This is a genomic window from Chryseobacterium sp. X308 (assembly GCF_020733145.1).
GTDB lineage: Bacteria > Bacteroidota > Bacteroidia > Flavobacteriales > Weeksellaceae > Chryseobacterium > Chryseobacterium cupriresistens.
This window is the reverse complement of sequence record NZ_JAJFZH010000011.1, coordinates 57,672-115,342: the sequence shown is the minus strand read 5'-3', so window position 1 is coordinate 115,342 and position 57,671 is coordinate 57,672. Positions and strand designations below refer to the sequence as shown.

Here is a 57,671-nt window from a genome sequence, read left to right as displayed (position 1 = left end):
AGAAATCAGCGAATGGAAAGATTTTGAATATTTTGACAGCACTCATGAATTTATTTCTCTGGAAGGCAAATACAGCTATATGTTTCCCAGAAAAGCATTAAGTGAGAAAGAATACAGCTTTCTCAAGAATACTTTGAAAGAGAAAGTTAAAACCGATCAATAAAAACAAAAACGGAGCAAAATTATTTTGCTCCGTTTTCTATTATTTATAAGTTAAGCTTATTTGCTTTCTTCCAGCCAGCCCATTTCTTTCATCCATTCATCATTGTAGATCTTTCCTACATATCTTGAACCATGGTCATGAAGTAAAACGACAATTACATCATCTTTTGTAAACTGATCTTTCATCTGAATTAAAGAGGCAATAGCACTTCCTGCAGAATATCCACAGAAAATACCTTCCTCTTTAGCCAGCTTTCTTGCATAGATAGCACCGTCTTTATCCGTTACTTTCTCAAAGTGATCGATTACAGACATATCATAGTTTTCAGGAATAATGTCTTCCCCGATTCCTTCTGTAATATAGGTGTAAGCATGGTCATAATGCAGTTCACCTGTTTCGTGGAATTCTTTCAGAATAGAGCCATAAGTATCCACTCCGATTACTTTGATATCCTGATTTTTTTCTTTGAAGAATGTTCCGCATCCGGTGATTGTACCTCCTGTTCCGGCTCCTACGACAAAATGAGTCAGTTTTCCTTCTGTCTGTTCCCAGATTTCAGGAGCGGTAGATTCATAATGAGCAGCTCTGTTGGACAGGTTATCATATTGGTTGACATACCATCCGTTTTCCGTTTCTTTTGCCAGTCTTTTGGAAACTGAATAATAAGAACGTGGATCGGTAGGTTTTACGTCGGTAGGGCAAACAATTACTTCAGCCCCTACAGCACGAAGAATGTCACATTTTTCCTTTGACTGTTTTGAATTGGTTACAAAGATACATTTGTACCCTTTGATGATGGCTGCCAAAGCCAGTCCCATTCCTGTATTTCCGGAAGTTCCTTCAATAATGGTTCCTCCAGGTTTTAATCTGCCGTCTTTTTCGGCATCTTCTATCATTTTAAGAGCCATTCTGTCCTTTACGGAGTTTCCGGGATTGAAGGTCTCTACTTTTGCTAATACCAATGCCGGAAAATCTTCACCTAATACTTTGTTAAGCTTTACCAGCGGTGTGTTACCTATCGTTTCAAGGATATTTTTTGCGTATTTCATAAATGTTTTATAAGCGGCACAAAGATACGGCTTTTAAAATTATCCGCGTTGTGGATAACATGTGGATAAGTTGTGGATAACACCGAAATTAACTGATACACAATTAATAACTTTTAAATATCAAATATCAAATATCAAATATCAAATATCAAATATCAAATCGTATTAGTTGTACTTAATTGCCTTCACCGGAGAAATCTTACTGATCAGGTAGCTAGGAATAATCAAAGCCAGTCCTGAGATAATAAGAATTCCGACTGAGATGGAGACAATAGCAATAGGATTAAGATCTACCGGAACGGTGCTAACATAATAATTTTCAGGATTCAGCTTGATAACTCCAAAGAATTTCTGGATTAAAATCAATCCCAATCCGATAGCATTTCCGTACAAAAGTCCTGGAATCATAATAATCAGGGTATAATTGATGAAAGTAGCTCTTATCTGTGAATTGCTTGCTCCTAATGTTTTCAGAAGGCCAATAGAATTGGTTCGTTCGATAATAAGAATCAGAAGAACCATAATGATATTGATCACCACTACAATCAGCATAATGATAATGATTAAAGCAATGTTGGTATCAAAAATACTGATCCAGTCTGTAATCTGCGGGAATTTTTCTGTTGCTTTTTCAGCATAATTTTTATACCCGATCAGTTTCTCAATGTCAGGAAAATCTTTGTCGATATCATTCACATTCTTCAGGAAGATATCGATTCCGCCAATTTCATCAGGCTTCATATCCTGAATTTTTCTGGCATGATTGATACCGCCGATAACGAATTGCTCGTCAATGAGCTTGATATCCGTTCTGTAAATTCCGATAACTCTGAACTTACGGTAAAGCGGTTTCTGATCAGCTTTTAAAAATACGGTTACAATGCTGTCATTCAATTTAAGATGAAGGTCATTGGCGACTTTCTGAGAAATCGCTACATCACTATTGAATCCTTTTTCTGTTACCTTCGGAGTTGTTCCTGCTATAAGGAATTTTTTGAATCTTAAACTATCAAAATCCTTACCGATTCCTTTAAATATAATGCCTGCGAAATTGTGCTCATTGCGCATAATTCCGGTAACTGTTACATATTTTTGAGTGCTTTCCACATCGGGAAGTTCTTTTATCTTGGCAATATTCAGTCCCTGATTGTCCAGTACAGAAGTATTGTATGAAGAATTGGATCTTGTAGATCTTACGGTAATATGTCCGCTGAAATCAGCCAGCCTTTCTTTGATAGCTTTTTTTGAACCAAAACCGGTGGCTACGGTAATGAGGGAAACAATAATTCCCAAAGCTACGGAAAGCCTGCCAATGAAGATGATAACCCTTGAAAGGTTATTTTTGTTATCTTTGGAAAATGCTATTTTTCTAGAGAAATATAAAGGAAATTTCAAGCTTATGAATTTAGATTTCAAAATTAAAAATTTACTTCTGATTTGCCTAATTTTTTTAGGAGTATTCAACCAATATTATTCTCAGACTCAAGTTCAACCGGATTTTAAAACGGGTGCCGACCAGCCTGAAATCTACCTTCCGCTGTTAAAGAATAAAACAATTGGGGTGGTAACCAATCAGACAGGTTTAATGAGTGATAAAACCCACCTGGTTGATTTTTTGGTAAAAAACGGAATTAAAATCAAGTCTATTTTCGCTCCTGAACACGGATTCAGAGGAGATGCAGATGCAGGGGCAAAAGTGAAGAACGGAGTAGATGTGAAAACAGGAATTCCCATTGTTTCTCTGTATGGAAATAATAAAAAGCCAAAGCCGGAACAGCTTTCCGGAATTGATGTTGTTGTTTTTGACATTCAGGATGTTGGAGTGAGGTTTTACACGTATATTTCCACTTTGTCTTACCTGATGGAAGCCGGAGCTGAAAATAACGTGGAGATCATGGTTTTGGATCGCCCCAATCCGCATGACGGATATACCGACGGACCTGTATTGAGAAAAAAATGGGCAAGTTTTGTCGGACTTCACGAAGTTCCCGTAGTATATGGACTGACAATAGGAGAGTATGGAAAGATGGTAAACGGAGAGAAATGGCTTAAAAATCAAGTACAGGCCAAATATACGCTTGTTCCGATGAAGAATTATCATAAAAAACAGCGTTACCCGATACTTGATAAACCTTCTCCTAATTTACCCAATGATAAAGCGATTAATTTATATCCAAGCCTTTGCTTTTTTGAAGGTACTCAGGTTTCTGTAGGAAGAGGAACAGAGCTTCCTTTCCAGATTTATGGTTCTCCATGGACGGAAGATCTGCCTTATCAGTTTACACCTAAACCAAGCTATGGTGCTAAAGATCCTTTCCTGAACGGGAAGCTGTGTTATGGTGAAAACCTTTCCAGTTATCCTAAAGATTTAAGAGAACTGAATCTTGAATGGGTAATCAAAGCCTATCAGAATTATAAAAATCCACAGCAGGATTTCTTCCTGAAAAATCTGTGGTTTGACACTTTATCCGGAACTGATGAATTGAGAAAACAGATCATCGCTGGAAAATCAATTCCGGAAATTAAAGATTCATGGAAAAAAGATCTGGAAAGTTTCGAAAAGATCAGAAACAGATATATGGTGTATGAAGATTAATTAATCAAAATTTTGGGGCGGATTTTTATCATTTCTGCCCTTATTTAATATAAATAGTCCGATAGTTAATCCAACAACTCCTGCAAAAGCCGTCATTAAGGCTCTCTGTAATTTGTCAGGTAAATCATTCCCGATATAATTCATTAAAAAAAGAATCACAAAAGTGATGACTGAAATGATAATATGATTTCTTCCGAATGGTTTCATTGTATTATTTTAATTTATAAGAAATCATGACACCGCCTCTGTAGGGGATGATTTCACCGCTTTTATTGAATTCCTTGGCAGAATCGTAACGTCTTCCTGTAGATTTGTCGTACCCTTTATAAAATCCTTGTGATGTTCCGATTGTTCCGTAAATATCAAGATTCCAGCGCTCGGATAATTGAAACTGGTATCCTGCTGTAACTCCCAGCATTACAGAAAATCCTTTCTGGTACAGGTTGGAGTTCTTAAGGATTTCTCCATTCCAGTTTTCAAAGGTGTTGTCATTCCAATAACTCCATTTTGTGGCATTGTAAGCAGCAACAGCTACGTTTGCACCTACATACCAGTGTTTGAAAGCTTCAGTAAAATAATATCTTCCTTCTGCAGAGACAGAGTAAAACTGTAGTTTGTGTCCTGCGAAAGATTTCCATGGTGAAATGAAAACATCTCCCTGAAGGGTATATTTCGGACTGATCTGTTTTTCTATTCCAAGGTTTAAAATCCCTATCGGAGCAAATAAAGCATTCCCTTTTATGTATAAACTTTTATCCTGTCCTCCTTGTTCCTGTTCCTGAGCGCTCAACGTAGTTGTAGACAGGAAAGCTAAAATGCCTGCTGCTAATAATTTATATTTCATCCGGTTTATAATGTTTATTTTATCTGCTTTAATAGTTCATCTGCCAGTTGAGAATCCTTATTGCCCTGAACTGCCATATTTTTAGACATTTCAGCATAGTTTTTTGCCATCTCTTTATTTCCGGTAAGGTGATAAAGCTTGGCAAGAATATAAGTATTTTCCGAAGTTTCGCTTCTCATAACAGATTTTTCTGCCCATTCTGTAGCCTTCTTTAATGAAGATGGAGTTTTTACATGATCTGCAAATATCCATGCTGCTCTCAGGAGCTCATTCGGATCAAAGGCATCAGAATTTTTATAATAATCTAAAGCCGCTTTCTCGTATTCAGGAAAATTACTGTTCTGTTCATAATAGCTGAGCTTAGTCTGATTCAGCTTTTTAACAGCAGCTTCTTTCCCTACCAATGGTTCGGCAGCTTTCATAAAATAGTCATCATTGATTTTTTTATTTTTATCATCAATAGACTGTTCTACTATTTTTCCCAATTTGAGCTGGGCATCAAATTCATTATAAGTTTCTTCAGGAAGGAATTTAATAATCTCTGCTTTTCTGGATGCAAAAACAGGATAGTTGGTATCTTCCGATGATTTTACGAAGTAAAGAAGAAATCCGATTTCATCCTTTGACAGTTCTTCGGTTTTCTTTTTGTTCTGGAAGTATCTTTCTGAAGCTTTTTTGGCAAATTCATAATCTGAGTTGGCATTGAGCTTCATAATATTGATCAGGAATTCCGGGTCTTTTTCCCCGCCGGCAAAGCGGTCTTTAAGAGATCCTTTTTTGTTTCCCGGTGAATTGATATCCTGAGCCATTGCCACAAACAGGCTTTCTTCCATATATCCTGTATTTCGGGAAACAAGTTCGCCTTCACCATTCAGGAAAAGATAAGTAGGATAGGAGCGTACTCCGAACTTTGAAGCGATATCTCTGCCTTCTCCTTTTTCCATATCAAATCTTGCATTAATGAAGTTGGTATTGTAATAATCACTCACGGATTTCTGTGTGAAGACATTTTTTTCCATCATTTTACAAGGGCCGCACCATGATGCATAGGCATCAATAAAAACCAGTTTCTTTTCTTTCTTGGCTTTGGCAATAATGTCCTTGAATGGCAGTTCCTGAAACTGGATGGCTTCCTGAGCTGAAATAGCGATGGCACAAAAAATAGATATCCCGGAGATGATCTTCTTCATTTTCAAATAAGATTTGTAGGCGAAGATAATTAATTTTCAAAATATAGCGTGATGAATAGGTGGTCTCAATGACGATATTAACGAACTTTAAGACTTAAGCGTATCTGATTTTTGTTTTTTACTTTAAAATATGAAATCTAAATTTAATTCACTTTACAGTCCTGAAATCTTTGTTATATCTTTGCAAACGAATAATTTATATGTAGAGGAATCCATAATTTAGAGAATTTGATTATTAATTTTAAGCACGCCTTATCCAAAAAATCCATTTACATCACCGCTTTATCTGCCTGCCTGATCGCAGTGGCAGCATTTGCTGTTTTGAGTCTTTTGATCACAGAAGACAGCCGTAAGAATACCGATGATTTTGCAAAGAAAACATTCTTCCGAAAGTATGAATCGATAGAACATGAATTCAGGAATATTGAGGATTATCAGTATCTGCTTCGCGCATTGATTCAAAAAGACGGACTGAAGAATTACAAGGATTATTCTTTAGTTTTAAATGATTTAAATAAGAAAAGAAATCTGCTGCCCTACAGCTGGTATTATTATGAAAACAGTAATTCGGGAAAGTCTGAGAGCAACAATCCTTTATCCGGTATTTTTAAGAATAGAGATCATAAGGAGAACTCTATTGTTATAAAAAATAACGGTCCGGGACATTTCAAAGATCTTCTGATTACTGAAAAGGACAGCATGTACTGGATGAGCTATGATTCTCTGGTACTGCCCGATAAAAGCAAATTGTACTATGGTTCTACGGTAAGTCTGGATGATCTTCACCAATATTTTATCAACGTGGATAAAAGTTCCAATACGTACGCCTATGTTTTTACTAAAGAAGGAATTTGTATTACCCATCCTGAGAAGAAGTATATCGGAAAGAATATTTTTGATTTTACAGATATTAAAGCTAATGATACACTGACCAGCAAAACTGAAGCAGGATATACCAAAGGAACAGCAGTTTCAGAATATCTGGGAGTGGAGGTAACCCGTTTTATAAAGCCATTGAAGACTGATAATTTTGATGGATATACGGTAGTGAATCATGTAAATTTTATTATTGACGAAAATATCAGCAAGATAAAAACCTATACTGTTTATATTTTTCTGGCAGCGTTGTTTCTCATTGTAACGGTCTTTATATTGTTTCAGAGAGCAACCAGTCTGGCTTATCAGGAAAAAGAAAAAATACAGTCAGAGAAGAATTTGCTGTTGATAGAGAACGAAAAGATGCACAAAGCCGAAGTGATCAATCAGCTTCAGCAGCTTAAAAATAACATTAATCCGCATTTCCTTTTCAATTCATTGAATTCCCTTTATATGCTGATCGGGATCAATAAAGAAAATGCACAGAAGTTTACCATGAATCTTTCCAAGATTTACAGATATCTTATAGTGCCTCCAAAAGATAATATTGTTCCGGTTTCGCAGGAAATTAAATTTATACAGCAGTATATGGAACTTCTGAAAAGCAGGTTTGATGAAGAACTGAAGTTTGAATTGACCATTAATGCTCCTGAAAGTCTTGAAAAAAGAATTCCCTATTTATCCCTTCAGATAGTCACGGAAAATGCGACCAAACATAATATTGCAACGATGGATCAGCCTCTGGAAATTATCATAATCGTTGATGAGGACGGGATCACGGTAAAGAATACCTGGCAGCCTAAGACGGAAACGGTACAGGGAGAGAAATTCGGAATTGAGTATTTGAATCAGGTTTATGGATATTTTAAGAATAATATTCTTAATATTTCTGTAGATGGTGAATATTTCGTATGTTTTTTGCCTTTAATGAAGTAAAATAAAAATCCATTCACTCCCAAAATAACACCATTCACTCCCTAATATTATATATATGATTCATGATACCTATAGCTTTGCTGGCTGAAACTAAGATATTTACTATTTGGAATGAATCGGACTATTTTAATGAAGAATTACAGGCTCGCACTGTATCTCGGTCTTGCTATGGCCTCACCAATGGCACTGGCACAGAAAAAAGATAAAGATACAGTAAAGGTCAACAAAGAAAAAACGGATAAGACAGAAACCTCTTCCTCCAAGAAAACCAAAAAGATTGAAGACCTGATCAAAAAAGGAACCTATAAAAAAGGACTTTTTAATACCATTCAGGTAAAGACGGATATTTATTTTGAAATTCCTGACAGTTTGATGGGACGTCAGTTTTTGGTGGTCAACAAACTTTCTCAGGTTCCCATGCAGGTCAATGAGGCTGGTTTGAACAAAGGAATGAATTATGAGAATAAGGTCATCTCTTTTTACCGTGATCCTGTAGCTAAAAAAGTATGGGTAAAAACGGTGGTGCCTAAAGTGTCATCCCCAAAAAATGATGCGATTACAAAATCTGTGAAAGACAATTTTTCAGAATCTGTGATTGAAGTCTTTGATATTGAAGCACAAAACAATGACTCTACGGCTGTAGCCATTAAAGTGAACAAAGTTTTTGACGGAAATCAGAAAAGTTTTAACGATGTGCTGGCCAATGTAGGATTGGGTGGATCTGTGAAATCAAGTCTTTCTTATATAGAAGGTGTGAAGACTTTTCCTAAGAATATTGTGGTGAAGTCCCAATTGTCTACTTCTGTCAATGAAGGCGGGGTAGATCTTCCGGTCACATTAGGCGTTACTACCAATCTGGTTCTGCTTTCTAAAATACCGATGAAACCAAGAGTAGCGGATTCAAGAGTAGGATTTTTCTCCGAAAAACACTGGTCGTTTAATGACAATCAGCAAAAAATGGATGAGAAATTCTTTATTACCAAATGGAATCTTGAACCGAAGGAAGAGGATAAAGAAAAATATTTAAAAGGAGAGCTGGTAGAGCCCAAGAAACCGATTGTTTATTATATCGACCCGGCAACACCAAAACAATGGCGTGAAAAGATTATCGCCGGAGTACATGACTGGCAGGCGGCGTTTGAGCAGGCAGGATTCAAAAATGCAGTGATTGCGAAAATGCCGGATGAGAAAGATGAAGATTTTGATATTGATGATGTAAGATATTCTGTAATTACTTACGCCGCGTCGCCAAAGTCAAATGCAATGGGACCATCAGTAGTGGACCCGAGAAGTGGGGAAATTATCGAAGCAGATATCATCTGGTGGCATAATGTAATGACTTCCCTTCATGACTGGATGAGAATTCAAACCGGACCTATTGATCCTAAAGCAAGAGGAAATAAATTCAGTGATGAACATATGGGTGAAGCCATCCGTTTTGTTTCATCTCATGAGGTAGGGCACACTTTCGGACTGAAGCACAATATGGGAGCATCCTTTGCATTCCCGGTAGAGTCGCTTCGTTCCAAAGAATTTACGGACAAGATGGGCGGTACGGCACCTTCCATCATGGATTATGCCCGTTACAATTATGTAGCTCAGCCGGAAGATGGTGTTACAGCAATCACTCCGAAAATTGGTATTTATGATAAATATGCCATAGAGTGGGGCTACCGTTGGTATCCGGATGAATTCGTAGAGAAAAAAGCACTGAAAAACTTAATTGAAAAACACGAGGATGACCCGATGTATTTCTATGGTGAGCAGCAGAGCTATCTGGAAACCATTGATCCGCGTTCGCAGTCTGAAGATTTAGGTGATGATGCGATGAAAGCCAGCGAGTACGGAATGAAGAATTTGAAAGTGGTGATTAACAACCTTTTGAAATGGACGTATGAAGATGGTAAAGAATACACGGATGCCGGAAAACTGTATCTGGGAGTGATCGGGCAGTGGGATTTGTATACAGGTCATGTGATGGCGAATGTAGGAGGAATTTACCTGAACAATACTGTTTTTGGTAACAAAAAGAAAGCTTATGAAGCTGTACCTGCAGAAATTCAGAGAAGAGCGGTTGATTATCTTGTTAAAAATGCCATCAACCTTCCGGAATGGTTATTCTTTAATCCTATTACAGAAAAAACGTATCCGGTTAAAGATTCCCCAATGGGACCATTTGAACAGACTCCGTATACTCTTGCAAGAGGAATGCAGTATGCGAATATCTATTCTTTATTTATGGACGACAGGCTGCTCAGGCTGCTTGAAAACGAGCTGAAGCATCAGGTTTCAGGATCGAAAGAAGAGATCTACACGGTTGAAAATTTATTTGATCAGGTAAGAACAGCCATTTTCAGTAAAAAAGGAAGCCTTACGATGCTTGAGAAAATGACTCAGAAAAATTATGTGGATGCCCTGATTGTCTCTGTGAACAAATTATTTGAAAAGACAGCAGTGAAAGGATTGAAAGTAGATGATACTTTGAATATCCCGACCATCTGTAATTTCCATGAAGATGATCACGGTTTGAGGAATATCAATTATTCATCCATGAAAAGAGTATCTGAGGTGACGACTTACAAGCGAGCAGAACTTCAGAAAGTTCTGGATTTACTGAACAGAACAAGGTACAGAGGTGATGATGCTTCCAGAGCACATTACACAGATTTAATCATTCGTATACAAGAGGCTTTAAACAAATAAACGGCAATGAAAAAAACTCTAATACTTTTACCTCTTTTGGCTGCTAATATAGCAATGGCCCAGCAAAAGAAAACCATCACCGGGAAAATAGAAGACGGAAATACTTCTCAGACTATCAGCGGTGCATCTATAAAAATCGAGACCCAATCGGTGTCTACAAAAACGGAGTTGGAAGGAATTATCGAAAGTGTATCAGTAGGTACGGTGACCGATAAGGACGGAAAATTCATCCTGGAAATCCCTGCCGATACAAAAACGGTATTGGTAAGTTATCCGGGTTATGAGTCCAGAGTCATTCAGCTGAATGAAGGGCAGACCAACTATACCATCAGACTGACTTCTGAGATTTCAGATAAAAATAAAATCCAGGAAGTCATCATCACCGGATATCAGAAAATTGAAAAACGTAAGCAGACCTCAGCGGTTTCTACCGTGAAAATGGACAACATCAGCCAGGCTGGTGTTGCCAGTGTAGACCAGATGCTGGCAGGACAGATTGCCGGTGTGGCAGTAACTCCTGAAACGGGCGCTCCGGGAAGTCCGGCGAAGATCAGAATCAGAGGTACAGCTTCCCTTTCCGGTCCCCAGGATCCGCTATGGGTCATTGACGGTCTTCCGTTAGAAGGAAATGATGTTCCGAACTTTACTGATAAAGACAATATTGATCAGCTTCAGAACTTCTCTATCGCAGGTTTGAATCCTAATGATATTGAAGATATTACCATCCTTAAAGATGCCGCGGCAACAGCTATTTATGGAGCAAGAGCAGCCAACGGAGTTATCTCTATTACCACCAAAAAAGGAAAGAAAGGAAGTCTGAAACTGAACTTTTCAGCAGACACTTTCGTAACATCACGTCCTGATTTTGATAAGCTGAATCTTTTAAATGCTTCTGAAAAAGTAGACTTGGAACTGATGCTTGCCAAGCGTGCAGATCTTACGTACCGCGCCGATAAGGGAGAAGTAATGAGAATTCTGACGCAGAACGACCAGCTTGATGCTTTCAGAAACGGAGGTTTCGATGCGTTGAATTCATTCACACGCCAGCAGATTAACGGTTTAAGAAACAACAATACAGACTGGGGCAAACTGCTGTACAGAAATGCCATCAACAAACAATACGGATTAAGTGTTTCCGGAGGAAGCGACCGTGCAGATTACTATTTCTCCCTGGGATATTATGATGAAGAAGGAACAACTATCGGTACAGGTTTTAAGCGTTATAACCTTACTTTAAAAAACAACTATAAATTAAGTGATAAGTTAAATGCAGGAATCTCTATTTTCGGAACGCAAAGCGAACGTACATCTTTTGTAACGGATGCTGATGCTTCAATCAACCCTGTGAATTATTCAAGAAATGCCAATCCTTACATGAAGCCTTTCAATGCGGATGGAAGCTACAATTATGATAGAGATATGGATGGTTTTGAAGACCGTTATATTCCTTTCAACTTCCTGGAAGAAAGAGAAAATACCAACTATTCACTGAAAAATAACTCTTTGAAAGCAATTTTAGATTTAGAATATAAAGCTTCAAAAAGTTTAAGATTTACCTCTCAGTTAGGTATTCAGTACGATGCAAATAAAACAGAGAAATTTGCAGCGGAGAATACCTATTTCACCAGAAAAATGAAAGAAAATACCCGTTACTACAAAGACGGTAAATACAACTATTTCCTGCCGGCTGGTGCGGTAAAACAAAACTGGGATAATGATTTCTTCCAGTACAACTGGAAATTGCAGGCAGCGTACAGCACAAAGATCAATAAACATGAGATTGATTTGATGGCCGGTACGGAAATCCGTAAAACAGAAGATAATGCAACAATTACAAGAGCTTTCGGATATGACCCGAAAACAAGAAGAGCTACAGCGATTGTATTCCCGAATTCAGGTTTTGCAGCTGATAAAAGATATGAAACCTACCGTGAAGCAGCTCCTATAGAGAATGCTTACGCTTCCATGTTTGCAACAGCGTCTTATACTTACGACCAGAAGTATACATTCTTCGGAAGTGTGAGATATGACGGGACTAATCTTTTCGGGGTAAATAAAAAGTATAAATATCTTCCCATTTGGGCAGTTTCAGGATCATGGCTGGTAACGAAGGAAGATTTTATGAAAAATATTTCTGCGATATCCAACCTTAGATTGAGAGCATCTTACGGTCTTCAGGGAAATATTGACAGAAACACTTCGCCATTCTTTATCGGTGAATATAATGATGCCACCATTCTTCCGGGAGGAAAAGAATCCATTATCAATGTTCTCAGCCCTCCGAATGATAAACTGAGATGGGAAAAAACCACCAATACCAACTTAGGACTTGATTTAGGATTGTTCAATAACCGTGTAAGCCTTACCGCTGATGTCTACAGCAGAAAAGGTACGGATATGATCAGTATGAAAGAAACTCCTCTTGAAACAGGATTCGAATATACGATGATGAACTGGGGAAGCCTGACCAACAAAGGTTTTGAATTGGCGATATCTACCAGAAACATCAATCATGATAATTTCAAATGGACGACTACCATCAACTTTGCACATAACAAGAGCAGGGTATTGAGTGAGCAGCCGCGTGATAATGCATTGCTTCCATCAAGAGAAGGACTTCCTGTAAATGCTGTTTTTGCTTTGAAAACTGCAGGAATGGATGAACATGGAAACCCATTATTCTGGAAAGGAGATCAGAAGATTTCAGCAGCAGAATTCTTTAAGTTATATGATGTGTATGCAGATTTCCTCCCTGGACAGCTTGTTGATACCAAACTTTCAAACGCGGAGCTGAGAAGCCTGTTTACGTATGTAGGAGACAGAGATCCTAAGTTTACAGGAGGTATTATCAACACCTTTAAAGTAAGTAATTTTGACCTTACTGTTTCTGCAACATTCAACCTGAAGCAGACGGTTATGAGAACACCTTCTTACCGTGGAATGGAGCTGGATAGAGGAAGAAACTACACAAGAGATATTTATGAAGCTGGAAGTTCGCTTCCGGGAATTACCAGTCCTGATATGGAAGCTAACCCGGACGGATGGATGGGCAATAAATGGTTTGCCGGAAACCGTTCCAATGCCTACAGCTTACTGGATGTTTGGGCAAAAGAGATCAGCTATATCAGAATCAGCAGTATCCGTTTGGGATATACACTTCCTAAAGAATTTACAAACCCGATGGGAATAACAAGTTTGAGACTGAGTGTTGAAGGGCGTAACCTGTTTGTATTCAGCAACGGATACAAAGGGTATTTCGATCCGGAAACGTATGGTAATATTTATGCACAGCCTATCACCAAGTCGGTGACCGTAGGATTTAATGTTTCTTTTTAAAACTTGAAAAAATGAGAAAAATTACAGCAATCATAGCACTTGCAGCAATCAGCTTTATCAATATCGGATGCGACAGGTTTTTAGATATTCAGCCTGAAGGAAAAGTGATTCCTACCACAGTTGAAGATTACAGAAAAGTCCTTACATCTGCCTATTCAAAATATCCTGTTCACAAATCACTGGTAGCCCTTCGTACCGATGAGGTGAATATTGATGATAATTCTACAGATTTTATTTCCTATCGTGAAATTGCGATGTGGAAAGACGCTAACAATGATCAGGCATCTACAGAATTTCCATGGGTAAGCTTTTATTCCGTGAACTTTTATCTGAATCAGATTATCAATGAAGGAAGTAAAACCATGCAGGATTCTCCTGAAAAGAATCAGATTTTAGCAGAGGCGTATGCTCTTCGAGCTTACCTGTATTTTGACATGGTGAATCTATATGGTAAACCGTACAATAGTGCTACAGCTTCTACCGACAGAGGAGTTCCGATCAGTCTTGAAATCGATCTTGAGCAGGTATTAAAACCATCTTCAGTACAGGAGGTGTACAATCAGGTTCATGCAGATCTTAAAAAAGCAGAAGATCTGATGGTAGAACAGAAACAAGCAACAGGATTGAACTACAGATTTTCAAAAACCGCATTGCTGGCATTTGAAGCAAGGGCAGCCCTATATGAAGGAGACTGGAACAAGGCTTTAAACTATGCAGATCAGGTATTGGCAGTAAAAGGAGAGTTGAGCAATTTGAATACGGTCAACACACCACCCAACCATTATGCTTCCCCGGAATCGATCATGGCTTTGGATAATACATGGGATAATTCTATAAAAAACTTGTCTTTTGCATCTCCGGAATTGATTTCTTCATACAATACTACGGCAGATAAAAGGTTTGGCATGTATTTTGAAAAAAATGGTAGTAAGTATAAAGTCACCAAAGGAGGAAGTTTAGAATTCAAAGTGTCTTTCAGAACAGCAGAGCAGTATTTTATAAAATCTGAAGCATTATTAAAGTTGAATAAACTCGCAGAAGCTAAAGAGACACTTCTGAAAGTAATGAAAAACAGATATACTCCGGATGGATATACTTCAGTACAAAATGCAGTAAACTCAATGGATTCTACAACATTTATGAACTTTATCCTGGATGAGAGATTCAGGGAATTTGCTTTGGAAGGCCAAAGATGGTTCGACTTAAGAAGAGCAAATCAGAAAAAAATAAGCCACACCATTAGTGGTAGTGAGTATATTCTTCAGCAGAATGATCCGCGATATACCATTGAATATCCAATGAGTGCGAAGAAGAATAACCCTAATTTATAGAACTTCATATCAAATTCAATACAGAGGAAACCGCTTGAACTTAATTGTTTCAGCGGTTTTTTTGTACTTTTGCATCGTTATGAAAATTGCCATTATAGAAGATGAGCTGCTGGCTGTGAATTATCTGAAAAATCTTTTGGATACACAGAGCATAGTCCCTGTTACAGAGACTGTTATTCTTCGTTCTAAAAAACAGGCAGTTGATTTTTTTCAAAGAGATTCCGCAGACCTTATCTTTATGGATATTCATCTCGGAGATGGAATGAGCCTGGAAATTTTTGAGCAGGTAGAGCTTTTTACCCCGATTATTTTCATTACCGCATTTGACGAATATGCCATGAGAGTATTCAGGCATTTTACCATTGATTATCTTCTGAAGCCCTTTGAAGAAGAGGATCTCCATAAAGCTTTACAAAAATTTATTTCTATAAGAAACAATTTTGATCCTGAACCGGTTCTTAAATCTATGTCCTCATTACGACAAGCCGAAGATGAGGTGATGAAACGTTTCATGGTAAGAGAAGGAAATAAACTAAAATCAATAGACGAGCATAACACTGCCTACTTTTTTGCCTCCGGGAAATACCTTTTCCTGACTACAAAAGATCATCAGACCTATATTTATGATGATACCATTAAAGATATTATTCAGAAGCTGAACCCTGAAATTTTCTTTAAGATCAACAGGAAATTTATCATTAATAAAGACGCGGTTTCCGAAATTATCAAGCATTCCAGCCAGAAAGTAGAACTTAGACTTTCACCGGAACCGGAAGTGAATGCTGAAGTTTTTATCAGTAAATTGCAGATTGCTGAATGCCTGAACTGGCTGAATAGTTGATTTACTTATTTACCACATCATCGTACTTCTAATCGTGCTAAGAAGGTCCAAGATTATGATCAATATTGGTATTTAATATATTTTTAATGTACTGATTTTAAATGTAATAAATTGTTTATTAATGAAAACAATTAAAATGTGGTATTTTTACATTTCAAAAAACACATATGTATAGAATTATAATAATTTTATTTCTTTTTTGTACGAGTTTATTTTTTCCTCAAAGTATAAAAGGGTTTCATATTCCCGATTCACTAAAAAATAAAACCTTTGAACAGCTAGAAAAATCTTACAGTAAAGAATTCCGGCAAGACGATATAGCAATACTATATGCAAATACTTTTTTAGTAAAAGCTAAAAATGAGAAGAATGCAAAAAAACAGTTTGATGGATACTTTTTTCTTTTCACAAAATTCAAAAAAAATATCAAATACATAGACAGTATACAAAATGTTATTAATAGAAATAGTAATATAGATGAATTATCATATGGGAATTATAAAATAGGTGATATTTATTATAATTGTAATAAATACAATCAGGCATTATCTTATTATTTGAAGGCACTTCCTTATGCAAAAGAGAATAACAATATTAAAGAAATAGTACTCATAAAGCATGCAATTGGAAAAATAAAATATTTCACATATGATTATGAAGAAGCTTTAAAAATTTTTAAAGAAACTTTCAGTTATATAAAGAATGAAGAAAAAAAAGATCCGAGTAATTATTTATCCATTTTACATAGTTTAGCAATTACATATAATGCAGTAGGAAAATATGATTCAGCTTATGCTTATGCGGAAATGGGCAGGTCAAAATGTCTTCTTTATAACAAGAAATATTATTTCAAAGTATATGACCTCAGCTGTAATATTATGAAGTTTTACCTAAAAGACTATCCGAAGTCAGTTAAAGGTCTAAAACAAAATATTGATTATTTCAAAAAATATGATTCTACCAATCTCGGGATAACATATATGTATTTATCCATGAACTACCAAAGATTAAATAATAAACGTGAATATTTTAATTCTTTTAATAAAATGGATTCTATACAAAAAAGGATCAAGTTTATTCGTCCGGAATTAATAGGGTTATATAAAAATTCTTTGCAATATTATGAATTAGAAGGAAATAAAGAAAAACAAGTTTATTTGATTGATCGGCTTATAAAGCTCAATGATACTATTTATAAATCAAACTATGAATTTTCTAAAGAGATTCACCAAAAGTTTGATAATCCTGAATTACTAGAACAAAAGCAGGAATTAATTTCGAATTTAAACAAAAAGAATACTACATTATACTGGTTTCTAGGTGGAGGCTCATTATTACTTTTCACATTTATCTATTTGTTTAATATTAACCAACGAAAATTAAAAACATATAGAGTTCAGGCTCAAAAATTAATAGATACACAGAATGAAAGTTCGATATCGAATGCTGTAGGTGGTTTAAAAAAATTGAGTGAAGAAGATCAAGCCATAGAGATTACCGAACTTATAGCAGGTGAGAAAATTAATAAAGCTAAAAGTCAGATTCCTGAAAATGTAAGACAAGAACTTATTGTAAAATTACATGATTTTGAAAATCATAAAGTATTTATTACCAAAAATATTACGTTGTATTCTTTATCTAAAGATTTTGGAACTAATAGAGATTATTTGTCTAAAGTAATCAATGAAATAAAAGGTAAAAGCTTCTCAAATTATTTAAGTGAATTACGAATTAACTTTGCTATTAACGAGTTAAAGGAAAATAAAAAATTAAGGTTAAAAACGATTGCTGCTATTTCAGAGGATGTGGGTTTTAGTAATGTAGAATCCTTTACAAAAGCATTTAAAAATGTTACAGGTACCTTACCTTCTTATTATATAAAAATTTTACGCGACAATGATAAGTAATTGATATTCAAAATATTAAATATATAACTGATACCATATTGATCAATATCGGCAACATATTGTAATGTATTTTGGAAAAAAGCATTTATTTTGGATCGATTAAAATGCAAAAAATCAAATAGAATGAAAAAACAAGATCAAAAAGCACAAAAGAAATTATCTTTAAAAAAATTACAATTGGTAAGTGTTACTAATTTAAGAAGAATTAAAGGAGGAGATGGTGGAGATGGCGGTAATAATACAGGTGATCTAGGACAAGCAACAGCACTAAATGCTCTTAATAACATTTAGCCATTTTTTTAAGATGTAAGGTACAGAATTGTACCTTGCATCTTTATTTACATCATACCTTAATAATATGAAATATATAATCACATTTTTGATTTTTTGTAATCACATTTTATTTTCTCAAACACAGCCAGTGTTTAAACCAACGCCTTCAACTGATCAATATTTTGAAAGGAAAATAATTGATGAATATCGTAATATTGAGAATGTTAAAGATTCATCTGTTATTGATTGGATGAAAGGCCAAAATAATTATGCTAATTTTATTTTACAGTCTATTTCAAGTCGTCAATATCTAATTGATAAACTTGGTGAAATGGATAGTAAGAATGAGTATTCTATCTCGTATTTACAGATTACGGATAATGATAAATACTTTTACTTAAAAAGGCAGGTTAAAGAAAATATCCCAAAATTGTATGTTCGTAATGGATTCAATGGAAAAGAAGAATTGTTATTTACCTCTTCTGAATACAAAAAAAATAATAAAGAGTATGTTATAAATTATATAAAACCTAATTATGATGGATCCAAAATTGTTGTTGCCCTAACCGAGGGAGGGAAGGAGATTGGAGAAATGATCATTATTGATGTTGAGAAAAAAAACATATTACCTTATACAATTACCCACTGCTGGCCATCTGATGGTGGTGGAGTTTCTTGGTTACCTGATAATAGCGGCTTCATTTATCTTTATTATCCAATAATGGATAATAAATCGGATTTATTTTTAAAAAACATGGCTGCCGTAGTATATAAAATAGGAGATGACCCTGAGCAAATTCATCCCATATTGTCAAGAAAAGATTATTTAGAGCTAAATTTAAAAGAAGAAGATTTTCCTATTGTTTCAATTAATAAAAGTAACCAAAACTACCTGATAGCAAAGATTGGGGGGGCTGCAAATTTTTCTGACACTTACTATGCTTATTCTTCAGAATTAAATAGTCAACATATTAATTGGAAACCTTTGTATAAAAAAGAGGATAAAGTTGTTGATTATACATTGGTAAAAGATGATCTGTATTATGTGGGAGCAAAAGGTACGAAGAACAATTTTGTTGCACATACTTCTTTAAAAAGCCCGAATTTCTCGCAGTCTCAAATCATTATAAATGAAATGAAAGATGAGGTGATTGGAGCTGTTTATTCAACAAAAGACGGTTTATTTATAACGACAACAAAAAATGGTGTAGAGGCTAAATTTTACTTTTATAATTCGCAAAAAAAACTTCAGGAAATAATTTTGCCAATTTCGGCCGGTAATATAAACTTAACAACAAAATCAAACAGCTATTCTGATCTTTGGGTTACATGTTCAGGGTGGAACAGTCCGGACAGAAGATATAAATATAATGTATCCGAAAACAAATTTGTTCCTGAAAATGTAAATCCTATTGTAGAGTTTTCTGATTTTAAGGATGTTAAAGTTTTAGAAACAACCGCAAAATCTCATGATGGAAAAGATATTCCTTTATCCATAATCTATAACAAAGAATTAAAGCCTAAAGAAAAATTACCTTTATTAGTTTTAGGCTATGGAGCATATAGTAATTCTTACAGTCCTTTTTATGCTAGAATAGCATTATTATGGGCTATAAAAGGAGGAATAGTAGCATACACACATGTAAGAGGTGGTGGAGAAAAAGGAGAAGAGTGGCACTTGGGAGGCTTTAAGAAAACAAAACCTAATTCGTGGAAGGACTTTATTTCTTGTATAGAATTTATGCATGAAAAAGGATACTCAAACCCAAGTAAAACAGCTATTTGGGGAATCAGTGCCGGAGGAATAATAGTAGGTAGAACTATGACAGAAAGACCAGATTTGATAAAAGCGGTAATTGTAGCAGCTGGGACTCTGAATACTGTAAGAGGGGAGGCTTCTCCTAATGGAGCCAATAGTGTAAAGGAATTTGGAACAGTCAAGGATAAAGATGAATTCGGGTATTTATATGAAATGGACTCTTATCTACATATCAAAAAAGGTGTAAAATATCCTGCAACTCTTATAACAACTGGCTATAATGATCCTAGAGTTCCAGTATGGATGTCAGCAAAGTTTGCAGCTAAGCTAATTGCTGATAACACTTCAAATAATCCTATTTTGCTGAAGGTTGATTTTGATGGTGGTCATGGGAGAGATAATACTAAGAAAAAGGCTTATGAAGAAATAGCTGATATTTTCGCTTTCGCTTTATGGCAATTGGGTCATCCTGATTACCAACCGAAAGAAAGTGTAAACAAATAATATGTCTGGCTTTCCTTATCATTTTTTTGAAAAGTACATAATTCGCATTTATTTTCACATGAAAATTTTAGAGAGAAATTAGGAAATAGTGAATTATCAGATGCATAGTTCCGAGAAATTTTTAGTAATTCAATTTTTCAAGAAGCTGTTTTTTAGCATCTCCATATTTGCATGAAGAACTTAATTAATGGCTCAAGTCGAAAAAAGAATTTTCATCAGGGGATTTTCGCTGCTTCCCTAATGCAATGCAGGTTATTGACCGATTTCATGTTCAGAAGCTGGCCATAGAAGCTCTTCAGGAAATCAGGATCAGACATCGCTGGGATGCTATTGAAATGGGAAATAAGGTAAGGGAAGGATTGGGGGAAGAACTAGTTCTAAGCACAGAAATATTTGAAAACGGTGATTCCCGCAAACAGCTTTTGGCAAGAAGCCGGTATTTGCTTTATAAGAGCCGCGAAAAATGGACACTCTCCCAAAGGCAAAGAGCCATCATTCTTTTTGCTCAGTATCCCGACCTGGAGAAAGCGTATCAATTGACCGATGGACTGCGAAAGATTTATAACCAGGATATTCCTAAATCTTTGGCTATGACTAAACTTGCGCATTGGTTCAAAAAGGTGGAAGAAGCAGATTTTAAATCTTTTTCTACCTTAAGAAAAACAATAATGGTTCATTACAGAGATATTTTAAACTATTTTCATCAAAGAAGCTCCAATGCAGCAGCTGAATCCTTCAATGCCAAAATCAAAAACTTTAGAATGCAGCTCCGCGGAGTAAAAGACAGAACTTTCTTTCTATTCAGGTTGACTAAACTTTTTGCTTAGTCCCCAACTTTTGCGCTTGATCCAAATATTGTGCTTGATCATTAATCCATAAAAACAAAAAAACCTCTGACTAATCAGAGGTTTTAAAGTGGTTTCTCCAGGAATCGAACCAGGGACACATGGATTTTCAATCCATTGCTCTACCAACTGAGCTAAGAAACCATTATGTTTTTGTTTATTACTTCGTTGTTTTAAAGTGATGCAAAAGTATAACATTTTATAATACCGTGCAAGTTTTTTGTTTTATTTTTTCAGATAAATATCCTGATAAAGCTGGTTTCAGTATTCAATGTACTGTTCATCAGTATTTTGGTACTTTAATTTTTTCTGTTTTTTTGAAAGTTATTTTCACAGCGTTTTATTAAAAGGTTTTTAGCCCTTGTATTTAAGATTTTTCTTACGGTTGCTTTGGAATATATTATTGTTTCTTTAATCAATTTTAAACAGCCAATACAATTATCCGATTTTCAGTCATAAAAAGCAGCAAACACTTGATTTATAAGAGTTAATTTGCCTAACAGGTGTTAGTCGTATTATTACTACACTTTTCGAAATTTAATAATAAATGTAATTTGCTTTTTGTAAATACATCTATATTTGGTGATATAGAAAGCAAACAATCACAATATATTAACCATTAAAATTTACAATCATGGCAGAAAGAAATTCAAGAGGAATTTTAAAATTCAACAACGGTGAAGGGCAAAAACTGTTAAAGCTTAACTACAGTGTATCAAGATCTACGGACGTTTCAGGGCGTGTGGCATCAGATCCTTCCAATGCTCTTATCAAAATCACAGTAGAAGCTACTGAAAAATCAGACATCCTGGAAAGTTTACTGAACGGAAAATATAAGCCTACAGTAGGAGAGATTACTTTCAACAAATCTCACGAAGAAGGAACATTAACAACATTGAAGTGGAACAACGGTTATGTAATCCAGCATGAAGTAGATTTCGATGCTGTGGATGACAACAGTATGTATATCAGTTTTGTGGTAAGTGCAGAACAGATAGACCTGGGGAATTCATCATACTTCGGAGCATGGCCGTCTTAAGCACATTCAGAATTTAAATATCAGGCAGAATAGTACACCCGTTTCAAGGGATGCTGTTCTGCCTTTTTTAACCTTATAGAACGACTGTTTATTTCAAATAAAGTTCTGAAAAAACCTAATCACTATGAATAAAAATATCTCGAATTCAGATAAGATTTCTGAGAATCATATTCCCGGAATCAACCGTGTGGTGAAACTGGATATTGTGATTGAAGGCAAAATTATCAAACACTTCAAACATTTCCATCTGCAGCAAAGTGCCAGAAGACACCACAATTTTGAGCTGATCTTAGCTCATGATTCTCTCGGGGAAGCTCAAAACCATACCCTGGAACAGGCACGCCAGTTTTTGGGAAAACGAATCACCATTGTTTTCAAATACAAAGATTACGAAAGTGAAAGCCCGGAAAGAACTTTTGTAGGAGTTATCACCAAAGCTGCATTCAGCCAGGAAAAAATGAGCCTTGGAAATATTGTGCTGAGAGGCCAGAGTCCTACCATATTGATGGATGCAGCTCCCCATACTCAAAGTTTTGGAGGTGATCAGGCTGTGAATACAGGAATTATTGCCAACAAAATACTTAAAGAAGCCCTGGGATCAGAGAAATTTGATTTCAGAGTAGATACACAGAATAAAAGCTATATCAATTATAGCTCACAATATAATGAAACCCATTATAACTATCTTGCAAGAACAGCCGAAGCCTACGGAGAGCAGTTCTACTACGATGGCGAGGTGCTTCATTTCGGCAAACTTCCCCCTTCAGAAAAACCGATCCGGCTTGTATACGGAAGCAACGCAACAGATGTGCAGGTAGAACTGAATGCGGTGCATACCAATCCTGAATTTTTCGGCTATAACAGCAGCAGCCATACCAAAATGGAAGGCTCTGAAAATAATATCAGACATTTGGGCGAAATACCCTCCAAAGCATATGAACTGAATAATAATATCTTTAAAACCCGTTCACTTTCTCCGGCTCCCATTAATGCCAATATGTTTGTGGATGTAAGCGATTCTCAGAAAAGTGCTGCAGGCAGCGCTGCTGTAGAAGTATTTACGGTTTCAGGAAATACAACCGTTCCGTTTTTATATCCGGGATGCCTTGCCGATATGGAAATGCGGAAACCGGATACCAGCCAGACTTCCTATTTTACAAAACTTACAATTACCGAAGTCTTACATGAAGTCAATGCCAGAGGATATTATACAGGAAGTTTTGAAGCTATTGCTGAAGGCACTGGCTTTATGCCAAAACCGGATTTTATACAGCCTAAAGCCGAGCCGCAGGTGGCTACCGTTATTTCCAATACAGATCCGCTTAATCAGGGAAGAATACAGGTGAGATTCGACTGGCAGCAACATCCTGATACCACTCATTTTATCAGAATGATGAGCCCTGATGCGGGAGGAACAGATATGGTCACTCAAAACAGAGGTTTTGTAGCAATACCTGAAGTAGGAGATCAGGTAATGGTCGGTTTTGAATACCATCATCCCGATTTTCCGTTTGCGATGGGAGGAATGTTCCACGGACAGGTTGCATTGGGAGGAAGCATTAATAACCATCTTAAATCTATTCAGACAAGAAGTGGAAATAAGGTGATCTTTAACGACCAGGAAGGAAGCATCTTCATTGAAGATCCTAGTGGAAATACTTATCTCATGGATGGGAAAGGAAATATTGTTGTCAATGCTCCCAAAAATATCACCTTCACTGCCGGAGAAAATGTACAGATCAATGCAGGTAAAAATATCATTGCTTCTGCTCAGAGAAATGTCAATATTATGGCGGGAGAAGATATAACAGAAACAGCCAATGACGACTACAACCTTACGGCAAGCAATATCATCGAAACGGCAGAAGCAGGCAGAAAATCTACAGCCAAAAATATTACAGAAAATATGGAATCCGGCTCTTACATCAGTACAAAAGATGCCATTAATGTTGAAAGTGCCAGGGAAGTGCTTATCAATAGCGGTAAACAGGTAAAAATGCAGTAATATGGCAGGCGAAGGCGGAAATATAATAAGAAATGTCTTTGGGAAATCCTATAAGGAAGCAGAACATATCATGAAAGATGCTTCCAAAGGAACTCTGGATTTTAAATCTCCTCAGGAAAATACCTTTTATGGAAAAAAAGGCGGGAAGAAGTTTGATGAATACCAGGCGAAAGAGCAAACAAAACCGCTACAGGTAAAAGCGGTAAAATGCTATGAAGATTTTGCATGTACAAAAGAGATTAAAATTATAGAAAAAGGGAAAAGCTATTTCTTTAAAGCCATTCAATATAACAGAACCCCCACAAAATCAGAATTGAAAAGCCTTAAGTGGGCTATACAGTATGATGATACAAATATAGCCAATGCCCCACAGGTAACAGGCGAAGAAAAGATTTCTTATGCAGTACCGAAGGATAGGAATATCGCTAAGCTGAGAGTATATGCCTTTTTTAAAGAATATAGCCCGAATGTAAAAGCAGAAGTATATTTAATAAAAGAAGAGATAGTAATAATTATAGGTACTGAGCAGCACTCAACAAATATTGCAAATAAACTGATGTTTCCAGGAGAAGCAGTCAGAAAAGTCCGTACCAAATATCCTAATTACCCCTTTGTAAAAGTAGCCCTGTTTACCGATGGATATTCTGAAAATCAGTTATCAACAATAACCAATGATTTAATTAAGCATAATAATGGCTTAACAGTAATAAGAGTTACTACGATAGATGATGTTATTAATATTATTAATTCTGGGAACAGGGATAGTGCAGCTTTTGATAATAAAAGAAGAGTAAAGGAAATTTTTGCATACTCTCATGGTTATGTAAGAAACGCAACCAATGAGGGAGTAATAGCATTTGGGTATGAAGGTAAAAATGCGGATAAACAAGAACTTGATGCCAAAAGCTTTTCAAAAGTTAATCCGGCTGTGTTTTTAGATGGAAATACATCTGTATTTTATTCTTATGCATGCAGAACCGGTATCGGAACAAGTTCGGAGACAACTACAAATGCTTTTAAAGATAAAAGCTTGGCACAAAAAATGGCTAACCATGGGAAAATAACAGTCTATGGCTATATGAGGAGATCACTGTATGAAGATGCATGGGGAACACAGAATCATAGGGATACTTATGCTTCTGATCATGATGAGGGTGGTTCAACTTGGGAAAACTTTAAAACAGATTTAAAAGATACGTATCAGTCGGATCCAAAAGATATGGATACTTATAATAAATACAGAAAAAAAGAAATAAAATTAGATAAAGCAATCTGGAATCCGGATGGGGCATATTTGGATGTAAAAGCAGGTACCTGGCCCGTTGGTGTACCAGCAACTTATGAAAAATTTTTACCAAAATAATTATGAAAATAAAAACTCTTCTCACATTAATTTTTACAGTCCTAATCTTAATAAGCTGTAATAAAAATAAAGATTTGGGTGGATATAGGGAAAATTATAATTTAGAAAGTGGCTCTGTCATTATTGATACAACCGCATTTAAAAATTTTGTAGGAGAGATTCCCCAATCATTTAATAAAAATGTACATCAGCTTAGCAAAAAAATAACCTTTAAAATAAACCATTCAGACGGTATTGATCTGAAAGGAAACAGGATATTAATTACTCTGGAAAATGAAAATATTTATTTTGGAGATTATCATCAGGATATAGCGGTCAATGTTGGCTATGATCAGCCTTATTATGCAAGTTTAAGGTTTTATATCATAAATGATAAAAATAAAACTATTAACAAGTTTACTTCAGATCTTCACTATCCGATTTTTAAAAAACAATATAATGAAGCAGATGTTAAGCTTTTGTCTGACTCAAAAAAGATATACAATGATTTACAAACATCATATGAAATTACTAATATCCCGGATGAAATAGCTGAGAAGAAATAAAGCATTGAATCATCAGTAATACAATTAATAAAAATTTTTATTCCGGAAATATGAAGAAAAGAATAATAACTGCAGGAGGATTTATAGGAATATTATTCTCAATATGGGATTCAGTAAGTGATAGAGTGGATTCTGCTTTATCAAAGGATCATTTAACTGGATTTATTTTCCATTCGGTTTTTAGTATGAAAACATTGAGATACCTTTTGATTGGTGGGATCTCAGGATGGATAATAAGTTTAATGATTCATAAAATAAATGAGCTGTATCGTGAATGGAATGACTTTTAAACAGCCGGTAATAACAAAACAGTATGGTAGAAACAAGAGTAAAACCTTTTCAGAAATATACTTCAGAAACCCACCAATATCAGGTGGAAAATGCTCTTGAGATACAGTTTGGAGAAGCAAAAGGATTCTATTCATCTTTTAAAATTACCCTTCAGGAAAAGGTAAATGAGGACCATACAAAAAACTGGGAGATAGAGAAGATTGAAGATTCTCCTTTCCCATCAGAAAATAAATTTATGGAAATCTTGCATGTGCTGGAGCAGAGTTCTTATCCTGTAGAAATAAAAGTGGATGAAAAGGGTAGTTTTCTTGGGGCCGCAGATCATCAGAAAAATATTGAAGACTGGAAATCCAAAACAGCCGGACTTCAGGAAAAATACCAGAATGCGGATGTTTTCAAAAACCAATATCTGACCGCGTTTGAAGATGAAGTCGTCTTTTATAAAAATAAACTGAAAGAACCCTTTTGGAACCTGCTGCTGTTCGCTCCTTATTATGTTGATAACGGAGAAAGAAATGATGAATCCATCGTATGGAACATCAAAGGAATCGGGGATGTAGAATGTACCGGAATTATTATTGCCGAACAGAGAGAATATGGATTTGAAGCCTTTTTTACCTCTGAAATCAAAGTTCCGGTTCATATAAAAGAAGAATTGGACAAAAAATACCTGTATCAGACGGGACAGTATCAGGTAAAATTAAATATACAAATGGAATACAATTCCCGAAAAAAACAGTATTCCCAAAAGAGCGCTGACTTTATATTGTCAGATGGAGAAAAAACAGTATACCGGGAAACGATCACAATGACTTAATCTTTATGAACAAATGACATGGCGGATAAAGGATACATCATTATAGAAGGCGCTACAGCATATTGCAGCAGCTCTGTAACCAACAATTCCAATGGTACGGCCGTTCCAATGGAAGTGAAAAGCCAGAAAAAAAAATTGGGCAAAAACAAATATTTTGCACAAAATAAACCTGTAGCCACTTATCTTGATGATAAAGCAGACAGTTTCGGAGGCGGAAACGGATTTGGGAACTGCAAAGGTTCAGACGGGAAAACCTATCCTTGTAAAGGCAAATGCAATATCAAATACAAAGACTATTACGAAAACGTAGAATTCAACAAGAGCATGAAAATCCTGTTGGATGCTTCTACAGGAAATTGTCCGGGATATGGTGTTCCCGGAACGATTGCTTTTGCAACCACCGGACAGGCCAACAATGTTTCACAGATAGATGTCAAAGAAGCTGATGAGTTTTCAGTAGCCAATACTTCGCCACAATGGCCGTCATCCACTGCTTCTCAGGCAAGCATAGCAGTGTCATCCATTTCAATGGTAAGACCGATACCGACTGATAAATTGAGTGGTACTTATTACTATATCAAAGGGATGAATGGCCCGCTTCTTCCTATTATGAACCCTTTTGGTGGTGATAACCTGGACTTAAAAGCCCAGTTCAAGGGTGATGAGAAAAAAATCATCTGGGCATTGTTCAAAGGGGAAGGAACAAAAGATAAAATAAAAACATTTATTGGATTAGGAAGCAGTTTTAGCCAATCCATGAGTAAAATATTCGATGGACTTACAGAAGGAAAGTACAGACTGGAAGCTTATGGCAAAAAAGCAGGCGATGCCAAATGCTCTCTTAATGTGGAAGTTATACAGGATTTTGTTAAGAAAATTGTCAGTCCAGGTTCGTCAACGTTGATTAATATTCCTTTACCTCTATCCATTGAGCGTAAACTCAACAGTACGACAGATCAGGCAAAAATACTGAACAGAGGATTCTTTATGCCTGTAAATACCGTTCACTGGACTGTAAAGCAGGGAACAGCTGTTCTGTATAACAGCTCTTCAGGAGCTTCTTCATCACATCTTGTTTCCGTTGCGGGTGCTGGCGACCGTGTCATTCTTACCTTTAAAAATGCCGGTAAATATACGGTAGAAGCATTTACAGATCCCACAGATCCAAAACCACAGTCTGTAGAGATTAAGATCGAAAACAGTCTGGGTGTCATGGGAGTAAAAGGAGAACCGGGCTTGGTGAGATTCAGTGATACCATTAAAGTGCAGGCTTCGAAGTTTAATGTCAATTATATGCCTTCGGGCACTTCTGTATATTGGTACCTAAAAAAAGATGGGCTAGGAAGAGTGGCATTATTTGAAAACTCTCCTTCATTCAGAACAGGCACCATCAATAAAAAGGTAGCTGAACTTCTGTATAATGATGCAAAACTGGCCAGCAATCAATATTTCGGGAAATATATACTCGAAGCTTATGCTAATCCTTTGGGAGCAGGAAAGCAGCCTGGTTTTTCCGGATCAGACTGTTTTAATTTTGAGGTGATTCAAAATGTCATAGATAAATTTACTCTTCCGGCAGCTAATATTCCGAAAGGAACAAAAATAAAATATACGGCAACGGCAAGAATTGCTGCACTGGCTGGCAACGAAGCCATAAAAATAGAAGTTCCGGATAAAGTGACCAATAACGGGGACGGAACCATTACATTCAATGATCTCGGCGAATACACTATTTCTGCCTATTTAACAGGAGATTATACCGATGGAAAGAAAATAGAAGCGAAAGTAAAAGTTTCTGAACCTGCTGTAAAAAGGGCGCTGTGGGCTTATGGAACCGGAGTGAAACGTACCGAGACCGGATTTGGAGAGGAAACCTATGGATTTATTGAAATTGACGGGCTGCAGAATCAGACTTTAAAAGTAAAAATCTGGGTAAAAGGCGAAGGGGATGATTTCTATAAAGAGAAAGACAAATACATGCTGGAAGAGAAAACAGTTACCCTTAATAACGAAGGCAAAGCTTCATTCCTTATCACCACGAATGATGATTACAAGAAAAAATTGCTGGCTGCTATCCCTAAAACGGCAGAAAACCCGAACCCGTCTTACCGCCTGGTATTCACGGTAGAGCTTCAGGCAGGTTCATCTGCAGATATTGTGCTTCCGGAAAATATTACCATTCAGGGAACGAAACCTGTGGTGGTAGACAGCACCACAACTTATCTGGAAGTTTTGGATTCCAATGAAGAACTGACCATCACTTCCGAACAGAAAATTGTATCGATTATGTTCTCTACCGAAGATGGTAAAGATATTCAGCGGATGCAGACTTTCTATGGCAAAACCCATAAGCTGTGGGTTCATACCGTCAATATGACGGAAGAAACTCTGAAGATTGATGTTCTGAAAGAGATTCCAAAAGAAGGACTAAACGAAAAAGATCATATCACCTATACCCACGAAAGCAAACAAAGTTATAACGAGGAAAAAACAGGAAAAGACGGCCTGCTGGAAGTGGCTTTCACTGTAAAAGAAGAATGGAAAAATCCACCGAAAAACTTTGACTATTACATAGCGCAGGTTTCCCGCCAGGTTCAGGATCCCGCCGATCCCAAAAAGAAAGTCTGGAAAATAGAAAAAAGCCAGTTTACGATCAACAGTACACTTCCGGCCGATCTGGTTAGAACAGAGGATATGGAAAAACTGGGGATTAAAGCGTATAAAAAAGACGGAACAGCATTTACTCAGCAAGAGATGTTGGAGCTGCGTAAGCAATTTATTTTTTATGAGAGTGGTTGTCTCAAAGTATCTCAGAAAGAGACTCCTGAAGCTATTGATAATGATGTGATGCCTGTGGTGGTGGAAATGGCGGAGGTGAGAAAACAGAAAACATGCTATTGTAATCGTGATTTTACTGAAAGTGAAATCAAAAGTTTGGTAAAACATATGCGTGGTAAAGAAGAAATATGGGAATCTACAGACATGGATCGTGAAAGTTTTGCAGATTTAACAATGGAGTTGAATGCTATGTTTAGAAAATATGATATTAATAAATGCATTCAAAAAATAGCATTTTTAGCAAATGTTTATTCTGAAACCAGTTTTTTTAGAACAGCAGGAGAAGAATCAAGTTCTCATGCCTCTAGTGGCTACAAATATAAAGGTCGTGGAATACAGCAGCTTACTGGGGATGGGAGTGATCCTGTTGCATATAAAGATTATGATGAAAAAGTTCCTGAAGATATTGTTACATATCCTGAATTAGTGGCCACTAAACTTTATTTAGCGGTAGACAGTGGCGGTTGGTTTTGGTCAGTTTATAAAAAAATACCAAATTGGAAGGAAAACCCTAATAAAAACTATTCTCAAGCAGAAAAAGATGCAATGAAGTTTAAAAGAGAATACTTTAGTAAGGCATTAGGGAAAACATTAAATGAAACTGCACTATTGATGGAGGATGAAGAAGAACGTTACTATTTTTTAATTTGTAAAGTATTAAACGGCTATACTCTGACTCATAAATTAGAAGTAAATCCTAATGGATGGGCAGATAGAAAACAAGGTCTTTCCAATCTTAAAGCATGGTTCAAATACGATAAAAAAGTATGCGATGGGGAAGTAGTAGCAATGCCAAATCTTGAAGGCAGAGCACCATGGATGGAGCTGGTTTGGAAAGAAGAAGCTAAGAACCTTGTTGAAACCGGAACCAATAAAGAAATCCAGAAATTTTTTGATGGGACTCCTTATGAAAATGATATGAAAAATGGCACAAAAGATGAAACAGATATTGCTTGGTGTGCTGCTTTTGTCAACTGGATTATGAAACATTATGGTTACGAAGGAGTTACTACAGATAAAGGATATGATGCTGTAAGAGCATTAAAGTGGGCAACTTGGGCTGAAGGTAAAGATCTCGGAAAACCAGTATATGGAGCAATAGCTGTAAAAACAAGATCAGGAGGTGGACACGTAGGGTTTGTTGCAGGAAAAAAAGGAAATAAAGTAGTTATTTTAGGAGGAAATCAATCGCAAAAGCTTTATTGTGTATCTTATGATATTTCTGACTATTTTGCATATGTTGTTCCAAAAAATTACGAAATTACAGACGCAGATTATAATTTACCGGAATATAAAGGAAATCCTGGTGCAAAAGGATCTGAACTTTAAAATATAAAAAGAAAATGAAACATAGAATTTTAATGAGCCTGCTTTTTATTTCTTCTGCTTTAGTATCATGTCAGGATAAAAAGGCTGAAAATAATAAGAATGTGACAAATATTACAGAAAGTTCAGCAGGTCTGCAATTTAATCAAGATGTTAATACTATGCTAAAAAAACAATTAGAATACGGAAAACCTTCTTTTGATAATCCATACCAGTATTCCGATAAAGATTTGGAAGTAGCAACTCCAATATTGAATCAATTACTTTTAGATAATGGTTATAAAGCTATTAGAAATGAAGAATTTAGTAATAAAATAAAACAGATTTTTAACCGGATTATTGATAAAAACTCTACCAGCAAATTTGTGTATATCAATTTAATTGATAAGTGTGACAAGGAGTTGAATTTTTTTCCAAATAACGCAGAGAATAATGGTGTATTTGTAGTTAAAAATCAGAACTTCATTACTGATCTTTATCCACTTCCCTTGATTATTGATTATCAAAAAACATATAGTGAAGCAGCTCAGGAAGAAAATTCGGCTTCAAAAAACTATAAAGATGCAAACGGAAATGAAGTTAAGAAATATTTATGGAAAGATATACACAATCTGAAGGAGCAGAGAAAGAAGAACATACAAACATTAGTTGCGCGTAACCTCTATTTGTTTAATGACAATAAGGCTCAATACAAATGGCTTACCCTTAATGATTCATATTTTATGGAGGCTTTAGTAAAAACTTTTGGCTACACTCAGGATATTGATTTACTGAAGTGGGTTATTGAAAGAACAAAATTTGATAAAAAAGACCCGTCTGATTATGGGAATTTGTTTTGGGTAAAGCAATGTGATGAAACAGTAAAAATACATGCTAATACTTTTAAAATTTTACAAGAGATTTATACTCCGGATATAACAAACGATATGTCAAATGAGAATAGATTTTTACTTGATTATATCAAAGGATATCTTGAATATTTCGCTGATTTTAATAACAAAGAAACTGGCGTTTCAAAGGTAGATAAGGTAAAAATACTAGCGAATATCGTTTATTTTGCTGAACAATATAAGTATGACAAAAGGTTTGTTTCGGGATATGGAGATAACTCTAAGATGATGGGAAGATTAAGATTCTTTTTAGATCAGGAAGAAGTAGATATTTTACAGAAAAATAATTATTTCAACCTTCCAAAATTTAAAGAATGGTGGGATAACGCTGATTATGATGAATATTTTGTTGAAGAATGTGAATACAACGGAACATGTGGCCCGGATAACCGACCTTTGAATATGACAGAATGGAGGAAGCAACATCCTAAAAAATAAAAATTAAGAGCACAGTTTGCAAGCTTTGCTTTTATTAAAAACACAACGATGATAAAAAGATTTTTTATTTTTCCTGGCGGTATTGTTATTAAATAATTTCACTCACAAAAAAAACTGTAAATTCCGATATCTCATTATAAAGCATGAATCAGAAAAAATAAAAGCCAGTTACTTTATAAGAACTGACTTTTTATTTTTGGCTATAATTTTAAGGAAGCGTTGAAAAATCGATGTTTGGAGCTTGTGAAGGTGCTGTAACAGAAAACTGTGATCCGGGAGCAACAGTTGTACTAAAAAAGCCGCCATTTTGCAAAAAGAAAGCATTACCATTTGTTCCACCTATTGCATCTATTCTTTGTTGTGCATTATAAGTATTATCCACAGTGAATTTTGCTCCGGAAACGGCAATCCAGTTCCCGTCTGAAGTTCTCACCCATTGATTCTTGAATTCTGCTTTTCTGCCCTGATATCCATTTTCAGGATTGAAGTTCTCCACGAAACTATAGAAGCTTTGAAGATAGGTGCTGGTTTCAGGCCGTTTCCAGCTGGCTATCAGTTTCCATTCTGTAGCATCCGGGGATAAAAACCATGCTGTAAAATCTGTTTTTCCTGTTCCGTCCGGTTCGCCTTTTAATAAAAATTTATAGGTTTGTCCGGCACTCCAGTTGTACTTGTAATAACTCTGTCCGCCAGAACCTTCATTGCCAAACTCCCCAATGGTTACCCCGCTGCCTGCTCTGTTGAGAATAATTTTGTGATCAGGAGGAATATTATTAGGATCATCGGTTACAAAGGGACTCCATACAGAGAATAAAATCCTTCTTTCAGTAGCAGAATTAACCTGCATACCGAAATACCCCACACTAAAGCCATTGGCCATAAAATAAGAACCAATCTTATCTTCTCCCACAGGAACTGTTACTTCGTTATAATAATAGCTCACATTATTTGTGGTGGGAACGATATAGTTCAGATGGCATGAAGGCCCTCTGCGTGCCCAATAATAGTAAGAAGGATCATTACTGTAAACATTGGTTCCTGTAGAAGCTGTGCCACTGAAGGTCACATCCGTAAGATCTGCAAAATATCCGCCGGTTTTAGAAACACCCTGAAGATTTACTTTTACATAACCAGGTGTAGAAACAATAAAATCTCCCACCATATACTCTTTAGAAACAGAGCCTGTTAAAGTAACATTCTGGGAGGTATTGCCTACCGTTACTTTAACAATACTGGTACCTGATGGAACAGAAGCTTTTAATCCAATTTTTAATGTTCCTGTATTGCTTACTCTGAAATAAGTACTGATCACAGTATTTGAGTTTGTCCAGTTATCCAGCTTGGTGGAAGTGATCACCTCGCCGGCTCCCAAAGGCTTTACAGTTAAAAAAGAATTTCCAGCAACGGGAACATTAAAGGATAATATTTTCTTTAAAGGTGAAACATTTTGGATAGAAACAGTGTCCTCCATAGTGGCAGTTGTTTCTGCACATGATTGAAAAATAAGTAATGCGGCGATACCCCAAAAAGTATCAGTTAATAATTTTAGTTTCATAATTGTATTTGTATTTATTTCCACTAAATTAAATTTATTTATCAAATAAAAAAAATAATTCCCATTAATTTGATTAATTTTTTTTGACCGACTACGTTTTTCGCCCTGTTTTCCAATATTTCTGAACGGATTAAATGAGGAAAAGAAATTAAGTTTGGTACTAATTGATTAATACTACTACCTGAAATTTTAATCATTTTGTGAACTTCCCGGACATTTTTGCTTTGAATGTACCTATTGATTTCTGCCGGAAACAGTTTGAGAATACAGTTGAACTCTATATAAATAGATATAACCAATCTTCCGAACGCCAGAAATAGATTTTATCTTTTTAATGTTTAAATGTTAAAGTGTTGATAATTAATTATATAATATTATGATGTATATATGAAGTATCTCTTTCTTTGTTTATTAATATAAATTTTGCAAAAATTGTTATAAAATTATATAGTAAGTTTTGTTTTATTGAATTTACAACAATAGTTGTATAAGCTTTAAGATGGCTAAGAAGTTTTCGTGTTCTGTTATAATTTTGTAAATCATATAAAAATATATAAGAAAAAGATATCGATGATAAATATATTTCGATACAGGTAGGATTAATATTATGTGATTCTTTTAATAATGAAGAAGGAAAAAATATTGGTGTAGTAACATACCTGAAAAGTATATAATAGAACGTGAAACAGTATTCAATCTTCCAGCTTCAAAACAAGGATTTATTATAATAGTGCTGAAAAATTTATAAAACAGTAAATAATCAACTTCATTACAGAAATGGGCATAAATCATCATCCGACATTAATAGTTTTAGCAGCCGGAATGGGCAGCAGATACGGAGGTCTTAAACAGATAGATACATTTACTCCTCAGGGAGATACTATTATAGATTTTTCTTTATATGATGCCTTGCAGGCTGGTTTTAAGAAATTTGTTTTCATTATTCGTAAAAGTTTTGAAAATGAATTCAAGACAATCATCGAAAAAAAAATAAAAGGAAAAGCCGAAATAGAGTATGTATATCAGGAGATCGACAGCATTCCAATAGAATATCTAAATGCAGAACGCACCAAACCCTGGGGTACGGGGCATGCATTATTACTTACTAAAGATGTGGTACACGAAAACTTCGCCATTATTAATGCTGATGATTTTTATGGGAGAGATGCCTTTAAAGTTATGTATGATTTTCTAAAAAAAACAGACATCACCTCCTACAACTTTAGTATGATAGGCTATTTATTGAAAAATACGGTTTCAGATCATGGCTATGTTTCCCGGGGAGTGTGTGAAGTAGATTGTAACGGAAACCTATTAAATGTTACAGAAATAACACATATAGAGAAAAATGAATATGGATTAAGGTACAAAAAAGAAGATGAGACCTTTGCAGCAATTGAAGAGGATGTTACAGTATCTATGAATTTTTGGGGATTCACACCAAAGTGCTTTGAATTTGGTAATGACTCTTTTAAGAATTTTTTAGAAAAAAATAAGGGGAATTTAAAAGCAGAATACTATTTACCAACTTTGGTTGCCGACAGTTTAGCATCTGGAAAAGCTAACGTAAAATTACTTACATCCAATGACCAGTGGTTTGGAGTTACATACCCTGAAGATAAAGAAATTGTACAAAAAGCTATTTCAGAATTAAGAATGAAGAAACTTTATCCTGACGATTTATGGGAATAATCCCATTCCCTCAAAATAGTACTTATTAAAATTTCCTATAGCCTCACCAATCAGAGCCAAAGACGATGAAAGAAAAAGAGATCCAATCAATTTTTGATCAGTTTGAGCATAAGTTTAATTTTCAATCATATATCAAATTAACATCAGGGCACATAAATGATACATTTCTCATCCATACTGATGCCAGTGAACATTACGTTTTACAGTGTATCAATCATAAGGTATTTAAAAATGTTCCTGATCTTATAAGTAATAAGGTAACTGTTAGTAATCACCTGTTAAAAAAGTTAAATTATTTATCTCCAAAAGAAATTGGAAAAAAAGTACTTTGTTTTATTAAAGCAAAAAGCAGCGAAAATTTTTATTATACAGATGGAATTAATTATTGGAATCTGATGCCCTATATTGAAGAGGGGAAAACACATGAAGTAGTAACTAATAGTGGAATTGCGTACGAAGGAGGTAAATTAATAGGAGAATTTTTAAATCTAACATCAGATTTAGATCATTCTAAGCTCATAAAGGTAATTCCAAAATTTCATAATATGTCTTTCCGTTTGCAGCAATACAAACTAGCGATTCAAAGTGCCAGAGTTGACCGTCTTAAAAAAGCAGAACTTTATATCAATTGGGTTTCAAAACTAAGAGATGAAATGCAGATTCTTCAGAATCTCAAAGAAACAGGAAGAATACCCATAAGGGTTACCCATAATGACACTAAAATATCAAACATGCTTTTTGATGAAAAAGATAAGGGAATGTGTGTATTAGATACAGATACTGTAATGCCCGGTATTGTACATTATGATTTCGGAGATGCTATTCGTACCATTTGCAATACAGCTACAGAAGACGAAACCGATTTATCAAAAGTTGAGTTTAATTTAGAATTTTATAAAAATTATACTAAAGGTTTTTTGGAAAAAACAGGCGAAGCTTTAACGCCAATCGAAATAAAATATTTACCCTTAGCAGCAAAAACTATGATATTTATTATGGGATTAAGATTCCTTACGGATTATCTCAATAATGATGTTTATTTCAAAACCCAATATTCCGAACACAATCTGGATCGTACCAAAAATCAGTATAAACTTATGCAAAGTTTAGAGCAACAATATAACGAAATGACTATTAACCAATGAAAAAATATCTCATTACAGGTGGCGCAGGATTCATAGGAAGCCATATTGCTGAGGAATTATCAAAAAAAGGGAATCATGTTACCGTATTGGATAATTTAAGAACAGGATTCAAAAAAAATCTGGAAGGCTTAGATGTAGAATTTATCAATGGAGATATAAGGGATAAAAACCTTCTATTTAAATATGCGGAAGGAACTGCTGCTGTTTTTCACCTTGCAGCATTAGTAAGTGTACCAGAGTCTTTAATCCATATTTCGGAGTGTATAGATATTAATACACAGGGAACCATCAATGTTTTAGAGGCTGCTAAAAGCAATTATGGCTGTAAGGTTATTTTATCAAGCTCTGCAGCAAACTATGGCGATGATCCTGCTCTTCCTAAAACAGAAAACATGATTCCCAAACCTATGACGCCTTATGCCATCAGCAAACTGGATGGAGAATATTACCTGGACATGTATCAAAAACAATGGCAAATCCCTACGGTATCATTAAGATATTTTAATGTTTTTGGGTCAAGACAAAATCCTGACTCTGCCTATGCGGCTGCCGTTCCCATTTTTATCAACAAAGCATTGAAAAATGAACCGATTACTATTTATGGAGATGGAAACCAAACCCGGGACTTCATTTATGTGAAAGATATTGCTAGGGCCAATATTTTTGCTTCAGAAAAAGGAGATTCTGTTTATAATGTTGCTTTAGGACACAGTACTTCTATTATTGAGCTTGCTAAAAAGATTATTGAAATTACCAATTCAAAATCACCAATTATCTTTTTAAAAGAGCGGGCAGGAGATATTAAGCATTCAACGGCAGATCCTTCCAGATTTCAGCAATTAGGATTTAAACCTCTTTATTCATTAGACAAGGCATTATCAGAAACAATAGAATACTATGATAAGTTGAAAGGTAAGAATTAGAAATACAAGTTCTATATATAATTTAATTTTATCACTTTCCAAAACCAAATTACTATGTTAAAAAGCACAATAGATTCCTCTACAGGATTTGAAAAAAGATTTGAAAAGATAGAAACGGTTATTTTCACGGATTCGCTTTCAGCTTCAAAATCTGTAGCAAAAGAGATTGCAGACCTTATCCGTGTAAAGCAGTCTCAAAAACAACCCTGCATTTTAGGTTTGGCTACCGGCTCCTCACCCAAGAGCTTATACGCTGAATTGGTACGCATGCACAGAGAAGAAGGATTGAGTTTCAAAAATGTAATTACTTTCAACCTTGACGAATACTATCCTATGGAACCGGATTCCGTACACAGTTATGTTCGTTTTATGAAAGAATTATTGTTTGATAAAGTAGATATTCTTCCTGAAAACTATTACATTCCTGATGGAACATTATCTAAAGAGGAAATAGCAGATTATTGTACAGAGTACGAACTTAAAATAGAAGCCTTAGGCGGGATAGATTTGCAGATTCTGGGTATTGGCGGTAACGGTCATATCGGGTTTAATGAATCAGGCTCCCTGCAAAATTCCAAAACCCGTCTGGTAGCTTTAGATCATATCACAAGAGTAGCAGCAAGCAATGAGTTTTTGGGACTGTCAAATACCCCCAGAACAGCTATTACATTGGGAGTGAAGAAAATAATGGAGGCGAAAAGAGTAATACTATTAGCTTGGGGAGAATCTAAATCAAATATCATCAAAGAGTCTGTAGAAGGTTCTGTTACCAACATGGTACCGGCTTCCTATTTACAGGAACACAAAAACGCAACTTTTGTATTGGATCAGGCAGCCGCTCATAAACTTACCCGAATTAATACGCCATGGCTGGTAGAAAAAATAGAATGGACTGATGCATTAACCCGAAAAGCAGTTTTGGGATTGGCCCAAAAAATAAAGAAACCTATATTAAAGCTTACTGATTCTGATTATATAGAAAACGGAATGAGCGATTTGTTAGCAGACAAAGGTCCGGCCTACAATATCAATATCGAGATTTTCAATAAATTACAACACACCATAACGGGTTGGCCGGGAGGTAAGCCGGGAGCAGATGACAGTAACAGGCCGGAAAGGAAAACTCCTGCCAAAAAAAGAGTGCTTATATTCAGTCCGCATCCGGATGACGATATTATCAGTATGGGCGGAACTTTCATACGACTGCACCAACAGGGGCATGAAGTTCATGTAGCTTATCAAACTTCCGGTAACATAGCCGTAGCAGATTCTGAAGCATTGCGGTTTGCCAATTTTGTGTGTGATTACAATGAAATGTTTGGCATAGAAAACAATGCAGCGCAAAAGATTTTTGACAAAGCCATCAAATTTTTGCAAAATAAGAAGAATAGTGATATTGATATTCCTGAAGTAAGACATATAAAAGGCTTAATAAGAAAAGGAGAAGCAAGATCTACTTGTTATTACGTGGGAATACCAGACACCCAGATTCATTTTTTGGAAATGCCCTTCTATGAAACAGGCAGAATAGAAAAAAAGCCATTGAGTAAAGAGGATATAGAAATTGTAACAGATATTATAGACAGCGTAAAACCACATCAGATATATGCGGCTGGTGATTTAGCAGATCCTCATGGAACACATAAAGTGTGTCTGGATGCTGTTTTTGAATCTGTTAAAAATTTAAAATCGAAGGAATACATGAAAGATTGTTGGTTATGGCTATACAGAGGAGCATGGAAAGAATGGTCTATAGAAGAAATAGAAATGGCAGTACCATTAAGCCCGGATCAAATTTTGGAAAAACGCTATGGGATTTTCAAACATCAATCCCAAAAAGATGGAGTAGTATTTCAAGGGACAGATATGAGAGAATTCTGGCAGAGAGCGGAAGAAAGAAACAGAGAGACGGCGGAGACCTATCATAAAATGGGACTTGCTACTTATGCTGCCATGGAAGCTTTTGTAAGATGGAAGTTCTAAAAAAAATTGACCTTACCTATTGCAGCGATCTTGTGCTTTTCTTTATGATTATTTTGTTATAGTTTACAAAATCTATACATTTTATTTAAAATATATTTTACTTCCTTACTGATAAAACTTTACCGATAAAGGGGTAATCTTGGGCGGATTTTTTCCGCCCATTATTTAAATCCTTATGGGTGATTATGGTGGATTACTATGATTAAAATGGCAGGAAATCAAGTTGATTTCGCTTATTTATTGCACTTATGCTCAATTCGGTGCGAGTATATGCTGCAATAATACTTTAAAGCGTTATTGCTATTATATTTTTGATTTCAGATCTGATACGGGTTTCCTAAAATACTTTAAGAATTAATTCTAAAAATTACTTGGTAAAGATGTAATAAGGCATATTGGAATAATTTTCAAACTGGTAGTAAAAGTGCAAAAACTGGTGGTTACCAGTACGGGGGCGTGAAGTAAAGATATACATTTGGGTAACAAATAGTTAATATTGTTGTAATAGTTGGTTCCCACTCAGCAACTACCCTAGATAGAATTATATTCCAATAAAAACTTAAAAAAAACATGAAGAAAAAAAAGATTATTTTGAGTGCAGTTCTACTGTCCTCTATAACATTGGTACATGCACAGGAAACTAAAAACAAACCTTCGGACACCGTAAAGAAAGTAAAAAATGTGGAAGAAATTGTTTTAGTAGGATACGGAAAACAGAAAAAAGGAACTGTTTCCGGATCTATAGCTTCTGTTGACAAAAGGATACTACAGGATCGCCCAACAACAAGTTTGACCGCCAGTATACAAGGTGCTTTACCCGGAGTTACAATCAAATCTAAATTAGGAGATGTAGGTTCTGTACCTGATTTAAATGTAAGGGGAAGAAGTGTTGCCGGTAATTCACCACTTTATATTATAGATGGTATTCTCTCAAGTGCTGCAGACTTTTCGAGGTTAAGTCCTGCTGATATTGAAAATATAAGTATTTTAAAAGATGCTTCAGCAGCTATTTATGGTACAAGAGCCGGATATGGGGTCATTCTTGTAGAGACCAAAAAAGGAGGCGGAGGTAAGATGAGCATAAGTTATAATATGTACAATGCCTATCAGACCCCCACTTATTTGCCTAAGTATGTAGATGCCGTTGGATACATGAAACTAAAAAATGAAGCCTATTTCAATGCTGATCATAATGTTGGTCTTTTTTCTCAGTACAAGCAGGAGCAAATAGATCTTACAGCTGCAGGTACAGATCCTGACAGATATCCTAATACAGACTGGTATAAGGAAGCTTACAGAAAAATGGCCAATGTGCTTAATAATGAGATTAATGTATCAGGTGGCGATAAAATTCGTTACTTCGCAAGTTTAGGGTATTTGAAACAGGAGTCTCTGTCCCCTACAAAAGGAATGGATAGATATTCTTTCAGAACGAACACCTCCTCTAAATTAAGTGATAAACTTACAGTAAATTCTAATATATCGTTTATCAAACAAATGATCAATGATCAGGGAGGAGGTATTAATACTACAGAGTTGGCAAGAATATCTCCTACGATGGCATTAAGACAATCCAATGGATGGTGGGGATCTGTAAATGCAGGCAAAGTAGATAATACATTTGCAAAAACCAATCCCGTAAGAAATAATATTGAGGGTGGAGACTTTAAGTCAAATGATCAAAAATTTATGGGAGCATTATCTGCAAGCTATACTCCTATAGCAGGATTAAATATAGATGCTCAGATCAGTTATTCAAACTGGAATTACCGTTCGGGAAATTTTGTAAATACACTAAATCCAGTATATAATTTTTTAACCAAAACTCCTATAACTGCAACTGCAAGAGCGATTAACAACTATTCTGAGTCCTGGAATTCTGATGAATTACTCAATACCCAGGTTCTGGTGAGCTATGAAAAAAAAATAACCTCACATTATTTTAAAATCTTAGGAGGAGCTTCTTATGAAGACTATACAAAAAGAATAATAGAGGGTAAAAAATCCAATATACCAAAAGATGGATTACATGCTTTAAGTGCTCTTAGTACTCTTGATGGAACCTTGGATGAATTGAAATCTAATACTCAGCAATATGCTGTCCAGTCAGCTTTCGCCCGTATCAATTATAATTATAAGGAAAAATATTTTTTAGAAGGTATTATAAGAGCAGACGCATCTTCGCGTTTTGCTAAAGAAAACAGATGGGGCTATTTTCCTTCGGTTCTGGCTTCCTGGAGACTGGATAAAGAGAATTTTATTAAAAACCTGAATTTTATCAATACCTTAAAATTGAGAGGTTCTTATGGCAGTGCTGGCGCTATCAATACCATTGGTTATTATGACAACCAAACCTATATGGATAATGATTCTTCAGTTCTGGGGAATGTTATAGTAGGGGCAGTGGTACCAGGCAAACTTGGCTTTTCAGATATAGGCTGGGAAAAAATTGTTACCAAAAATATAGGTCTGGATGGATCTTTATTTAATAATGTCTTCACTTTCTCAGTAGATTTTTATAACCGTCTTACCAAAGGTGCATTAATGAATAATCAATTAGCATATGAAACAGGTGTACTCATAGACAGTAATCCAGACAAAAATCAAACTCCTCCAATTAATGCCGGTAATGTAGAAAATAAAGGGATAGAAGTTACTTTGGGCTACAATAAAAATTTTGAAAATGGAGATTTTTACATCAATGCTAATTTTGCTAAAAACCAGAATACTATTCTTTCACTTGTCAATAGTAAGCCTTTGTATAATGATTATTGGATCACGCAGGTAGGAGGTTCAATTGGAGATTTCTATGGATACAAAACTGCCGGTCTCTTAACCCAGGAAGATATTAATAATAATTATCCTAAATTATACAGTTCATCCCAGCCAGGTGATATAAAGTATGTGGATATTAATGGCGACGGAGTTGTTGATGAAAATGACAGAACGGTTATAGGAAATGATGTTCCAGCTTTTACCTACGGTCTGAGCATCGGAGGCAGATATAAAAATTTTGATCTCAGCGTAGTGGGGCAAGGGGTAACGAATGTTCAGGTATATCTGGATAAAGAATCCTCTCAGGCATTTTTCAATGGTGCAGGGGCAAAGCAATATGTTTTAGATAACAGATGGACTCCTGAAAATCCAAATCCTGATGCTTTGTACCATAGGGTATTGCCGGCTGGGGGAGGAACTCAGAATATAGGTGTTACCTCTGATTTCTGGCTTTTTGATGCAAGTTATTTTAGAATTAAGTCTGTTACTTTAGGATATTCCCTTCCTCAGGACGTGATCAGCCGCATAGGACTGAAAAAATTCAGAATATACGCAAACCTGGAAAATTACTTTACGCTGAGAGGTGACAAAAGAATAAAAGATTTTGATCCTGAAATGGCAAGTGCACGTTCCTCATATCCTAATTTGAAAACCGTATCCTTTGGTATAAATGCAACTTTTTAACTTAAATAAGACATCAAATGAAAAAAATAAAAATCATAGTACTGTCAGTTACTCTATCTATAGTTACCGGTTCCTGTAATTTAGACAGGTTTCCGGAAGACAAAATATCCGAAGATACATTTTGGAAAACTGAAAAAGATGCTACCATGGCGCTGAATGGTATTTATAAATACTTGTCCGGGGCAGCTTACCTAAGTTTATACAATGATTGTTACACAGATAATTCATATGCTCAATATCCCTGGGAGACAATGGCAGTAGATGCTTCTGCAGGAAATATACTTCCTTCTACAGATTTCGGATATGACTTTACAACAATCAGAATGGTAAATACCTTTTTAGAGAATATCGATAAGATCCCAATGGATAAGAATCTTGCTAAAAGATATAGTGCAGAAGCAAGGTTTATAAGAGCTTTTAATTATTTTGATTTATCTCAGCGTTTTGGTGCTCTTCCGTTGGTACAAAAATCAGGTAAATTAGATGAAACATCTCTTACACCGGTTTCTGAAGCTGCAATTGATGATTTTGTAACCGGTGAATTAAATGCTATTGAAAATGATTTACCCGTTATCTATACTTCCGGTCAGGATAAAGGCAGAATAACAAAAGGAGCTGTATTGGCATTTAAGGCAAGAGTATATCTATACATAGGAAAATATAAAGAAGCTTATGAAGCGGCTCAACTGGTAATGAATTCCGGAACTTACGGGCTTTTCAATACAGCTTCTGTAGACACAAGTACAGACTATGATAGTTTCGTTACGTTTACGTCTAACACAGATAGAGATAATTTTTATAAAGGTTTAAGTAATTATCAGGCATTATTCTGGGCTAAAAATGAAGGCAGCATAGAATCCATTTTAGAAGCTCAGTATGTACCGGACTCAAAAGGAACATACAGCAACTATATGACCCTTCTTCTATTACCCAATGAAGAGAGTGGTTGGAGCTCTATCACTCCAACAATCGATCTGGTGAATGCCTATTGGAAAAAAGATGGTACAGCATTTACCCCTCCTTCTGATGCTGTAAGAGCGTCAAACTATAATGATGGAAATCCAAATGGTGCCTATCTGGATGAGTTCAAAAACAGAGACACCCGTTTATATGCAAGTATTATGCACCCAAATGGCTCCTGGTCTTATCTGAAAGGCTTTGGAACAAGCAAACTGTTCACATGGAGCAAAGGAGGAAACAATACATCGAAAATTGGTTATAACTACAAAAAAATGGCAGATTATGGCTCATTAGATGAAAATTTAAATGGGAGTAATAATTTTATGTTGATTCGCTATGCAGAAGTGCTGCTTACTTATGCGGAAGCCAAAAATGAATTGTATGGACCAGATGCCTCCATTTACGATGCATTAGACAAAATCAGAAACAGAGTAGGTATGACCACAATCAGCAGAACACAAACAAAGGAAACGTTGAGGGATATTATTAGAAATGAGAGAAGAATAGAGCTCGCCAATGAAGGACATAGATTCTATGATATCAGAAGATGGAAAACTGCTCCCAATGTAATGAAAACAATCTACGATATCACAAATACACAGGTTGCAACAAGAGTTTGGAATGATAAGTTTTACAGATTCCCTTATCCTCAGACTGCGGTGGATTTAAATCCAAAGCTAAAAGAAGCTCAGGCAGCAAAAGGATATTAATATGGATTACAAAGCTCAGCAGTCCTCAACTGTCAATTAAATTAAATAAACACTTTATGAAAAACAAATTATTCTTGTTGATATTATTGATATCTACAATCTGCAATGGCCAGGATTTTTCATCAAAGAAAATCGTACGGTCAGAAGATGATGATGAAGACATGGAGTATGAAATTAAACATAAGTCGATGTCCTGGTTTTCAGAAATGAAAGATTATGCAGACTATTTTAAAATCAAATCCAATTTTGATAAGTATTTCGGAAACCACAGATGGGAAAAAAGTAAACCCCGGAGTCTTGGTGAAGACTGGCTCAGAACCAAGCTGTTTTATCTGGATGAAAAAGGAAAAGTAGTTCCGGAACCTTTGTTAACAAACCATTCAAAAATCAGGAATACATTATTAACGAATACGCAGACCCAGGTGGGAAGCTGGTCTATGATTGGTCCTTTCAACAGTGCCAGTACATCTTACTCAGGTAGGGGAAACCATGGCGGATATGTGTATTTAAATAAAATAGATCCTGCCAATCCTCTGAAGATATTTGTATCTTTTGTTACCGGTGGTTTATGGCGTACCATTGATGGGGGATCAACCTGGAGTCTGGTAGATAACGGTTTCCCCGATTCTAAATATAATGATATAGATATGTGTATCGCTAACCCGCAAATTGTTTATGCATTAAGTGATAGCCAGCTTATTAAATCTACCGATGGAGGGCTTAATTGGCTTACAACCACTATGACAGCGGCAAATTATTCTGGTAAAGCATATGATATTGCTGTTTCACCTGTTAATCCTGATATTGTAGTTGTTCGGTGGGGGACATCGCTTTATCGCACAACCAATGGAGGAAGCTCTTGGAATGAAGTGTATACCGGACTCCCTAACTATGCAATATGGGAAGATGCCTCCATACACAGCGAATGTTTGGAATGGGATCCCAATGATAGCAATTCTGTTTATTTTGCCAGTACTTCCAATAATAATGTTTTCAAAGTTTATAAATCTGCGGATCAGGGAGCAAGCTTTTCCCAGTTGAATTCTACTACACTGGATGCTTCTGCAAATGGTCAGATCATCGGGTGGACGAAAGTTTTTTTACCTGATAATAATGCCGCTTCGTTCTATGTAGCGGTAGGTACAGGTTCCAGTGCTTATGGTCATAACGCCGTTCAATTATACAAGTTCAATAAATTAACAGGAAATATTGAGCTTACCAGAATCAATATGGTTTCAGGTATTGGAGATGTATATAATCATGATCCGGTATTACACCACGGGGATATCCAGATGGATCGTCATGATGAAAATAAAATTGCTTATGGAGGTTATGGAAACCAAAAAATACATATTTCTACCAACAATGGCGCTTCATTTTCAGTAGCGTCGGGAACTACGCATTCCGATATCAGAAGTATTGATTTTATCAACGGAAAGTTAATTGTAGGAAGTGATGGGGAAATGACCGATTCTAATGACCTGGGAAATACTTTGACCACCAAAACCAATAGTATCAGTAATCATGAATTATGGGGATTTGGCAGTGCATTTAAAAGCAATTTAGTCGCATCAGGAAATAACCATGGTCCTGCTATGATAAAAGAAGGTGGAAATGGGTTTACATGGTACAATGGTCCCGGTGCAGATCAGGGAAATACAGATGTAAATCCTTTGGATGACCGTTATATTTACAGCCAGGGATATAGCAACTACCGTTATTTCAGAACCGGTTTACATACTTTAGTAGAGGAACCTAATTTTTTGGATTTGGGAGGAATCTATGATTATTTCAATTCTATAGAATTTCATCCTAATAAATATTACAGTATTATTACCCATCATGCAGGTCAGTATCCGGATGGAAATCCCAATCTCGCCACATGGAAAAATTCTCTTATCAAAACTGAAGATAACGGAAACAGTATCTCAATTATTAAGACTTTTAGTAAACAGGTCTTCAGAGAAAAAATTTCTGCCAGAAATCCAAATGTAATGTGCGTTGTGGAAGGCATTACCAGTAATAAGCTTTGGAAAACCACAGATCAGGGAGCTACCTGGACTGATATCACCCCCAATACAACCGTTACTTTAGGTCCAAAGAACATATCAGATATTGCTATCGGAGATGATAACCCTAATGAAATTTGGGTTACCTATAGTGGAGTCCAGTCAGACTGTAAGGTTTTAAAATCTAATGATGGAGGAGTAACCTGGACTAATCTTAGCTCTTCCCTGCTCACTACTTCACCAGTTACGAAAATTATTTTTCAGAGAGGTTCTAATGGCGGAGTATATGTAGGTAATAAAGCAGGAGTCTTTTATAGAAATAACAATATGAATAACTGGGCTATGCTGGGCAATGGCTTGCCAATGTGTGATATACGCTTTATGTTTATTAATTACAATGAAAATAAGTTAAAAATAGGGACTTCCCGGGGTGCCTTTGAACATACTTTGTATGAGATAAGCCCGCCCAGTGCTCTGATATCAGCTGATAAAAATAAAATATATTGTCCGGTAACAGAAAATATACAGTTTAAAGATTATTCAGTAGTTCGTAATGCCGGTGCAACATGGCAATGGAGTTTCCCTGGTGCTACTCCTTCAACGTCATCATTGGAAAATCCGGTAGTATCTTACAAAAATGCTCCGAATGGATTGTATTCTGTAACATTGACCGTAACAGACCAGTATGGTACCAGTACACAAACATTAAATAATTTTATTGAAGTAAATAATCAGTGTGTTCAAGTTTTTGATCCGGCTAAGGATTATAAAATTGTAAACCGTGCAAGCGGAAAAGTTCTTGATGTTTATTCAGGGTCTTTGGCCGATGGAGCAAAACTGATTCAATGGGACTATATTGCAGGTAATAACCAGAAATGGAAACTATCTCAAACGACAGGAGGTTATAAAATAATCAATAAGAACAGCAATAAACTGATTGACAACCCTTCCGGTTCCACTGCTGACGGTACAGCAATGATCCAATATGGTGATACCGGAGGTACAAACCAACAATGGCAGGTAGTGGATTTAGGCACGGGCTATTATAAAATCATAAATGTTTCAAGTGGCAAAGCACTAGATAACTCCGGATCCAGTACAACAAATGGTACAAATATAGTACAGTGGACTTATGGAGGAGGGAATAATCAGCAATGGCAAATTGTAGAAGTATTTGATCCGGCTAAAGATTATAAAATCATCAACCGTGCAAGTGGGAAAGTTCTTGATGTATATTCCGGATCTTTGGCTGACGGAGCGAAACTGATTCAATGGGATTATACAGGGAACAACAACCAGAAATGGAAATTGACTCAAACAGGAGGAAATTATAAAATAATCAATAAGAACAGCAGCAAACTGATTGATAACCCTTCCAGTTCTACTGCTGACGGCACAATAATGACCCAATATGGTGATAATGGAGGTGCAAACCAGCAATGGCAGTTAATAGATTTAGGTACGGGCTATTATAAAATCATAAATGTTTCAAGTGGCAAAGCATTAGATAACTCCGGATCCAGTACAACAAATGGTACAAATATCATACAATGGACTTATGGAGGAGGGAATAATCAGCAATGGAAAATAGTTGACGCGGCTTCTCCTTCAACCGGAAAGATAGCTGGTTCTACAACATCATCAGATTCAAGTAAGACTATTGAAAAGCTGACCATATATCCCAATCCTTTAAAAAGCAATACACCACTAAAGGTAGACGTGCCGGCAGGATGGAAAAATTCAACATTGTTTGTATTCGATAGTCTGGGTAAATTAATGGTAAATGCTACATTAAAGGAAGGCTTAAACGATATATTACTTAATGTATCCACTGGGGTTTACTATTTAAAAATTGTTAATCAAAATGATACTTTTAGTACAAAACTTCTTGTGAGATAAATAGGGTAGCTTTTTCAATAAAAGCGTGGAATAAATTATCTTTATTTTTTTAAAGACAGATACTCTTTTAGATAAAAAGTATTTTTGAAAGTCCCCGATCACAAAAGCTGATAGTAAGTTTTATCTGAAATATCGATCGTACTTTCTTAGAGTAGTATACAATGTAAATTAAAATAAAACCAAGGTACATGAATACCGTTTTAAATTCAAAAAATCAAAAAATTTTACTCCTGAGTTCTTTTCTTGTTTTCTTCACTGGAAGAACTCAGGCTCAAAAAATTGAAAATGTTTCTAAGAAAGGAGAAACTTCTGTAGAAGTCCTGTTTTCTGACAACAAAAAATTATTAATAGATTTTTATGGAGAAAATCTTTTTCGATTATTTTTAGATCCCAAAGGTGGAAAAATAAGAAATCCTGAAGCAACACCTCCCGCTCAGATTCTGGTAGATCAGCCCAGAAAAAAAATAAAAGAAATTTCTATCAGTAATTTATCACAGACTGTTTCTGTTTCTACCGCTAAAACTAAAATAGAAATTGAAAAAGCAACTTCTTTATTTAAAGTATTTGATCTGAATCTTCATAAAGAGGTATTTTCCTTTATGGCTCCCATAGAATTTAATTCTAAAGAAGTCGTGTTGACCTTATCTCAGAGAAAAGATGAATATTTCTATGGAGGTGGTGTACAGAATGGAAGATTTTCTCATAAAGGAAATACTGTTTTTATTGTGAATCAGAATAACTGGACCGATGGCGGTGTAGCATCTCCCAATCCTTATTATTGGTCTACAAACGGATATGGTTGTATGTGGCACACCTTCAAAAAAGGATATTATGATTTTGGTAAACAAAATAAAAATGTAGTGAAGCTGGCTCATGAGACCAATTATCTGGACGTTTTCTTTATGGTGGATGACAGCCCGAAATCTTTGTTGAACGATTTTTACCAGCTTACCGGAAACCCTGTACTTTTACCCAAGTTTGGTTTTTATGAAGGGCATCTTAATGCCTACAACAGAGATTATTGGAAAGAAGATGTAAAAGGAATACCATTTGAAGACGGAAAAAGATATAAAGAGAGCCAAAAAGACAATGGCGGAATTAAAGAATCGTTAAATGGCGAAAAAAACAATTATCAGTTTTCTGCAAGAGCAGTTATAGACCGGTATAAAAATGCAGATATGCCATTAGGATGGATTTTACCAAATGATGGGTATGGTGCAGGCTATGGACAAACTGAAACGTTGGAAGGCAACATTGCCAATTTAAAATCATTTGGTGATTATGCCAGAAAAAATGGAGTAGAAATAGGATTGTGGACACAATCAGATTTACATCCAAAAGAAGGAGTCGCTGCTCTTTTGCAGAGGGATATTATAAAAGAAGTTGAGGATGCAGGGGTAAGAGTACTAAAAACTGATGTAGCCTGGGTAGGCCCTGGTTACTCATTCGGGTTAAATGGTATTTCAGATGTCGCCCAAATAATGCCACGATATGGTAACGGAAGCCGGCCATTTATTATTTCACTGGACGGATGGGCAGGTTCACAACGATATGCTGGTATCTGGACAGGCGACCAAACCGGTGGAGAGTGGGAGTACATAAGATTTCATATTCCTACGTATATAGGTTCCGGCTTGTCCGGTCAGCCTAATATTACTTCGGATATGGATGGTATTTTTGGCGGGCAAAACCCGGTTATCAATATCAGAGATTTCCAATGGAAAACTTTCACACCCATGCAGCTTAATATGGATGGCTGGGGAACCAATGAAAAATATCCTCAGGCTTTAGGTGAATCAGCTGCTTCTATCAACAGAAATTATTTAAAATTAAAGTCGAGCTTACTTCCTTACACTTATAGTGTGGCTAAAGAAGCTGTAGATGGGCTGCCAATCATGAGAGCAATGTTTTTACAACAGCCAAATGATTATACCCTTGGGAAATTTACTCAATATCAGTATCTGTACGGTCCGTATTTTTTAGTGGCTCCCGTATATCAAGCTACAAAAATGGATAAAGAAGGAAACGATATAAGAAATAATATTTACCTGCCTAAAGGAAATTGGATTGATTACTTCACCGGACAAACTTATGTAGGAGGAATTATTTTAAATCATTTCGATGCACCCATTTGGAAGCTTCCTCTATTTGTAAAGCCGGGTGCCATTATTCCGATGGTAAATGCTAATAATAATGTTCATCAAATCAATAAAAAATTAAGAATTTATGAAGTGTATCCTTCAGAAAAATCCAGTTTTACAGAATATGATGACGATGGCATTACCGAAAATTATAAGAAAAATGAATCTGTGCACACTCTTATAGAAAGCAATGTAATAAAAAATACAGCAGTAATAAGTATTTCTCCTTCTCAAGGTAACTTTAAGGGTTTTGAAAAAGAAAAAATGACAGAATTCAGAGTTAACGTTACTCAAAAACCATCCGGTGTAAAACTTTTTGTTGGAGGTAAAAATGTAAATCTGAAAGCAGTAAATACGTTAGATGAATTCAATAAAGAAGCAAACGTATATTTTTACAACAGCAAGCCTGAATTCAATAATTTCTCTACAAAAGATTCTGAATTTTCAAAAGTTTCGATTATCCGAAATCCACAGCTTTGGGTAAAAACAGGAACTACCGATATAAGCAAAAACAAAGTAGAACTTGTTGTTGAAGGTTATCAATTTTCCAATTCCAACCAATTGAAAAATAACTCCGGAGTACTTGCAGAGGCTTTAAAACCAATTACTTCAGGAAAAGAAAATACCCCGTATTCTATATTAGCATCGTGGAATAAAATCCCTAATGCTGATTACTACGAAATACTATATAATGATATGGTATACAGTAATATAAAAGGTACTTCTTTCCTGTTTGATGAATTGACACCTGAAACGAAATATGATTTCAAATTAAGAGCGGTAAATAAAACCAATACTTCAGAGTGGGTTTCTTTTTCATCCCAAACCAATAAAAATCCTTATGAATTTGCAATTAAAGGTATAAAAGCCACAGCAACAATCCCAAGCCAGGAAGGAGAAGGAATAGAAAATCTTGTTGATCAGGAAGTAAATACAGGCTGGCATTCAGATTATGAAAAAAGCAAAGTCCCGTTTGATATTATTTTAGACTTAGGCGCTGTTAATACAATAAGCAAAATAGAATATATTCCTAGAATCAGTGGTTATAACGGAATATGGCTCAAGGGTAAAATTTCGTATAGTGATAATAAAAAAGAATGGAAAGAACTAGGCTCTTTTGCCTGGGACAGAAATAACAAACCCAAATCTTTAGATTTTGCGGCACACCCTGCCACAAGATTCATTAAAATTGAAGTCAGCAGTGCCTTCGGAAACTTTGCTTCTGGAAATGAGCTGTATGTCTTTAAAGTACCAGGTTCTGCAAGTTTACTTCCAGGAGATATCAATAACGATCAGAAAATTGATATGAATGACTTTACTTCGTATATTAATTATACAGGTTTGAGAAAGGGAGACTCTGATTTTGAAGGATATATCAGTAACGGAGATATTAACAAAAACGGTCTCATTGATGCATTTGACATCTCCAATGTCGCTACAAAAATAGATGGAGGAGTCAATGATGAAGAATTGAAACCACTGCAAGGAAGCATTTCAATTTCTGCTTCAAAACAGCAATATACTAAAAATGATATTGTTGAAGTGGTAGTAAAAGGTAGTAATCTGCAATCTGTAAATGCACTGAGCTTCGCTATGCCATATAATCAGCAGGAACTGGAATATATAGGAATGACACCATTAAATATCGGACAAATGGAAAATCTTACTTATGACAGGCTGCATACCAACAAAGAGAAAGTATTGTATCCTACACTGGTTAATATAGGACAGAAATATCCTTTAGAAGGTACAAGAGAATTATTCATTATAAAATTTAAAGCAAAGCGAAACGGATCATTTAATATAAAAGCTGTTAACGGATTGCTGGTTGATAAGACATTGAATTCCATTGATTTTTAATTACGAATTGCAAATCAAAAAAATAAAGGCTTGGATTTTATAATCTGAGCCTTTTTCAATATAGTATACATGGATTGAGATAATACTCTTTTTTTTGGCTTAAATTGTATTTCTATAAAATATTTATTCAATTATAAAGAATTCCTTACGATTAAATTAGAAGTATTTTCAATTCTTCCTTCTTTACTATTAAGAACCATTTCTGCCAGAATCTTTCCCATTTGCCAAAAATCCGTAGAAATCGTAGTAATCCCATTTTCTACAATACCTTTTAGGGGTGTTTCGTTGTAGGAGATAATACCAAAATCTTTTCTGATCTTTAGCTTTTGTTTTTTAGATTGCTTAATGACGTTTACTAAATGCTTGTCATCTAAAATGATGAAAACGTCTCCGTTCAGGATTTCTCCATCAGTGAAATTACAGATGATCTCATGCTTCATTTTATACTGCTCACAAAAACTGGTAAATCCTTCTACCATACCTACAGGCTCTTTTTTTCCCGGAAAAATAAGAATTAATCTTTGATAGGCCTCAAGCATAATTTTCGCTTTTAATAACCCATTGTACATGTCCTTTGCGAAATTCTGATATACTGATGAATATTCCCTTAAAGATATATTGGTTTGGTCCAATATGTAAACATCCTTCTTGGGAAGCATTTTAATAATGGGAGCTGTATCATTCATATTCCCGGGCATAATGATATATTTTGTATAGTTTCCATTATTTTCTTCTATTAATTTCTTGAAGACATCAATATTGAAATAGTGGAAAAATACATGTACATTAGCTCTTTGCTGTATCTCTTCCAAAAAGGAATAATAAAGGTTTTCCTTGAAAGCATTCAGCTCATCAAACAGTAAAAAAATGCGCTCTTCAAAATTCCAATCAGTACTTTTTATATAGTATCCTTTGCCCAAAATGGCAATTACTATTCCTTTTTTTTTCAGTATTTCGTAGGCATACAGGACAGTGTCTCTGGAAACGCCAAATTCAATGCACACTTTATTGATGGAAGGTAACTTATCATTTTTTTTTAGCAGCTGCAGGGCAAGAGCTTGTTCAATGGAATTTATAATCTGTTGGTATTTAGGAATAACTGAATCGGGGATTATTTTAATAAGCTTCATAATATAGCCAATTTTTAAAACTAGTAGTAAATATACAAAAACTGGTAGGAACAAGTATGGAAGTGTTTTCTGAATTTATATATTTGATAATGTAAGGTTTCCTTTTGTGTAATTTCAGTGCAAAATATTTGATTTTATTCTAAATGATCTATTAGGAGTACTAAACTATTGAATACTTTATAGTGCGTAAAAGTGTCGGAAAGTATAGAAATCTATGATAAACTTACTATAAAAATTTTTAAGCGTGGGAAAACTATCAACACTTGATTTTGCTACATTTCTAATTTATTTTGTTGTTGTAACAGTATACGGCCTATGGATATACAAGCGAAAAAAATCAAAAACTACAGGAAGTAAAGATTATTTTCTTGCAGAAGGCTCATTGACATGGTGGGCAATTGGAGCGAGTTTGATTGCATCAAATATTTCAGCAGAACAATTTATTGGGATGAGTGGAGAAGGCTTCTTCACAGGAGTAGCGGTTGCTGCTTACGAATGGCTCGCTGCAATTGCACTTATAATTATTGCAATATGGTTTATTCCTATTTATCTCAAAAATAAGATTTATACAATGCCTCAGTTTTTGGAAACACGATACAATAAGACTGTTTCTCTTATTATGGCTGTTTTTTGGTTGTTTTTATATATAATTGTTAATCTTACTTCCATTCTTTATTTAGGAGCTGTAGCTATTGATTCATTGCTTGGTGGAGGCCATCTGCATATCATTATGATTGCACTTTTACTAATGGCTTTGTTTATCGGATTGGGTGGAATGAGGGTCATTGGTTATACGGACGTTATTCAGGTAACAGTTCTTATTATTGGTGGATTTGCTACAGTTTATTTGGCATTACAGGTTGTGGATCAAAGAATTAATGGTGCTGCTATTGGAAATGCGTTAGCTGGTTTAAATACCCTTTTGAAAGAAGCTCCGGAGCATTTCAATCTCATTCTGAATAAACCACATATTACCACAACTACTTTATCAATGCCAGAAAATTTAGCGGTACGGAAATATGTAGTTTTGCCAGGTTTAGCAATGTATTTTGCTGGACAATGGATTGTACAACTTAATTATTGGGGGTGTAATCAATACATTACTCAAAGAGCATTAGGAGCAGATTTAAAAACAGCAAGAACGGGAATTTTATTTGCAGGATTTTTAAAAATTTTTATGCCTGTAATTGTTGTACTTCCTGGAATTGCGGCTTACGTACTCTATATAAAAGGTCATTTGCCAAATTTTAATGGGGTAAAAGATAGTGCTTATTCTGCAATATTAGGGTTGCTGCCATCTGGACTTAAAGGTCTTGCCGTTGCTGCTTTAACAGCCGCAATAGTGGCATCACTTGCTGGAAAGGTAAATAGTATATCCACCATTTTTACTTTAGATATTTATAAAAAATATTTAAAAGCCAACTCATCTGAATCGCAAATGGTAAGAACAGGACGTTTGACAATTATAGTGGCGATGTTTATTGCTTTGGTATTTACGTGGACAGATATTTTGGGAATCGGTGGAGAAGGAGGTTTCACATTTATACAAAAATATACTGGTTTTATTAGTCCTGGTGTATTTGCTATGTTTATTTTAGGGATGTTTTGGAAAAGAACTACCGGAACGGCTGCTATAGTTGGAGTTATTCTTGGTTTTTTATTATCTATATTCTTTAACAGTTTTGCAGTTGAACTATTTGGAAAAGAGACATGGATGTATACAGCCTTTACTTATGAAAAGTTGGAAAATGGTGTTGTGAAAACCATCACAGAGATCCCTTTCCTTATCAATATGGGTTGGTCATTTTTCATTACTGTAGTTGTAATGGTTTTCTTAAGTGTTTTCGGGCCAAAAATAAATTCAAAAGCTTTTGTTACAGACAAAGGTATGTTTAATGTGGACAATAGAACATTATTCCTGATTGTCATTATTTTATTACTTCTAACTGCTATTTATGTTCGTTTTTGGTAACAAAAAATTTGCATTTGAGGAAAGTGAGAAATGGTGTTTTTTACAAAATCTATTCCATACACACTTTAATGTTGGAGATAACTTATCATTTTTAGCAGTTGGAGCAAGAGCTTGTTCAATGGGATTTATAATCAGTGGTATTAATAACTGAATCCAGAATTATTTTAACAAATTTCATGATATTTCAATTTTTTTTTTTAACTGGTGGTAAAGCGGCAAAAACCGGTGGTAACCAGTATGGTAGCAATAGGTAAATTTATAAATTTGTTTTAATAGATAATCAACTGTAACAGCTAATACAATATATAATATATACAATGAAGTTTATTAAAAATATAATTTCAGCCTTTTGTTTAGTAGGAGCAACTGTGATAAATGCCCAGCAAAAACCTGTTAAATATGAATCTTTTAAAATTGAAGATGGAGAATTTAAATTGAACGGACAGGCAATTAAATTGCATTCAGGTGAGATTCATTATGCCAGAATTCCTCAGGCTTATTGGAGGCATCGCTTAAAAATGGTTAAAGCTATGGGTTTAAATACGATAGCTACTTATGTTTTTTGGAATTATCACGAAATAGCTCCCGGGAAATGGGATTTTCAAACGGGAAACAGAAACCTGCCTGAATTTTTGAAAACAGCAAAAGAAGAAGGTTTAATGGTAATTCTTCGTCCTGGACCTTATGTATGTGCAGAATGGGAATTCGGGGGCTATCCCTGGTTTTTACAAAATGACAAGGATATGAAAATCAGAGAATATAATCCTCCTTTTTTAAATGCAACAAAAGCATATTTCACAGAGCTTTACAAGGTGGTAAAACCTTATCTGATTGTTAATGGAGGCCCTGTTGTTATGGTGCAGGGAGAAAATGAATTTGGGTCTTTTGTGAGTCAGCGGGAAGACATTAAGCTGGAAGATCATAAAAAATACAGTTCTTCAGTATTTGATCAGTTAAAAGAAGTTGGTTTCAAAGGAATGACGTTTTTTACTTCTGATGGAGACTGGTTATTTGAAGGAGGAGCTTTGCCCGGCGCTTTACCAACTGCAAATGGAGATGAAGACCCGGAAAATATTAAAAAAGAGGTGAAAAAATACCATAATGGGAAAGGTCCTTTTATGGTAGCAGAATACTATCCCGGCTGGTTAGACCATTGGGCAGAACCTTTCCCGCGTAAAGCTGCGGAAAGAGTAAAAAGTCATATTGGTAAATTTATCGATAATGATATTTCTTTTAATATTTATATGGTGCATGGAGGAACTAACTTCGGATTTACCTCCGGAGCTAATTATGATAAAGATCATGATATACAGCCTAGTATGACCAGCTATGATTATGATGCACCCATCACTGAAGCAGGTTGGGAAACCGAAAAGTATCTGAAATTGAGAGAATTGTTAAAAAATTCTTCCACACCTGCTGTTCCAGCAAGAATTCCGGTTATTAAGATTTCTGGTATTCAACTATCTCAGGCAATTGATTTAGAAGATTTAAAAAAGAATGTAAAACCAGTAATTAATGACAATCC

Annotated in this window: 36 protein-coding genes and 1 tRNA gene (2 of these 37 cut by a window edge); 29 read left to right on the top strand and 8 right to left on the bottom strand. The window is 35.4% G+C overall.

Annotated elements, in window-relative coordinates:
• Positions 1-163 carry the final stretch of a hypothetical protein gene (locus LIV57_RS13495; protein WP_227942986.1) on the top strand. It extends 371 nt beyond the left edge of the window, so 163 of the gene's 534 nt are visible here — the last part of the coding sequence; the start codon falls outside the window, past its left edge; the stop codon is at positions 161-163.
• Positions 164-219: 56 nt separating this feature from the next.
• Here the strand turns inward: LIV57_RS13495 and LIV57_RS13490 are convergent, their stop codons facing one another.
• Positions 220-1,212: a PLP-dependent cysteine synthase family protein gene (locus LIV57_RS13490; RefSeq protein ID WP_105701725.1), complete on the bottom strand. Its 993-nt coding sequence runs from the start codon at positions 1,210-1,212 to the stop codon at positions 220-222.
• Between the two features lie 165 nt (positions 1,213-1,377).
• Positions 1,378-2,607 carry an ABC transporter permease gene (locus LIV57_RS13485; RefSeq protein ID WP_110010172.1) on the bottom strand — a complete coding sequence of 410 codons (1,230 nt, stop codon included), beginning with the start codon at positions 2,605-2,607 and terminating at the stop codon, positions 1,378-1,380.
• 4 nt (positions 2,608-2,611) lie between these two features.
• Between LIV57_RS13485 and LIV57_RS13480 the strand changes: the two genes are divergently transcribed.
• A complete protein-coding gene (locus tag LIV57_RS13480) occupies positions 2,612-3,808 on the top strand; it encodes an exo-beta-N-acetylmuramidase NamZ domain-containing protein (protein WP_227942985.1) in 1,197 nt (398 codons plus the stop codon).
• Here the strand turns inward: LIV57_RS13480 and LIV57_RS13475 are convergent, their stop codons facing one another.
• Genes LIV57_RS13475 through LIV57_RS13465 form a run of 3 tightly spaced genes read right to left on the bottom strand, consistent with a single transcriptional unit; the run spans position 3,809 to position 5,842 of the window.
• Positions 3,809-4,015, bottom strand: a complete 207-nt coding sequence (locus tag LIV57_RS13475) for a hypothetical protein (protein WP_089690129.1) — start codon at positions 4,013-4,015, stop codon at positions 3,809-3,811.
• Positions 4,016-4,019: 4 nt separating this feature from the next.
• The gene (locus LIV57_RS13470; protein WP_202838906.1) at positions 4,020-4,652 is read right to left on the bottom strand and encodes a DUF3575 domain-containing protein; all 633 of its coding nucleotides are present in this window, start codon (positions 4,650-4,652) and stop codon (positions 4,020-4,022) included.
• 14 nt (positions 4,653-4,666) lie between these two features.
• On the bottom strand, positions 4,667-5,842 hold the full coding sequence (locus tag LIV57_RS13465) for a thioredoxin family protein (protein WP_137905903.1): 1,176 nt from the start codon (positions 5,840-5,842) through the stop codon (positions 4,667-4,669).
• Positions 5,843-6,070: 228 nt separating this feature from the next.
• Here LIV57_RS13465 and LIV57_RS13460 point away from each other — a divergent pair, with 228 nt between their 5' ends.
• The 9 genes from LIV57_RS13460 (at position 6,071) to LIV57_RS13420 (ending at position 21,135) form a co-directional block, all read left to right on the top strand.
• Entirely contained in the window at positions 6,071-7,654 is a 1,584-nt protein-coding gene (locus LIV57_RS13460) for a histidine kinase (RefSeq protein ID WP_227942984.1), read from the top strand.
• 129 nt (positions 7,655-7,783) lie between these two features.
• A complete protein-coding gene (locus LIV57_RS13455) occupies positions 7,784-10,357 on the top strand; it encodes a zinc-dependent metalloprotease (protein WP_227942983.1) in 2,574 nt (857 codons plus the stop codon).
• A 6-nt stretch (positions 10,358-10,363) separates the two neighbouring features.
• Positions 10,364-13,693: a SusC/RagA family TonB-linked outer membrane protein gene (locus LIV57_RS13450; protein WP_227942982.1), complete on the top strand. Its 3,330-nt coding sequence runs from the start codon at positions 10,364-10,366 to the stop codon at positions 13,691-13,693.
• An 11-nt stretch (positions 13,694-13,704) separates the two neighbouring features.
• Positions 13,705-15,024, top strand: a complete 1,320-nt coding sequence (locus tag LIV57_RS13445) for a RagB/SusD family nutrient uptake outer membrane protein (RefSeq protein WP_227942981.1) — start codon at positions 13,705-13,707, stop codon at positions 15,022-15,024.
• 79 nt (positions 15,025-15,103) lie between these two features.
• The gene (locus tag LIV57_RS13440) at positions 15,104-15,865 is read left to right on the top strand and encodes a LytR/AlgR family response regulator transcription factor (RefSeq protein ID WP_227942980.1); all 762 of its coding nucleotides are present in this window, start codon (positions 15,104-15,106) and stop codon (positions 15,863-15,865) included.
• A 167-nt stretch (positions 15,866-16,032) separates the two neighbouring features.
• Positions 16,033-17,772, top strand: a complete 1,740-nt coding sequence (locus tag LIV57_RS13435) for a helix-turn-helix domain-containing protein (protein WP_227942979.1) — start codon at positions 16,033-16,035, stop codon at positions 17,770-17,772.
• 123 nt (positions 17,773-17,895) lie between these two features.
• Positions 17,896-18,063 carry a hypothetical protein gene (locus LIV57_RS13430; protein ID WP_227942978.1) on the top strand — a complete coding sequence of 56 codons (168 nt, stop codon included), beginning with the start codon at positions 17,896-17,898 and terminating at the stop codon, positions 18,061-18,063.
• Positions 18,064-18,130: 67 nt separating this feature from the next.
• Complete coding sequence (locus tag LIV57_RS13425; RefSeq protein ID WP_227942977.1) at positions 18,131-20,308, top strand: prolyl oligopeptidase family serine peptidase; 2,178 nt, start codon at positions 18,131-18,133, stop codon at positions 20,306-20,308.
• A 245-nt stretch (positions 20,309-20,553) separates the two neighbouring features.
• The gene (locus LIV57_RS13420) at positions 20,554-21,135 is read left to right on the top strand and encodes a transposase (RefSeq protein WP_227942976.1); all 582 of its coding nucleotides are present in this window, start codon (positions 20,554-20,556) and stop codon (positions 21,133-21,135) included.
• 89 nt (positions 21,136-21,224) lie between these two features.
• Here LIV57_RS13420 and LIV57_RS13415 read toward each other — a convergent pair.
• A tRNA-Phe gene (locus tag LIV57_RS13415) sits at positions 21,225-21,297 on the bottom strand.
• A gap of 490 nt (positions 21,298-21,787) precedes the next feature.
• On the opposite strand from LIV57_RS13415, the gene tssD reads away from it, so the two are divergent.
• The 8 genes from tssD (at position 21,788) to LIV57_RS13375 (ending at position 32,705) form a co-directional block, all read left to right on the top strand.
• On the top strand, positions 21,788-22,192 hold the full coding sequence (tssD, locus tag LIV57_RS13410) for a type VI secretion system tube protein TssD (protein ID WP_047421063.1): 405 nt from the start codon (positions 21,788-21,790) through the stop codon (positions 22,190-22,192).
• A 124-nt stretch (positions 22,193-22,316) separates the two neighbouring features.
• Positions 22,317-24,197: a type VI secretion system Vgr family protein gene (locus LIV57_RS13405; RefSeq protein WP_227942975.1), complete on the top strand. Its 1,881-nt coding sequence runs from the start codon at positions 22,317-22,319 to the stop codon at positions 24,195-24,197.
• Position 24,198: 1 nt separating this feature from the next.
• Complete coding sequence (locus LIV57_RS13400; protein WP_227942974.1) at positions 24,199-25,560, top strand: hypothetical protein; 1,362 nt, start codon at positions 24,199-24,201, stop codon at positions 25,558-25,560.
• A gap of 2 nt (positions 25,561-25,562) precedes the next feature.
• Positions 25,563-26,105 carry a hypothetical protein gene (locus LIV57_RS13395; protein ID WP_227942972.1) on the top strand — a complete coding sequence of 181 codons (543 nt, stop codon included), beginning with the start codon at positions 25,563-25,565 and terminating at the stop codon, positions 26,103-26,105.
• Between the two features lie 50 nt (positions 26,106-26,155).
• A complete protein-coding gene (locus tag LIV57_RS13390; RefSeq protein WP_202838916.1) occupies positions 26,156-26,395 on the top strand; it encodes a hypothetical protein in 240 nt (79 codons plus the stop codon).
• Between the two features lie 23 nt (positions 26,396-26,418).
• Positions 26,419-27,213 (top strand): hypothetical protein, encoded by a 795-nt coding sequence (locus LIV57_RS13385; protein ID WP_227942971.1) that lies wholly within the window; start codon positions 26,419-26,421, stop codon positions 27,211-27,213.
• Positions 27,214-27,231: 18 nt separating this feature from the next.
• The gene (locus LIV57_RS13380) at positions 27,232-31,380 is read left to right on the top strand and encodes a TIGR02594 family protein (RefSeq protein WP_227942970.1); all 4,149 of its coding nucleotides are present in this window, start codon (positions 27,232-27,234) and stop codon (positions 31,378-31,380) included.
• 14 nt (positions 31,381-31,394) lie between these two features.
• Positions 31,395-32,705: a hypothetical protein gene (locus tag LIV57_RS13375; protein ID WP_227942969.1), complete on the top strand. Its 1,311-nt coding sequence runs from the start codon at positions 31,395-31,397 to the stop codon at positions 32,703-32,705.
• A 208-nt stretch (positions 32,706-32,913) separates the two neighbouring features.
• On the opposite strand, the gene LIV57_RS13370 is transcribed toward LIV57_RS13375, so the two are convergent.
• Positions 32,914-34,260 carry a DUF3472 domain-containing protein gene (locus LIV57_RS13370; protein ID WP_227942968.1) on the bottom strand — a complete coding sequence of 449 codons (1,347 nt, stop codon included), beginning with the start codon at positions 34,258-34,260 and terminating at the stop codon, positions 32,914-32,916.
• Between the two features lie 777 nt (positions 34,261-35,037).
• On the opposite strand from LIV57_RS13370, the gene LIV57_RS13365 reads away from it, so the two are divergent.
• The 8 genes from LIV57_RS13365 to LIV57_RS13330 all read left to right on the top strand — a co-directional run bounded on the left by LIV57_RS13365 (position 35,038) and on the right by LIV57_RS13330 (position 53,041).
• Positions 35,038-35,952: an NDP-sugar synthase gene (locus tag LIV57_RS13365; RefSeq protein WP_227942966.1), complete on the top strand. Its 915-nt coding sequence runs from the start codon at positions 35,038-35,040 to the stop codon at positions 35,950-35,952.
• A 65-nt stretch (positions 35,953-36,017) separates the two neighbouring features.
• Positions 36,018-37,097, top strand: a complete 1,080-nt coding sequence (locus LIV57_RS13360) for a phosphotransferase enzyme family protein (RefSeq protein ID WP_227942965.1) — start codon at positions 36,018-36,020, stop codon at positions 37,095-37,097.
• Positions 37,094-38,020, top strand: coding sequence for an NAD-dependent epimerase/dehydratase family protein (locus LIV57_RS13355; protein ID WP_227942963.1), 927 nt, complete (start codon positions 37,094-37,096; stop codon positions 38,018-38,020). The genes LIV57_RS13360 and LIV57_RS13355 overlap by 4 nt, the downstream gene beginning before the upstream one ends.
• A gap of 54 nt (positions 38,021-38,074) precedes the next feature.
• On the top strand, positions 38,075-40,003 hold the full coding sequence (nagB, locus tag LIV57_RS13350) for a glucosamine-6-phosphate deaminase (protein WP_227942962.1): 1,929 nt from the start codon (positions 38,075-38,077) through the stop codon (positions 40,001-40,003).
• Positions 40,004-40,573: 570 nt separating this feature from the next.
• On the top strand, positions 40,574-43,462 hold the full coding sequence (locus tag LIV57_RS13345; protein ID WP_227942961.1) for a SusC/RagA family TonB-linked outer membrane protein: 2,889 nt from the start codon (positions 40,574-40,576) through the stop codon (positions 43,460-43,462).
• 17 nt (positions 43,463-43,479) lie between these two features.
• Positions 43,480-45,132: a RagB/SusD family nutrient uptake outer membrane protein gene (locus tag LIV57_RS13340; protein ID WP_227942960.1), complete on the top strand. Its 1,653-nt coding sequence runs from the start codon at positions 43,480-43,482 to the stop codon at positions 45,130-45,132.
• Between the two features lie 56 nt (positions 45,133-45,188).
• On the top strand, positions 45,189-49,040 hold the full coding sequence (locus LIV57_RS13335) for an RICIN domain-containing protein (RefSeq protein ID WP_227942959.1): 3,852 nt from the start codon (positions 45,189-45,191) through the stop codon (positions 49,038-49,040).
• Between the two features lie 188 nt (positions 49,041-49,228).
• Positions 49,229-53,041, top strand: coding sequence for a TIM-barrel domain-containing protein (locus tag LIV57_RS13330; protein ID WP_227942958.1), 3,813 nt, complete (start codon positions 49,229-49,231; stop codon positions 53,039-53,041).
• A 131-nt stretch (positions 53,042-53,172) separates the two neighbouring features.
• On the opposite strand, the gene LIV57_RS13325 is transcribed toward LIV57_RS13330, so the two are convergent.
• Positions 53,173-54,171 carry a GntR family transcriptional regulator gene (locus tag LIV57_RS13325; protein WP_227942957.1) on the bottom strand — a complete coding sequence of 333 codons (999 nt, stop codon included), beginning with the start codon at positions 54,169-54,171 and terminating at the stop codon, positions 53,173-53,175.
• Between the two features lie 244 nt (positions 54,172-54,415).
• Between LIV57_RS13325 and LIV57_RS13320 the strand changes: the two genes are divergently transcribed.
• Both LIV57_RS13320 and LIV57_RS13315 read left to right on the top strand, forming a co-directional pair.
• On the top strand, positions 54,416-56,143 hold the full coding sequence (locus LIV57_RS13320) for a sodium:solute symporter family transporter (protein ID WP_227942956.1): 1,728 nt from the start codon (positions 54,416-54,418) through the stop codon (positions 56,141-56,143).
• A 317-nt stretch (positions 56,144-56,460) separates the two neighbouring features.
• A protein-coding gene (locus LIV57_RS13315; RefSeq protein WP_227942955.1) for a glycoside hydrolase family 35 protein crosses the window boundary here: on the top strand, positions 56,461-57,671 show its 5' portion. It continues 673 nt past the right edge of the window; the window shows 1,211 of its 1,884 coding nt (coding positions 1-1,211); the start codon lies at positions 56,461-56,463; its stop codon lies off the right edge, out of view.

What these genes read in the sequence shown, in the direction of transcription:
- LIV57_RS13490 (WP_105701725.1), bottom strand. Translation starts at nt 1,212, where the DNA reads ATGAAATACGCAAAAAATATCCTTGAAACGATAGGTAACACACCGCTG.
- LIV57_RS13480 (WP_227942985.1), top strand. Translation starts at nt 2,612, where the DNA reads ATGAATTTAGATTTCAAAATTAAAAATTTACTTCTGATTTGCCTAATT.
- LIV57_RS13475 (WP_089690129.1), bottom strand. Translation starts at nt 4,015, where the DNA reads ATGAAACCATTCGGAAGAAATCATATTATCATTTCAGTCATCACTTTT.
- LIV57_RS13470 (WP_202838906.1), bottom strand. Translation starts at nt 4,652, where the DNA reads ATGAAATATAAATTATTAGCAGCAGGCATTTTAGCTTTCCTGTCTACA.
- LIV57_RS13465 (WP_137905903.1), bottom strand. Translation starts at nt 5,842, where the DNA reads ATGAAGAAGATCATCTCCGGGATATCTATTTTTTGTGCCATCGCTATT.
- LIV57_RS13455 (WP_227942983.1), top strand. Translation starts at nt 7,784, where the DNA reads ATGAAGAATTACAGGCTCGCACTGTATCTCGGTCTTGCTATGGCCTCA.
- LIV57_RS13450 (WP_227942982.1), top strand. Translation starts at nt 10,364, where the DNA reads ATGAAAAAAACTCTAATACTTTTACCTCTTTTGGCTGCTAATATAGCA.
- LIV57_RS13445 (WP_227942981.1), top strand. Translation starts at nt 13,705, where the DNA reads ATGAGAAAAATTACAGCAATCATAGCACTTGCAGCAATCAGCTTTATC.
- LIV57_RS13440 (WP_227942980.1), top strand. Translation starts at nt 15,104, where the DNA reads ATGAAAATTGCCATTATAGAAGATGAGCTGCTGGCTGTGAATTATCTG.
- LIV57_RS13435 (WP_227942979.1), top strand. Translation starts at nt 16,033, where the DNA reads ATGTATAGAATTATAATAATTTTATTTCTTTTTTGTACGAGTTTATTT.
- LIV57_RS13430 (WP_227942978.1), top strand. Translation starts at nt 17,896, where the DNA reads ATGAAAAAACAAGATCAAAAAGCACAAAAGAAATTATCTTTAAAAAAA.
- LIV57_RS13425 (WP_227942977.1), top strand. Translation starts at nt 18,131, where the DNA reads ATGAAATATATAATCACATTTTTGATTTTTTGTAATCACATTTTATTT.
- LIV57_RS13420 (WP_227942976.1), top strand. Translation starts at nt 20,554, where the DNA reads ATGCAGGTTATTGACCGATTTCATGTTCAGAAGCTGGCCATAGAAGCT.
- tssD (WP_047421063.1), top strand. Translation starts at nt 21,788, where the DNA reads ATGGCAGAAAGAAATTCAAGAGGAATTTTAAAATTCAACAACGGTGAA.
- LIV57_RS13405 (WP_227942975.1), top strand. Translation starts at nt 22,317, where the DNA reads ATGAATAAAAATATCTCGAATTCAGATAAGATTTCTGAGAATCATATT.
- LIV57_RS13400 (WP_227942974.1), top strand. Translation starts at nt 24,199, where the DNA reads ATGGCAGGCGAAGGCGGAAATATAATAAGAAATGTCTTTGGGAAATCC.
- LIV57_RS13395 (WP_227942972.1), top strand. Translation starts at nt 25,563, where the DNA reads ATGAAAATAAAAACTCTTCTCACATTAATTTTTACAGTCCTAATCTTA.
- LIV57_RS13390 (WP_202838916.1), top strand. Translation starts at nt 26,156, where the DNA reads ATGAAGAAAAGAATAATAACTGCAGGAGGATTTATAGGAATATTATTC.
- LIV57_RS13385 (WP_227942971.1), top strand. Translation starts at nt 26,419, where the DNA reads ATGGTAGAAACAAGAGTAAAACCTTTTCAGAAATATACTTCAGAAACC.
- LIV57_RS13380 (WP_227942970.1), top strand. Translation starts at nt 27,232, where the DNA reads ATGGCGGATAAAGGATACATCATTATAGAAGGCGCTACAGCATATTGC.
- LIV57_RS13375 (WP_227942969.1), top strand. Translation starts at nt 31,395, where the DNA reads ATGAAACATAGAATTTTAATGAGCCTGCTTTTTATTTCTTCTGCTTTA.
- LIV57_RS13370 (WP_227942968.1), bottom strand. Translation starts at nt 34,260, where the DNA reads ATGAAACTAAAATTATTAACTGATACTTTTTGGGGTATCGCCGCATTA.
- LIV57_RS13365 (WP_227942966.1), top strand. Translation starts at nt 35,038, where the DNA reads ATGGGCATAAATCATCATCCGACATTAATAGTTTTAGCAGCCGGAATG.
- LIV57_RS13360 (WP_227942965.1), top strand. Translation starts at nt 36,018, where the DNA reads ATGAAAGAAAAAGAGATCCAATCAATTTTTGATCAGTTTGAGCATAAG.
- LIV57_RS13355 (WP_227942963.1), top strand. Translation starts at nt 37,094, where the DNA reads ATGAAAAAATATCTCATTACAGGTGGCGCAGGATTCATAGGAAGCCAT.
- nagB (WP_227942962.1), top strand. Translation starts at nt 38,075, where the DNA reads ATGTTAAAAAGCACAATAGATTCCTCTACAGGATTTGAAAAAAGATTT.
- LIV57_RS13345 (WP_227942961.1), top strand. Translation starts at nt 40,574, where the DNA reads ATGAAGAAAAAAAAGATTATTTTGAGTGCAGTTCTACTGTCCTCTATA.
- LIV57_RS13340 (WP_227942960.1), top strand. Translation starts at nt 43,480, where the DNA reads ATGAAAAAAATAAAAATCATAGTACTGTCAGTTACTCTATCTATAGTT.
- LIV57_RS13335 (WP_227942959.1), top strand. Translation starts at nt 45,189, where the DNA reads ATGAAAAACAAATTATTCTTGTTGATATTATTGATATCTACAATCTGC.
- LIV57_RS13330 (WP_227942958.1), top strand. Translation starts at nt 49,229, where the DNA reads ATGAATACCGTTTTAAATTCAAAAAATCAAAAAATTTTACTCCTGAGT.
- LIV57_RS13325 (WP_227942957.1), bottom strand. Translation starts at nt 54,171, where the DNA reads ATGAAGCTTATTAAAATAATCCCCGATTCAGTTATTCCTAAATACCAA.